Here is a 56,527-nt window from a genome sequence, read left to right on the forward strand (position 1 = left end):
GGGCGGCACCGGGGGCACCGGCGGAATGGGCGGGGCCGGCGGCACCGGCGGCACCGGCGGCGACGGCGGCATGGGCGGGGCCGGCGGCATGGGCGGGGCCGGCGGCGGCGGCGGCGGGGTGGAGGTCGACCCGCTCGTCGGCGTCGGGACCGTCGAGCAGGTCCAGGGCAACTTCATGTTCACGGAGGGGCCGCAATGGAACCCCGCCACGAAGACGCTCCTCTTCACCGACATCCCCGCGAATCGCATCTACGAGCACACGCCGGGCGGCGCGATCGACGTCTTCCGTGAGCCCAGCGCCAACACGAATGGCCTCGCCCTCGACCAAAACGGCCTCCTCATCGCCTGCGAGCACAGCGGCCGGCGCGTCTCGCGCACGCTCGCGAATGGCACGCTCGCGAGCATCGCCGATACATACGACGGCAAGAAGCTGAACAGCCCGAACGACGTCATCGTGCATTCGAATGGCACCGTGTATTTCACGGATCCGCCCTACGGCCTTCCGGACCCCGGCCAGAGCGAGCTTGGCTTCTTCGGCGTCTTCCGCGTCACGCCCGGCGGCGAGGTCACGCTCGTCGCCGACGACATGCAGCGGCCGAATGGCATTGCGCTCTCGCCCGACGAGAAGACGCTTTACGTCGCCGACACCGCCACCAGCGAGCTGCGCGCCTGGCCGGTGAACGCCGACGGCTCGCTCGGGGCCGGGAGCAAGCTCGTGAGCACGAGCCAGGGCCCCGACGGAATGGCCGTCGACGCGAAGGGCAACCTCTTCGTCACCACGTCGGCCGGCGTCGAGGTGTACAGCCCCGCGGGCAAGCTTTATGGCGCCATTGTGGTCCCCCAGCAGCCCGCGAACTGCGCGTTTGGCGGCGACGACAAGAAGACGCTCTACATCACGGCGCGGACCGCCCTGTACCGCGTGACGCTCCAGGGCGCCGGCCTCTACTGATTCGCCTCACATTCGCTGCGCCGCCCAGATCGCCACCGCCACGCCCATCACGCTCTCGCCGGCGACGAACCCCGAGGCCGTCGCCGTCGTGTAAAGCGCGTCCTTCTTGGGGAACTTCCAGGCCAGAATCGCGGCAACCGCGCCCCCCACGAAAAGCGTAAAACTCGTCGACGCCGGCAGGATGAACGCGAGCCCGATGCCCAGCGGCGACGGCACCCAAGGGGCGAGGCGCTTCGGCCCGAGCTCGCCCACGATCGTGCAAACCACGGCGACGCCCGCCGCGATGGCCATGATCATGGGCGTCTGCGGCGGCAGGCCGGCGAAGCCTTGCTTCAGGAACTCGGCTGCGCCTTTGAACATCTGCACGCCCGGGGCGGGGTATTTCGTGCCGAGCAGCTCCAGCGGGAAGGCCTTGGCGAAGATCAGCGCCGTGACGAACCCGCCCGTCACGACCCCGAAGAGCTGCGCGAGGAGCTGCTTTTGCGGCGACGCGCCGAGGAGCCGGCCCGTCTTCAGGTCCTGCATCATGTCGCCGCAGCTATTGGCCCCCGCGTTCGTCAGCCCCGCCGCCATCAGGCTGGCCTGTGTATGGCCGCCCGTGAGCACGGCGAAGAGGAACTGCGTCATCATCGCCATCGGGCCGATCGGATTCACGTCCGTCTCGCCCATCGTCCGTGTCCCCACGAGCGCGAGCGCGCCCGCGAGCACGATGGCCGCGAGCGTCGTGCCCGGGTGCATGCCGAGGACGAGCCATTGCGTCCCGATCGCCAGGATCACCGCCGCGACGAGGCCCCCCACGAACCAGCGCCGTGGCACCTCCACGTCCTCGCGCACCACCTCGCCCGGCGCCTTCGCACCCATGGCCCCGAGCGACCGCACCGACGCCGCGATCGACCCTCCTTTGAGCGCAAACGACACGAGCCCGCCCACCACGAGCATCACGACGCCCGGCCAAACGGTAAAACCGACCGCGTTGCTATAAATCATCGGCGCCGGCGTCGGCGTCACGATGCCGCGCCCGAGGGCCCACGGGACGACGCCTGTCCAGCAGAGCGCCGCGCCCACGGCCATCCACGCCGTCGTGCGCAGCCCGACCAGCGCCCCCGAGCCGAGCGTCATGAGCGACACGTCGAGCCCCAGCGTGAGCCGCGCCAAGCTCACTCCGCCGAGGCTCGCGAACGCGAACGGCACCGTATCCGGGACGATCCCGAGGCCCCCGCGCGTGAGAGCGAGCACCGCGCCGAGCCCCGTCGCCCAGAGCAATGCGCGCGCTTTCTGGGCCCCGCCTTCGCCCTCTCCGTGCAGCGCGAGTGTCGTCTGGGCTGCGGCGATCCCCGAAGGAAACTTCAGGTTTTCACGGTTGATCATCTGCCGCTTGAGCGGGATGGCGAAGAGCACGCCGAGCAGCGCGGCGGTGACGACCCACGCCGTGATCTCCAGCAGCGAGAGCCGCCGGCCTGTCACGATCATGAGCGCCGGCACGGCCGTCACCATGCCGGCGCCGGCCATCGCGGCCGCGGCCGAGGCGGCCGTCTGCATGGTGTTGTTCTCCAGCACCGAGAACGCGGGCCCGGACACGACCCCGCGCCAGAACCGGAACAGGAGCCACCCCGAGAGCGCCGCGGTGATCGAGGCGCCGTACGTGATGCCGATCGTGAACCCCGTGTAGAGGTTCGCGGCGGACAGCACCGAGCCGATCACGCACCCGAACACCACCGCGCGCAGCGTGAATTGCCGCTCCATGGGCCGGTAGACCTGCGCATACCACGCTTCGTCCGTGACCTGCCCGTGCACGTCCGCGGGCTCCTCGCCGTGCGGTTCGTTCGTGACGTCTGCTGGCAGGCTCGACATGGATGCATCGTCCCAGCGGGAGAGGGTCGAGGTCAAGGCGCGCAAGGGTCCGCCCGAAGTACAACTGTTTCATCGTGATTTTCCGTGCGGACGTCCTAGACTCTCGAACATGCTTGGAAATCGAAGAGTTTCGTTCACTTCCATGTTTCTGGTCCTCGCCCTCGCCGCGTGCGGGGGACAAACGTCGGGCGGCGGCGACGGCGGTGCCGGGGGAAGCGGCGGCAACGGTGGCGCCGGCGGCGGCGGCAACGGCGGCGCCGGGGGCGGCGGTAACGGGGGCGGCGGCGGCAATGCGGCCTGCGACATCGGCGGCTCCTCGACGCTCCCCGGCGTCTCGGTCGAGTTCGTCACGACCGATTGCACGTACACCGTCGCCGAGGCCGCGGCTGGCATCAAGATCGATTACAAAATCGTCGCGGCATCCGAGGTCGCGAACGTCTATCCCGGGTCGCAGAGTAGCTGCGGGCAGCCGGACGAGAGCGGCCTCATTCCTCTCGCGGTCCTCTCCGGCGACGACCAGAAGTATTGCCTCTGCGACGTCGGCATCTGCCCCGCCCCGGGCGACGTGCCGAACCCCGTCCCTGCGGGCACCTATCCCGGCTCGTTCACGTGGGACGGGGTCAACTGGAACGGCCCCAGCGACTTCGGCGCCCCGAAAGGCGAGCCCTTCCCGCCCGGCGATTATACGCTCAGCGTGAGCGCCATTGGCGAGTATGACGAGGCCGGCGCGAAGAAACCCTTCAAGGTCGAAGGCACGTTCGTCCTGCACCTCGTGCCCTGAGCCGAAAGATCGAGGCGGCCGGGAACTTCCGGCCGCCTCCGCGCTCGGATCGGGCATGTCGATCCGCCGGCTCGCCCCCGCCCTCCTCCTCGTCCTCGCGGCTTGCGCCAAAGCCACGCCCGGCCCCGAGGCCGCCTCGCCCGCGGCGCCTGCGCCGAAGACCCTCGCCAAGACCCCACCCCCGCCCGTCGACGAGCCCCTCACGCCCCCCGTCGTCCAGAGCGACGCGCCTGCGTCCGTCGCCGTCGCACCCGCTCCCGTCCCCGACGAGCCCCTCGCGCCGCCCGTCGATACCCGTTCTGCCGACCCCCTCATCGCAAAAGGGTCGATGTGGGGGGACGCCGGCGGGGACAAGAAAGGGTCCGGCGGCCTGGGTTTGTCAGGGATCGGCGAGGGCGGCGGCGGGCGCGGGGAGGGCATTGGGCTCGGCTCCATCGGCGTGATTGGACGCGGGGCCGGCGTGGGCTCGGGCGCGGGCTTTGGATCGGGCCATGGTAGGCTCGCCGGCTCGCCCCGCGCGCCGGCGGGCGTGCGCGTGGGGCCGGGCGGCCTCGGCGCGGCCGCGCAATCGCAGGGCGGCGTGCGCACGGGCGAATGGGACGACAACGCGAACTACCGCGAATTCGCCCGCTGGCTCGGCAAGGAGCGCGCCCCGGGCGCCGCGACGATGGACCTCTCCGCGCGCCGCTTCCTCGTCGTGCGGGACAGCGCGGGCAAACCCGTCCCGAGCTGCCCCATCGAGGTGCGTGACGCCGCGGGGACGACGCTCTCGCTCCGCACGACCGCGAATGGCCGCGCCCTTCTGTTTCCGCGCGCCGAGGGCTTGAAGGGCCCGGACCTCGTGGCCACGGCGCGCTGCCAGGGCGAATCCGTCGCGAAGACGACCACGCTCTCCCCGGGCGACGGCGTCGTCGACCTCGCCCTTTCCGGCACGCGTGTCCTGCCCGAGGCGCAGACCATCGACGTGGCCTTCGTCCTCGACACGACGGGTTCGATGTCCGAGGAAATCCACGCGCTGCGCGACACGCTCGAAAAGGTGGCCGGCGCGCTCTCCAAAATGAACGTCCGCCCGCGCGTGGGCCTCGTCGAGTACCGCGACCGCAGCGACGAATATGTGACCCGCATGCACCAGATGACCACGGACGTCACCGGCCTCCAGGCCCGGATCGCCACCCTCAGCGCGGGCGGCGGCGGCGACACGCCGGAGCACGTGAACGAGGCGCTCCGCGTCGCCGTGCGTGGCCTCCGTTTCCGGCCCGAATCGCTGGCGCGCCTCGTCTTTTTGATCGGCGACGCGCCCCCGCACCTCGATTACGCGCAGGACGAGGGGTATGCCGGCGCGATGAAGGAAGCGAGCCACGCAGGCGTGCAGGTCTATTCGATCGCGGCTTCGGGCATGGATACCCTCGGGCAGGTGGTCTTCCGGCAAATTGCGCAATACACCGGCGGAACGCACATGTTCGTCCTGCGCGGCGGCGCGGGGCCGGAGTCGGTGGGCGGCGGCGATCCGCGCGCGAGCTGCGGCGGCACGCACACCGATTACACGAGCGGAAACCTCGACGCGCTCATCCTGGGAAAGGTGCAGGGAGCGATCGCGGCGAGGGACGCGGATCCGATGCGAATCGCCGGCCTGAACCAGGACGAGAAGGACCGGCCCTGTGATCAGCGGATCGTGATGGCGCGGTGAGTCGCGCGCCAGCACACCTGTGTCCATGTAGCAAGAAAATTCGACCTATCGCGAATCGTCCCACGGCGTCGAGGCATGTCCTCGACCCGTGTACACGACGGCACGATCGGCATATTCTCTCCTCGATGCAGGGTTCGGTTTTTCCGGGCCCCCGCGCTCGCGCGCGCGGATGCCGCGTCCTTGAACTGGAGGGAACGTGCCGCTCTCGAAAGGGTCCTTCATCGCGGGTCGTTTCACGATCGAGGATCTCGCGGGGAAGGGTGGGATGGGCGAAGTGTACCGCGCCCGGGATGGGGTCACCGGCGCGGAGGTCGCCCTCAAGGTCCTGAACGAGCAGACGGATGGATTCGAGGCGCTCGAGCGCTTCGCGCGGGAGGCGAGGCTGCTCGCGGAGCTCGATCATCCCGGGATCGTCTCGTATCTCTCGCATGGCCAGGCAGAGGACGGCCGGGCCTTTCTCGCCATGGAGTGGCTCGCGGGGCAGGACCTCGGCCAGCGGCTCACGCGCGGGCCCCTCGCGCTGAGGGATTGCTTGACCCTCGCGAAGTGCGCCGCCGACGCGCTCGCCGCCGCGCACCGCCGCGGCATCGTGCACCGCGACATCAAGCCGACCAACATGTTTCTGCGGGACGACAGGCTCGACCGCGTCACGCTCCTCGATTTCGGCATTGCGCGCCAGGCCTTCGCCACGACGGGCATCACCGGCACGGGGTTCATCATGGGCACGCCGGGCTACATGGCCCCGGAGCAAGCGCGCGGCGATTTCGATATCGGGCCGAGCGTGGACGTCTTCTCCCTCGGATGCGTGCTCTTCGAGTGTTTGACCGGAAAACCCCCGTTTGTCGCCCGCGACCCGATCGCCCTCCTCGCCAAGGTCCTCTTCGAGGACGTGCCCGCGGTCGAATCGATCCGCCCCGATACCCCCCCGGAGCTCGCGGCGCTGCTCGCGCGGATGCTCGACAAGAATGCACTCGCGCGGCCGGCCGACGCGGTCGTGCTGCACGAGGAGCTCGCCGCCCTCGTGCTGCCTCCGTCCGGGGACACGTCGTCGCCGCAGGCATCAAACGCCTCGATTCCCGGCGCGGCGCTCAGCGGCGAAGCCATGCAATTGCTTTGCGTCGTCGTGGCGGTCCCGGGCGACGCGCAGGCGCTCAGGGACGCACCGGCACACGCGGGGACGGAGCGCTCGCCGGGCCTCGCGCGGACAGCCCTGCGCGCCCGGCTGATCGGCCTCGGCGTGCGCGTCGAGTGGCTCGCCGACGGCTCGCTCGCCGTTGTCGTGCCCCCGTCGCAAAGCGCGATCGACCAGGCCACGCAAGGCGCGCGTTGCGCGCTCGTGATCAAGGAGGCGTGGCCCGAGGCGCGCGTCGCGCTCACCACGGGCCGTGGCCTGTTCAAGAATCGCCTCCCCGTCGGCGAGGCGATCGACCGCGCGGTCTCGCTGCTCCACGCGCGAATCGAGAAGGAGCGCGCCGCGCCCTCGCCTGCGGAGACCCTGGGCGTCTTGATCGACGAGCTGAGCGCGAAGCTCCTCGAGAGCCGCTTCAGCATCGAGTCGACCGGCGTCCGCTGGCGATTGCACAGCGAGCGCGCGGGCGGCGTCGACGCGTCCCGCCCTTTGCTCGGCAAGCCCACGCCCTGCGTCGGGCGTGAGCAGGAGTTGGCCATTCTCGGCGCGACGATCGACGGATGTATCGACAATGCGGAGCCGCGCGTCGTCGTCGTCATCTCGCCTCCCGGCGTCGGAAAGAGCCGCCTGAAGCACGAGCTTTTGCGCCGGCTCCGCGCGCGCTCGCTCGACCTCGAGCTCATCGAGGCGCGCGGCACGCCGATGAGCTCGGGTTCGCCGTATGGGATGTTCGTCGACGTGCTTCGCGGGCTCTCCGACATGTGCGTCGGCGACCCCATGCCCTTGCAAGAGGAGAAGCTTCGGGCGCGCGTGGGCAGGCGCCTGCCGCCCGAGGACGCGGGGCGCGTCGCCGAATTCCTCGCCGTCTCGTGCGGGCTCACCGTCGAGGAGCCGAGCGCCGCGCTCCTCGCGGCGCAGAGCGACCCGAAGCTCATGAGCGAGAAGATCCAGGAGGCGTTTTTGCGCTTTTTCCGCGCGGAGTGCGCGGCGCGCCCCTGCCTCCTCGTGCTCGAAGATCTGCACTGGAGTGATCCCGCGTCGGTCCGGCTGGTCGACGCCGCCCTCGGCGAGCTCAAGGAGCTACCCTTTTGCGTGCTCGCCTTCGCGCGCCCCGAGGTGACCTCCATTTTCCCGAAGTTATGGGAGCGACGGTCGATCCAGCAGATACGCCTCGCGGCGCTCGGAAAAAAGGCGGCCGAGCGGCTGGTCGCCGCGGTGCTCGGCGCGGACGTCCGTGGGAGCGTGGTGGCGCGGATCGTCGAGCAGGCCGCGGGCAATGCGCTGTTCTTGGAAGAACTCATTCGTGCCGCCGCCGAAGGCAAATCCGAAGAGCATCCGGACACCGTCCTCGCGATGCTGCAGGCGAGGCTCTCCTGCCTCGACCCGGCGATCCGGCGGGTGCTCTGCGCCGCGAGCGTCTTCGGACAAACCTTCTGGCGGGGCGGCGTGTCCACCCTGCTCGGCGAGGAGCGGAGCGCCCAGCAGACGGATGGCTGGCTTTCCGAGATCGTCCAGGCGGAGCTTGTCGAGAAGCAGCCCACGAGCCGCTTCGCCGGAGAGGTCGAGTATCGTTTTCGTCACGCGCTCCTGCGCGACGCGACGTACGACCTGCTCGCCAAGGACGACCGGACGCTCGGTCATCGGCTCGCGCTCTCGTACCTGGAGCGCGCCGGGGAAAACGAGCCGGTCGTGCTGGCCGCGCATGCGCATCGCGGCGGGGACATGGAGCGGGCGACGCACCATTATCTCCGCGCGGCCGAGCAATCCTACCAGAGGGACGATCACGACGGGCTCTGGAGCTCGGTCGAACGGGGGCTCGCGTGCGGCGCGAGCGGGGCGGTGCGCGGGCAGCTCCTCGCCTTGAAGCTCGAGGTGTGCTTCTGGCGCGAGGGCTGGGAGGCCCAATCTCGCTTGGGCAGGGAGGCGCTCGAGCTCTTGCCGCGCGGCAGCGTCCCCTGGTGCAGGGTGCTGAGCTTCCTCGCCCATGCGCTCCCCAACAGGGATATGGGGGAGGAAATGACCGTGCTCGAAAGCGCGATCTGGGGCACGGACCCCGAGCCTGGCGCCGAGGCGAGTTATTGCCAGGCGGCGTCGATGATCTTCCACATGCTCACGATGATGGGTCGACTCGAGCGAGCGCTCCGCGTGCGCGTGCGGCTCGACGCCTTCGCCCCGCGCGTACCGGAGAGCGCCCTGTACGAGCTCGGCTACGTCTACAATGGTCGATCCACGTTCGAGTATTTCCTGGGGGACGATCCCTACCTGGCCTACGCGGATTCGATCCGCATGGAGGCGGCGTTCGCAGGCGCGTCGGCCCGGCGCTGGCAGAGGATCGGGCAGATTGTCCTCGGCATTGGGCTCTCGGCGATCGGCGCGGCCGAGGAGGGAGAGAAGGAGCTACGCGAGGTCATTCGGCGCGGGCTCGACGCGAACGATCCATGGTCGGTGACCCTCGCGCGGCTGTATCTGGCGCGCCTGCTCGCGGAGCGATGCGAGCCGGATCAGCGAGAAGAGATCATCGCCATGGCGAGGCAGCTCATCGAGCTTCAGGGCACCAATGGCGTCGTGGGGCCGGCGTATGGCGCGCTCTCGCGGGGGCTCCTCGCCGAGGGGCGCCTCGCCGAGGCATGGGAGGCGACCGAGAGCGCGCTCGCGCGAATGGAAGACTTCCGCTGCTGGCGACCGGAGGTCCACCGGACCCGCATCGAAATCCGTCTCCGCGAGGGCGACCCCGAAGCGATCCGAAGCGCCGCGGAGGCAGGACTCCGCTGCATCACGCACCTCGGCGGCTGCGTCGGCCATTCCGAGATTCCGCTGCGCCTGGTCATCGCGGAGGCGCTCGCCGCGGCCGGCGACATGGAGGCGGCGCGCCAGGCGCTCGAGGCCACGTTGTGGGTCCTCGAGCGGCGCGCCGCCAAGATTGAGGACGCCGCCTTCAAGGCCCGTTATCTCGCGGTCCCGGAGCACGTCCGCGCGAGGGAGCTCGGCCGCGGTTGGCTTTCGTGAAGGGCAGCGCCCGGCGATCGCTACCTTTGGCTTGACACACCACGCCCGAAGCGGGACAACGCGCCCGTCATGTCCGCTCGAACCATCCTCCTCTCGACATTCTTGTGGATTGCGGGCTGCGGCGGCGCGCCCGCGGTCGTTGCGTCGGCCGCGTCCGAGACGACGGACGGCGCGAAGGCGACGAGCACGTCCTCTGCATGGGTGAAGGATTCGCCCTTCGCGGGGCAAGCCCCGCCGCAGGGCGCCGTGGATTCCGTGGCGCTCGCGGACGGGTCGTTCGTGGTGGCGCTGTCGTATGCTTCCGAGGCCGAGCCGTTCGTCCTGTTATCGGGGAAGAAGGGCGCGCTGTCGAAGAGCAAGGCGCCCTGGACCTGCGCAGGCGGGCCGGCGGAGATCGACGCGAGCGGGACGTCGTTATGGGTTCATTGCATGGGCCCCGAGGAGCCTGCGCGTATCCATTTCTGGCACAGCGCCGATCTCGGAAAGACCTGGACGCGCGTCGGAGCCCTCGACGGGGCCATTGCGCTGGGCTCGTACGCGATGGCCGGCGACAAGATGTTCGTCACCGGGAGGTTCGAAGGTCAAAAGGCGCGCCTGCACGTTGTGTCGCGCGGAAGGGATGGCAAGTTCTCCCGGAGCACCGCCAAGGAGACCCTCGGCTGGCCCGCGGACGTGCAGCCGACCCTCGCGGCGTCGGCCGACGGCAGCACGATTGCGCTTCTTGGCCTCGGCAAGCCCGGCGAGCTCTCGGTCGCGGCGTCGACGGATGGTGGGGCCACCGTTCATTCCGTCTGGAAAGGCGTCTCGGAATCGACGTCGCCGCCGTCGAGCGCTTCGATCGAAAAAGGGGTGCTCACGTTCCTGATGCAGCGAGACAGCGGGCCGGTGGGCATGGGCGTGATTGACCTCGCCGATGCGAAGCAGAGGAGGATGTCGCCGTTCCCTTCCGCGACGGAAGATGCCTGCGTGCATGGCCCCCACGTCGTGGCGCGGCTCGAGGGCGGCGATTGGGTGATTTCCAAGGATGCCGGCGCGTCGTTCACGAACCTCGCGGCGCCGCAGGCCGAGGAGATGGCCGCCCTGGAGTGCTCGCCGCGCGGGGCGCGGTATGGATCGCAGCTCCTTGGGTGGTGACGCGCCTCCGCTTCACTGGCACACGCCATAAGCGGCGCACACACCCGAGACGCAGGCGAGCCCGTACGCGCACGGGCAAGCCTCGCCTGGGCTTCCCCACTTCACGCAAAGGCTCTTCGTCGGATCGGTGATGTCGAACTCCGTGCAGCGGGCGCCTGCGGCGCAGGCGGCGAGGGGCGTGCAAGGCTCGCCGGGCTGGGGATAGGGCCGGCACGCGCCGTCCTGACAACCGCTGCCGGGCGAGCATTCCTGGTGGCAGTAGAGCCCCTGCTCGCACCTGATCTTGGGCAAGCTCGTGTTCGTGCAGGCGGCGCCTTCCGGCAGGTACGTGGGCGCCGTGCATACCCCGCTCTCGTCGCAAAGGAGGTCCGCGCGGCAAAAGCCCACCGCGCAGCTTTCGCCCTCGGTGAGCCCGGTGGGCCTCGGCGCGCAGGTGCCGCCATTGCACCAGGACGAGGCGCACATGGCGTCGTCCGAGCAGCCCGCGCCATCGGCCGCGAGCGTCGTACAGACCCCTCCCCTGCAGGAGAGCTCGCCCGCGCAGTAGGTGTTCACGTCACATGACGCGCCGGCCTGGCCGCGGGGGGCGCATGTGCCCCAGGATGGCCCGGAATCGGTGGGCTTGCAGTACAGCGTCAACTGGCACTCGATTCCGTGCGAGGTGCATTCCTCTCCCAGCTTCTTGCCGGGGGGCTGGCATGTCCCTTCCTGGCAGCTACCCTCGACGCAGAGGTCTGTCGCCGCCGTGCAACTTTCGCCGTTTGCGCGGGCGCGTTTGCAGACGCCGCAGGTCTCGAAGACGCTGTGGTCGCAATGGCCGCTCTCGCATTGCACGTTGGCAAAACACACCTCGCCCAGCGGGAACGAGCCCTTCTTGTCGTGTTCGGGATAGAGCAGGTTGCCACCGTAGCCGACGCACAAGGGGAACACGCCGCCGCCCAGGCAGGGCGAGGCATCCATCTGGTCGGCGCAGGCCTTGATGTCCAGGGACGTGAGGGTGACGCCCGGCGACGTGGCGATGCCGGCGCACGTGTCGACATAGGCCTGCTCGTCGTCGGCGGAGAGCTGCACGCTGGGGCCGGTGCAGCGCTCGGCGAACGCGACGCGCCGGAGGAAGAGGTCATGGCAGGCCGTGACGACGTCGGGCGGTATTTCGGCGGAACCGCAGGGCCGGACGACGAGGGCCTGACAGGCAGCGTCGATGTTGGGCGGTATTTCGGCAGAGCCGCAGCCGAAGAGCAGGAGGGCGAAGACGCCGGCGACGGAGCCCCCGCGTCGCCAGCAGGGACGAGCCCGCGGAGGCTTGCGTGTGTCGTTCTTCATGGTCCTCGAGCCTACCGCAAAAACGATCCTCCGAACGGCCATGATTGCAGCGGAAGGGCCGTCGCTCCGGCGGATCGAGAATGCCCTTTCGCCAGGCTCGTGAACCCCCATTCACAGTCGGATCGTTCTCCACGGAACCGCCCGCATGTTCCACGGAGCGGATTGTTGGCACGCCGCATGCTCGGCGCCCGCCGGCTTTCTTTCAGGAGGATCCCATGCGTATCATTTCGTGGATGCTGGTGTCTCTGCTCATCGCCGGGTGCAGCGACGCGGTGACGAACGATCCCTCGAATCCGAACGCCGGGCCTGGCGGGTGCCCTCTGGTCACGTTCAACGAGGGCGTGGACGAGAGCGGGACGAACGGTATCGTCGCGGATGCGAGCGGCGTCTACTGGACCCGCGCGGACTCGGTGTGGCGAGCGGATCCCGGCGGCGCCTCGCCGAGGCGCATTGCGCAAGGGTTCACCGAGGCGTACACGCTGGCGATGGACGACGAAGCGCTCTACGTTGTGGACTATGCCGAAAGGCTCGTCCGGATGAACAAGGACGGGGGCGCGACGGCGGTCCTCGCGCAGGATTCGATCGGCGCGGTCGCGGTGGATGAGGACAGCGTCTATTTCGTGTCGACGGCGGGCCTCTTCCGGACACCCAAGGACATCTCCAAGATCGAATCCCTCGCGCCGATCTCGAGCGTGGGTTCCATCGCGGTCGACGACACGCACGTCTACGTGCGCACCCTCGGCAACGTGGAGGATCCCTCGGGCCACATCGTGCGCGTGCCCAAGGCAGGAGGCGCGATCGAGGAGATCACGCCCCCGACCACGGTGGCATACCACTATTTCGCCCAGGAGCTCGCGGTGGACGGGACGAACGTCTACTGGGTCGAGCCCTCGGCCGGTACGCTGATGAAGGTCCCGAAGGAGGGGGGCACGCCGGTCGTGCTGGCCAAGGACCTCGCCGATCCCGTCAGCCTCACGCTGGACGGCGATAGCGTCTACGTCACGCTGCGCGGCAAGGATGGCGGCTCGCTCGACGAACGTGGCGTCCTTCGTGTACCCAAGGAGGGAGGCGACGTGGCGGATGTGGCGCGTGGCCCGCAGATAAGTGCGTTCGACGTGGCGGTGGATGCCGAGCACGTGTACTGGACCGCCCGCGTGGTGAGCGCAGGCGTCACTGCGAGCTGCAAATGACGATAGGATCGATCCGGAGGGCTTCCTCGCGAAGCCGGTGAACCCGAGCTCGGCCGAGACGATCGCTGTGAGTGTGAGGAAGAGGCGCACCACCCCATAGGCCCATGCGACCGGCGCGGAAAAACCTTGTCGAGCGCGCTTGTGCCGCCGAACGAGCATCGCCTAGAATGCGCCCCGCCCATGGCCCACTCCCTGGCCACCACCGACAACGAGTTCGAATCCGCGTCGCCTTCGGTGACCTTCGGCGTCCTCGTCTTCGTCCTCCGTTACGAGGACCTCTGCGCGGCGAACTCCGTGGCTTTGCCTCCGCTCACGCACGACGGGGCCGGCTTCGAAATCGGGCGCGCCTCCGAGGTCCGGCCGCCTGCAATGGAAGGAAAAACCTTTCTCCTGCCCGACCGCTCCGTCTCACGCGTGCACGCCCGCGTGGTGCGTCGTGACGGCAAGGACCTCCTGGAGGACGCCGGGAGCAAGTTTGGCACGTTCGTCCGCGGCGAGCGCATTCAGGGGCCCGTCCGCCTCGCCGACGGCGACGTCGTGGAGATGGGTCAGTCGCTCTTCGTGTATCGGCGGGTCGACGAGCCAACGGCCGTTCGCATGATCACCCATCCCGCGGGGTTCGTGTTTGGCCCGACGCGCACCCTTTGCCCCGAGCTCATGAGCCTCGCGCGCGACCTCGATCCCCTTTCGCGCTCCGATCAGCCGATCCTCGTGCTCGCCGAGACCGGCGCCGGCAAGGAGATCGTCGCGCGGTACGTGCATGACAAGAGCGGCCGCGCGGGCCCCTTCGTCGCCGTCGATTGCGGCGCCATCCCCGAGCACCTCGTCGAGGGCGAGCTCTTCGGCCATCGCCGCGGCGCGTTCAGCGGCGCGCACGAGGAGCGCAAGGGCCGCATTCGCAGCGCGGAGGGGGGCACGGTGTTCCTCGACGAGATCGGCAACCTGCCCGGGAGCGCGCAGGCGAGCCTGCTCCGTGCCATTCAAGAGAACGAGGTGACGCCGGTGGGGGCCGATCGGGGGCAAACGGTGGACGTGCGGTGGATCGCCGCGACGAACGTGGACGTCTTCTCCGAGAGGAGCGTCTTTCGCGCGGATCTGAGGGAGAGGCTCGCCGGGTACGTCGCCATGCTCCCGCCGCTTCGAAAGCGCCGTGAGGACCTCGGTTTTCTGGTCGCGCACCTGCTCCAGCGGCGGGGCGTCGAGCGCGCGTCGATCACGAAGCCGGCGGCGCGCGCGCTCTTCTTTGGCGACCTGCCGGGCAACGTGCGCGAGATCGAGCGCTCCCTCGGGAGCGCGTCCCTGCTCATGGGCGACGGGCCGATCGACCTGCAGCACCTGAGCGCCCTGCGGGCGCGCGCGGCGAGCGAGAAGAAGGAGCCGGCATCGGAGCCGCCGGGCGTCGAGGCGGTGGACGAGGCGCGGCGCAACAAGGCACGCCCGCCGCGGGAGATGATCGAGGCGGCGCTCTTCCGGGCGAAAGGATCCCTGGTGGAGGCGGCGCGTCTGCTCGGGGTGCACGAGCGGCAACTCGCGCGGTGGATGGATGCTTTCGGGATCCCGCGGCCACGGAAGGGCCCTGCCGGCGGGTGAGGTGATGTCCCGCGAGGGCGGGATGGTTCCCCGGAAGGGCACAGCCGCTCGCGCGAAGGGCACAGCCGCTCGCGCGAAGGGCACAGCCGCTCGCGCGAAGGGCACAGCCGCTCGCGCCAACGGCACAGAGGCTCGCGCGAAGGGCACAGTCGCTCGCACGAAGGGCACAGCCGCTCGCACGAAGGGCACAGCCGCTCGCGCGAAGGGCACAGCCGCTCGCGCGAAGGACACAGCCGCTCGCGTCGACGGCACGGTGGCTCCCCGCCCTGCCGCGTAACGTGTCCGGACAAATCCGGACACTTCTGGACAAATCCGGACAAATTTCCCCCGCGCGGTCGCGTCCCGCCCGGCCCCCGAGCCGCGCTCGACGCTTTTCCGCTGGGATTTGCCGCGTCCGTAGCCGCGCCGCCGGTTGGCATTCCCCGTGCAACCACGCGGGCCGACCCGACGCTGCATCATTTCCCGCGTCGAGGGAGGAATCCTCATGAATACGGATCTGAACGTGAAGGACACGCTGCCCCGAAAGAACTTCTCCTCCATCAGCCAGCTCGGCCTCAAGGCCTTGAACCTCGCGCTCGCGCACGCCGACGCGCTCGGCCCGCGGCTGTCGCCGGGATTGGTCGAGGGCCTTCTCGCCGATGTCGAGAAGCTCGGCGACGTCATCCCTGGCGCCAAGCAGGCGCGGAGCGAGTCGATCGCCGCCACGAGCACGCAAAACGCGGCGCTCGCAGAGGGGCACGCGCGTGTGCGGCAGGTCCGCGCCGCCGTCCGCCGCGCCAAGGCGTCCGTCGACGTGAAGCACGGATATGGGATCGGGCAGCGAATAAGGTCGCGTGTCGTGTCCGACGTGAAAGCCGCGATCCAGCAGATCCTCGATCGCGCCAAGGACAAGCCGGCCGAGGCCAAGTCCCTCGGCATCGTCCAAAAAGACCTCGACGGCCTCGCGCTCGCGCTCGCTGCGATCACGGATGCCGATACGAAGCAGGATCAGAGCCGCGCGAGCGCCCCGCTCACGACGCAGCAGCGGAATCGGATCGGCAACCGGATCCTCGCCGCGGTCGCGCGGATCGAGGGCGCAGGGCGGCTCGAGTTCGCGAACGACGAGACGAAACGCGCGAGCTTCGAGGCGCTCGGCGCAGGGCCGAGGGGACGGCGAAACGTGGACGCAGCGAGCAGCACGACGGAAGGGGCGTCGGGATGAAGGCGGCGTAACCGTCGTCCTCGCCTCGCTCGCAATAACGCCGTGACCGACCGCCGGGCCTGCGGAGGAATCCATGCCTTCCGGACAGGCCCGGCCTCGCCCCCGAACCGCCTCGCCACCTGGCAAGAACCACCCTACAGTGCAGCGCGATGGCCATCGACGGCATCGAGCTTCGTAGGGTCCTCGGGCAGTTCGCGACCGGCGTCACGGTCGTCACCACCCGCCTCGAGGGCGTGCCGCAGGGCATGACCGCGAACTCCTTCACGTCCGTCTCCCTCGATCCGCCGCTCGTCCTCTTCTGCGCCGACAAACGCGCCCGCTCCGGCATGCTCGTCGGCGCGGCCGGCTGCTTCGCCATCAACGTCCTCGCCGAGGAGCAACGCCACCTCTCGGACCTCTTCGCCGGCCGGGGCTCCGACGAGCAGCGCAGGGCCCTGCTCGACGAGATCGGGCAAGACGCCGTCACGGGCGCGCCCGTCCTGCCCGGCGCCCTCGGCTGGCTCGATTGCCGCCTCGAACGTGCCATCGACGCCGGCGATCACGTCGTCTACTTCGGCGAGGTCGTCGCCGCCGGCGGCGGCGAGCCGGCCGCGCCCTTGCTTTACTTCCGCAGCAGCTACCGCCGCCTCGGCCCGCTCTGACCGCCCGCGCACCGTCGTGGTCGCACCCGTTTGTCCGTGGTGAACGTCGCGCGCCGTCATCGTGCGACCTTGTCGACCTGGAAAGGTGGCCGTTGAACAGCGCCGCCTGACCCTCTAAGGTACCCGCGAATCCCGCAAGGAGAGCGCATGGCCCTGGGTGACGTGGTCTTGGTGGCGACCGACCTGAGCGACTCCGCCGACGAGGCGATCAGGCTCGGACACGAGTACGCACAGCGGGCGGGCGGCAAGTTCGTCGTCTGTCACGTCGTGCATGAGGTGCTGCGCTCCGCGCCCCTCTTCCCGCAGGCGATCCAGGCGGACATGGAGGCCCTGATCCACGCCGAGAGCCGCGCCGCCGCCGCGGTCGAGGATCGCGTCCGGGACCTCACCGGCCGCCCCAGCAGCGGCTTCGAGGTCCGCATCGAGAGCGGCGGCGCCGACGCCGCGATCCTCCGCGTCGCCGAGGACGTCAGCGCCACGCTCGTCGTCACCGGCAGCCGCGGCCTCACCGGCATCGCCCGGCTCCTGCTCGGCAACGTCGCCGAGCGGATCGTGCGGTACGCGCATTGTCCCGTGCTCGTCGCGCGCCCGCACGCGCGGTCGAAGAAGATCCTCGCCGCGACCGATCTCTCCGAGCTCTCGCAGCCCGGCGTCGCGCTCGCGGGTCAGGTCGCCGCGGAGCAGGGCGCCGCGCTCACCGTGGTGCACGCGCTCGACGTCCTGCCGGCGCCGGCGCTCGGCTTCACCGTGCCCTTCGGCGGCGCGCCCATCATTCCTCCGCCCGAGCTCATCGAGCAGATGCGCGTCGGCGCAGACGGCGTGGTCGGGGGCATGATCGACCGGCTCGGGATCAAGGCCGATCGTCGCGTGAGCGAGGGAGACGCCGCCACGGTCGTGATCCGGACCGCCGAGGAGCTCAACGTGGAGCTCGTCGTGGTCTCGACCCACGGCCGCACCGGCCTCGCGCGCGTGGCGCTCGGCAGCGTGGCCGAGAAGGTCGTGCGGGGCGTCCAATGCTCCGTCCTCGTTGCGCGCTCGCACTGACGTCCGCGGTTGACGCGGCGCCGCGCCAGTGTCACGGAAGCACCGGCGCCGGCGCCCGCCGGCCGCGTTTGGGAGGCATCATGGCGACCGATTCATCGAACGAGAAGGCCCCGACCGAGGACTGGAGCGTCCCCATGCTCCTCGGGCTCGCGGTCGTGGTCCTCGGCGGCTTCTTCGTGTTCATCAACACGATCTCGCCCTGAAAGGCCGGGTCTCCCCGCGCGCCGGGGAGACCTCCTTCCGCCTTTCCGGGCAGGGCCGTCACTTCAAGAAGAACCCGACCGACAGCTCCGCGTTCCAGCGGATGTCGCCGATGATCCCGACTTCGCCGGCGGCCTGCGCGAAGAACCACTTCCGCACGTGCGCCCGGGCGCCTGCGCGCGCCGAGAACGCGAAGCTCACCGCCCCGTAATCGGCCTTGTAGCCGTCGATCGCGAGTTCGGTGTCCACCCAGTGGACGCCGCCGAGCAGGTCCGCGAAGAGCGCGACCTTCGTCCACGCGTACTCGCCGCCGATGCCGAACCGCAGCTCCTTCGCGGACAACGACTGCACCGTCACCTTCCGCTGCGTGCCGCTCACGTCGTAGAGCGCCGTCGAGTCGCTCACCTTGTAGGTCGGGAACGGCACGTCGAAGCCCACCGTCATCCGGATGTGGCTCATCACGAGGCGCAGGTCGTAACGGAGCCCGAGCACCGTCGCGTTGTCGAAGGGCGGCATGACGAAGGGCGCGACGAGCCCGCCGCCGCCGATCCCCTCGGCCGCGCCCTCCTCGAACTTGAAGGACGTCTTGGAGTAGGACCGCTGCCCCGCGAGGAAGCCCATCGTGAACTCGAAATGGTCTCCGTTGGCCCAGCCATCGGACTCCGGCTCCTCGTACGGCGGGGGCGGGGGCGGCGGCGCGGGGTGCTCCGGCACCTGGAGCGGCTGTTGCGGCGGCAGGCTCGGGGGCGGCGCGGCCACCTCCATCGGGTCGGCCTTCTTTTCGCCCGGCGGCAGCGGCTCGGGCGAGGACTCCGCCTGGGCGAGCGCGAGGGCGGGCGCGGCGAGGCCGACGAGGGCGAACGTGGCGAAGGACAGGGCGAACGTAGAAAAGCGGCGCATACGGAGCGGTTCCTTCCGGGGCGCATCGTAGCCGAGTTTTCGAAACCGAAACACCGTCGCGGGAGAGGGCGGTGAGGCCGCCCATGCAGGAAGCGTCCCATGCCGGGTCGCCAAACGATTGCGCTTTTCTGCGAGAGGCGCATTGACTCGTTGCGCCGGGTGCTCGATCATCAAAAGCCGCCTACGAAACGGGAGGGACCTCGATGATCCAGCAAGACCCATGGACGCGGCCCGCGGACGCGGCGCCGGAAGGACATGGCGCGCTGGAGGCGGAGGAGCGGTTCCACGACCTCCTAGAGCGCCTGCCGGCGGCGGCCTATACCTGCGATGCCCAGGGGCGCATCACGTTCTTCAATCGGCCCGCCGAGAAGGTCTGGGGGCGCGCTCCGAAGCTCCGCCACGAACAGGATCGGTTTTGCGGCGCGCTCCGCCTGTTCACCCCCGAAGGAGAGCCCATCCCCCACGACCGGTGCTGGATGGCGAGGGCGCTGGAGACGGGCGCGGCGCACAACGGCCTCGAGATCGTCATCGAGCAGCCCTCCGGCGAGCTCGTCGTGGCGCTCGCGCACGCCAATCCGCTCCGCGATCGTCAGGGCAATGTCACGGGCGCCGTCAATGTCCTGGTCGACATCACCGACCAAAAACGCGCCGAGCAGGAGCGCCGCGACCTCGAAGCGCAGGTGCTCCACGCGCAAAAGCTGGAGAGCCTCGGCGTCCTCGCGGGCGGCATCGCCCACGATTTCAACAATCTGCTCACCGTCATCACCGCGCAGGCGAGCCTGGCCCTCGGCGAGGTGTCGTTTCCCTCGCCGCTCGCCGCGATGCTGCAGGAAATCTCGATCGCGGCCGAGCGCGCCGCCGACCTCGCCCGGCAAATGCTGGCCTATTCCGGTCGGGGGACGTTCGTGACCCAGCACGTCCGGCTCGATACCGTCGTCCGGGAAATGGCCGTCCTCCTGCGGACGATCGTATCGAAGGGCGCGACGCTGGAGCTCGATCTGTCGCGCGCGTGCGTCGACGGGGACGCGACCCATTTGCGGCAGGTCGTGATGAACCTCATCACGAATGCATCGGACGCGCTCGCAGGCAAACCCGGCGTCATCCGGCTCCGCGCCGGCGTGCAAAAGCTCTCGGCGCCGCGGTCCTCGGCCTGCATGACCGAGCCGCTTCCGCCCGGCGATTATGCCGTGGTGGAGGTCGAGGACTCCGGCGAGGGGATGAGCGAATCGGTCCTCGCCCGGATCTTCGATCCGTTTTTCACGACGAAGGTCGGGGGCCGGGGCCTCGGCCTCGCCGCCGTGCTCGGCATCGTCCGGGCACATCGAGGCCTCGTCGACGTGACGAGCCGGCCGGGGAAGGGGACGGCGTTCACCTTGTTCCTGCCGATCGCCGTCGAGCACGTGTCGATCTTGCCCGGCGCGAGCGACGAGGCTTTTTCGAGCTGCCACTGCTCGCACGGCACGATCCTCGTGGTCGACGACGAAGACGCCGTGCGTCGCGTCGCGCACCGCGTGCTCGAGCGCGCCGGCTACCGCGTCCTCGTCGCCACCGACGGCCGCGAAGGGGAGCGCATGTTCCACGAGCATCGCGGCGAGATCGGCGCCGTCATCGCCGATCTGACGATGGGCGAGATCGGCGGGATCGAGCTCATCCGCGCGCTCCGCGGGATCGACCCCGCGCTGCCCGTGCTGCTCATGAGCGGCTACAGCAGCGAGGACTCGGCCCCGCTCTCGTGTCTCGGCGTGCCGTTCCTCGCGAAGCCGTTCACCGCGAACATGCTCGTCACGGCCGTGCGCGAGGCGCTCGCGGGCCCAGGCGGGTGCGCCGGGATCTCGGCGGCGTAGGCCTCACCCCTTTCGGAAAGGCACGTTCGCGCGCGCCCGCGCCGCCGCCTCGCGCTGCGCGGTGACCGCCGCCGACTCCTCCACGCGGTAGGACGCCGGGGCGCGCAGGTACGTCACCGCCTCGGGCAAGGTCGCGCGCGCCGCGATCGATCGATCCCGCCCGAGCGACGGCGCCTCCGGCCGCTCGAGCGCGCGGCCCTGCCGCACCCGAGGCCGCGAGAGAGGCGTGAGCGTCGTCGCCCCGAGATCCTGCGGCGAGCGCATCCGCTCCGCCATCAGGTGCACGACGTCCGCGACGAGCCGCCCCGCGTTGTCCGTGTACCGCACGACCATCTTCCGACCCGGCCGCGGCGCCGCCTCGTCGCCGAGGTCCGCGGGCGGCACGCCCCACGCGCCGCCCTGCTCCAGCGCCACGAGCTCGCACCGCATCGGCAGCGCCCGCGCCTCCGCGTCGTCGAGCCCCCGCGCGATCCACCCGCCCGCGCGCCGCCCCCGCCGCTTCGCTTCGAGCAGCATCGCCTCCTCGTCGTCGCCCGCGCCGAGGTCGGCGAGGTCGTCCGTGTCGAGCGCGCCCCAGCCGTCGACCACGGTCGTCTCCAGCGAGGGCCCCGTCGGGCCGAGCACGAGCCCGGGGCTCGCGCGGAAGGGCACGCCGAGCGCCATCGCCGCGATCACGTTGGTCGTCGCGCTCGCCCCGCCCACGTACGCCGCGCGCGCGACCCGCATCGAGGCCTCGGCCCCGGCCGCATGCGCGCTCGACCCGTCGATCACGGGATCGCCCGCGGCGGCGAGGTGCAGCCGCGCCGTGCGGGTGGCGATCGCCGTCGCGCGCCGGGCCGCTGCGCGCAGGAGCGAGGCGAGCAGCGAGGCTTCGAGGAAGGGCCCTTCCACCGTGGCGATCGGCGCGCCGGGGAAGGCGAGGGTGCCGTCGGGGACCGCGTCGAGATCGATGGCGGGCACGAGGTGGGCGAGCCGCTGCGCGAGCGCGTCCGAGAAGCCGACGAGGCTCTGCGCGGCAGCGACGGCGGCGGGATCGATGAGCGGCCGACCGAAGAGCTCGAGGGAGCTCTCGAGCCCGGAGACCACGAGGAAGCCCGTGTGGGGCGGCGCGGCGCGGAACGAGAGCTCGAAGCTCGCCCGGCGATCCGCGAGCTTGGCGGAGAGCAGGCGATCTGCGTCGAGCAGCGCGCGGCCATCGAGGAGCAGGGGGCTGTGGTGCGGCATCTCTCCACAAGGCAGGGCTCGTCCGTCCTTGTCAACCGCCGCGATGCAGGACACGTGGGGGGACGTCCCTGGAGCGCGCCACGCAAGGAAGCGTCGTGCTCGCCTGGGTTCCATCCTCGTGCGACGCCCTACCTTGATCCACGGCGGACCTGAAAGGCTGCAATCCATGTGCCTTTCAAAACTGCAAGGATCGCCCGGGCGAGCACATACAAGGTGACGAAGATTCGTCATTCTGGGGTTGGCCCATAGGTTGCTCTATCTACGGGCAGAGCGCCTGCTCCGGTCCCCCCCCCCGCCGTCGAGTAGGCGCTCTGCTTTTTGTCTCGCGGCATCGTTGCTCCGCGAGGGCGTCGTTCTGCCGCGTCGCGCTATGTTCGGCTCCGGAGACGGAGGAGCGGATGCGCGACGCGTGGACGTGGTGGAGGGGTCTGGCCGTGCTGGTCCTGGCCCCGGCGATCGGGTGCCTCTCGCTCTCGACGGGGGACGGGGGCCAGGGGAGCGCCGGCGGCGCGGGCGGGAAGGGCGGCACCGGCGGGAGCGGCGGCATGGGCGGCCTCGACGGCGTGCCCGGGGGTGGCGGCGCCGGCGGCGCGGGCGGGGGTGGGGATGACAGCGGGGCCGTGACCGCGTCGTCGTCGAGCGGGGCCACGTCGAGCAGCAGCAGCGGCGGCGCCGGCGGCGGCGAGAACGGTCAGTCCTGCATCGAGGCGCCCGAGTGCCTGAGCGGTTTTTGCGTCGACGGCGTGTGCTGTGACACGCCCTGCAACGGCGCCTGCGTGTCGTGTGCTCGGCCGACCCGCCTCGGCACGTGTACGAACCTCCCCCTTCAGGAGGAAGATCCGGGGAGCTGTACGCTCACGAAGGCTTGTGACGGCGCTGGCGTGTGCAAGTCCAAGAATGGGCAGACGTGCACCAGCAACGGCGAATGCCTGAGCGACAAGTGCGTTGGAGGAGCCCCCAAGACCTGTCAGCCCTGACCGGTTTTCCCCTTCGCGAGACCGTCACCTCTGTCCCGCAGCCGGCACGGCGTCCCCTTCACGCTCCTTGAGCCGACGTCGAAAGGCGCCGGGCGTCTCGCCCAGGTGTCGCTTGAAGGCCTTCACGAAGGCGCTGTGGGTCTCGTAGCCGACCGCCTGCGCGATGGCAGCCGTGGACGCGGCGTCCCCCGCCATGAGCTGCGTGGCTTTGTGCATGCGCCAGCGTGTCACGTAGGTCAGCGGCCCCTCGCCGACGACGGCCTTGAAGCGCGCCGCGAACACCGAGCGCGACATGCTCGCCAGGTGCGCCAGGCTCTCCACCGTCCAGGGTTTCTCCGGGTGCTCGTGCAGGCGTTGCAACACGACGCCGATCTGCGCGTCGGTCAGGGCGCGGAGCCAGCTCGCTTGCGCGTCGGGCAGGGACGCCACGTGCGTGCGCAGCGCTTGCACGAACAGGACCTCCGAGAGCCGGCTCGCCACCGTCTCGTAGCCGGGCAGCTCGGCCTCCATCTCCGAGGCCGCGAATTGCAGGGTGGATTCGAGCCACCGCGCGGCGATGCCTCCGTCGCCCTTCACGTGGATCAGCGGCGGCAAGCTCGCGATCAGCGGGTCGAGCGACGTGCCTTCGAACAGGAAGCAGCCGGAGACGAGCGTGGTAGGCGCGCCCGCGCCGCCATGATGCACGAGCCCGCCACAACGCCCGCCGCGGATCGCATAGATCTCGGCGACCGGCAGGGGCTGCGTCTCCGGGGCATCCCGCAGGACGTGGGTGCTCCGGCCCAGGAGGAAAACAAAATCGCCTCCCGAGAGCGGGATGCGCGCGCCGTCGACGTCGAGCAGGCAGCTCCCGCGCGAGACCGCGTAAAACAGAGCGTGCCCCGGCTTCTCGACGCGCATGCCCCACGGCGCGCGCATCTCCAGCCGTCCGTACACCTTGGTCCGCAGGTGAAGCCCGCGCAGCACGTCCGCGAGAACGTCCATCGTCCCTCCGTTGTGACGGACGATCGAACCACAAAAACGGACGCCGTGCCAAGGATCGTCCGTCGCATCCGGAGTACGGTCTCTCCGAGGCCATTCGATGCAAAGGGGGGCGGACGAGCGCTCGGTCCCCGGGCACGGGTGCGCCTGCGGGAAGGAATGGAGCGATCATGAGCAAGACGGGGACGTCGAACAAGATTCGTGTAGGTATCGTCGGGGCAAACCCGGACCGGGGCTGGGCCTCCCACGCGCACCTGCCCGCGCTGAAAGCGCTGCCCGCCTACGAGGTCACCGCGGTGAGCACCACGCGGCAAACGAGCGCGGACGAGGCCGCGCGCCGCTTCGGAGTGCGTCACGCCTTCGACCGCGCCGAGCCCCTGATCGAGCATCCGGAGGTGGACCTCGTCGTCGTCTCCGTCCGCGCGCCCTTGCACGCGGGGCTCGTGCGCGCCGCCATTGCCGCGAAGAAACACGTCTTTTGCGAATGGCCCCTCGGCGTCTCCCTGGACGAGACCGCCGAGCTCGCGCGCCTCGCGGAGTCGGCCGGCGTCCGTACGTTCAGCGGCGTGCAGCGGTGCTTCGCCCCGGGCGTGCGGTACCTGCGGGATCTCCTGGCCGAGGGGTATGTCGGCAAGGTTCGCTCCGTGAATCTCCATGTCGCCGTGCCCTACCTCGGCGCGCAGATCCCGCAGGCCCTCGCGTATACGACCGACGTGAAGAACGGGGCGAGCACGCTATCGATCCTCACCGCGCATTACCTCGACACGGTGCTCTCCGCGGTGGGCGACTTCCAGAGCGTCTCCGCGGTGGTCGCGCGCCAGTTCGACCAGGCGACGATCGTCGAGACGGGCGAGACGCTCCCCGTCACCGTGCCGGACCAGGTGCTCATCAGCGGGACGTTGCAAAGCGGCGCGGTCCTGTCCGCCCATATCGAGGGCGGGAAGCGCAATGGCGGGGAGATTTTCGCGACGATCACGGGGACCGAGGGCGACCTGCGTTTGTCCCACGATTTCACCGTCTCCGGCGCGCGCGGCGACGGCCAGCCGCTCGCGCCGCTGAAGGCGCCCGAGCGTTATCGATCGCCCGTCACGGCGGAGCTCCACGAAGACGCCGAGCAAACGGCGCACCTTTATGTGGCCCTGGCGAAGGATCTCGCCGAAGGGACCGAGGTGGTCCCGACGTTCCGCGAGGCCTGGAAGCTTTATCGGTTGATCGACGCGCTCGCGACGTCCTCGGCGACGGGAAAACGCGTGGAATGGAAAGGGTGAGCGATCGGGAGCGCGAACGAGCGCGCTAGAGCAGCTTCGAGAGGATCTTCGTCCCCTCCACCGTCGAGGCCTCGTCGAAGAGGTGCGGCAGCGTGATCTGCGGCAGGTCGATCTCCTGCGTCAGCCGCGCGAGGCTCTCGGCCTGCACCTTCTCCCGCACCGCCCGCCGCGCCCCCGCCACGAGCGCGCTCTCCGCCGTGCCATCCGTCCGGCCCGGCGCGTCGATCGAGAGCAGCGACGCCTCCTGCGCGAGCCGATCGCGCTCCTCAGGCGAAAAGAGCGGCGCGAGGACCGCGTTCACCACGAGGCGCAGCACCGGCAGCGTGAGGTCCTTCTTGATCGCGTCGACGAGCTCGATCGTCTCCTGCGCCGGCATCTCCTCGGGCAACGTGACGACCACGATCCCGCTCCGCGCCGGATCGCGGAACATCGCCCACGCCTCCTCGGCGTCGCGGCGCAAGACGCCCGGCGGCACCACGTCGAGGATCACCTTCGGCACGCGCATCATGTCGAGGCCGTGGCCCGTGGCCGGCGCGTCGAGCAGGACGACGTCGAAGCGCGGACGCCCGTCAGAGCCGAGCTCCGTCGTGTGAAACCACGCCTTGCCGAGCATCGCCCACTCGTACAGGCCGGGCACCGCGCGGAAGAAGGTCTTCGTGTAGCGGTTGTCGAAGACGGCGTGCGCCACGCTGCGCACCTTGAGGACCATCTCGCCGTACTCGGTGAGCGCCTTCTCGGGCGAGATGTTCACGGCCCACACGCCCTCGGCGACGGGCATGATCTCGTCGCCGATCGGCTTCGTCCCGAGGATCGCCGAGAGCCGCTCTTTCGTGTTGCAGAGGGCAACCAGGACCCGTTTGCCCTCCCGCGCCAGCGCCACGGCGAGGGCCGCGGCGAACGTCGTCTTGCCCACGCCTCCTTTGCCCGTGACGAAGAGGAAGCGGCGCCGCCCGAGGTCGTCGACGAGCCGCCCCGGCGCGTGGCCTTGCGAGGGAGAAGAAGGGGGCATGCGAACCGGCGATCCTCTAGGCGACGGGGCCCGGAAAGGCAACCGGGTTCTGCACGGCTTCGCCCGGCGAGGCGCGCCGCGCTCTGCTACCTAGAGGGACATGCGCGTCACCGAAGCGGGCCTCGAGGCCCTGAACGGGCGCCTCGCCGGCGCCGCGCCGCTCGATGTCCTGCGTTTCGTGCACCAAACGTTCGGCCGGCGGGCCGCGATCCTGACGAGCATGCAGCGCGCCGGGACGTGGCTCTGCCGGCTCGCCGACCAGGCGGGGCTCGACTTCGACGTGGTCTTCGTGGACACGGGCGTGCTCCACGAGCAGACGCGCTGGACGCGGGACGAGCTCGCGCGGACGCACGGGAATCTCCGGGTGATCACGCTCTCGCCCGAGCGTACGTTCGCCGCGCAGACGGCCGAGGAGGGCCTGCTCTACCTCTCGGTGGAGGGCCAGGAGCGCTGCTGCGACCTGCGCAAGACGGCGCCGCTGCACGCGATCCGGGGCCGCTACGACGCGTTCGTCTCGGCGCTGCGGCAGGGCGAGGGCGGGGCGCGCAGCAAGGTGCGGCCCCTCGGGCTCGACCTCGCGATGGGCGCGTTGCGCGTCCACCCGCTCGCGCACGTGACGAACGAGGAGCTCGACCGGGCCATCGCCGCCGATCCCGGCGTGGTCGTGAACCCGCTCCACGCCATGGGGTTTCGGACGATCGGCTGTTTTCCCTGCACGACGCCGGTGCTGCCCGACGAAAGCGAGCGCGCCGGCCGATGGCGGCATTTGGCGAGCGTGCAGTATTGCGGGATCAATCCGGTGGATCGCGGCGCCGCCGAGGGCGGGATCGAATTGGACGATCGTTATGCCGAGGCGCTCGCCGGGCCCGCGGTGTAGGCGGACGAACGGTCGCGGGGCAACGGCCATCCGCCAACTCGACCTCCCTGTCAAGTGCCTCCCTCGTGTGGGATGACGCTCCTGTCTGGGTCGCGAAAGCACGGCCTCGGGGCCGAGCGGACCGAGAAGTTCCGGCGCGAAGCTCGTTTCGCGTCACCTTGTGCTTGACGAAAGCCCTCGCAGAGGTGATTCCGGGACGCAAATGGCAGCGAGCTACTTCGACGTGGACGGCACGCTGATCCGCACGAACCTCGTCCACCCCACGCTCTATTACGTCCTGAACCAGAACACGCCGCTGCACAGCCTCGCGAAGCTCGGCGGGGCGCTGGTGAAGGCTCCGTGGCTGGCGTGGGCGGAGACGCGGGACCGACGCATCTTCAACGAGCTGCTCTTCACGTCCTACGGCGGGATGAGCGAGGACCGGCTCGTGGGGCTCGCGGTCGAGACGTTCGAGCGCGTGATCAAGCCCAACATCTACCCCGGCGCGCGGGACCTCGTGCAGACGAGCCTCGACAAGGGGCACGACGTGGTGCTCGTCTCGGGCGCGCTCGACTTCCTGATGCGCCTGCTCGCCGAGCACCTCGGCGCGACGGACGTCATTGCGAACCGCCTGGAGATCAAGGACCGCTTCGCGACGGGCAAGCTCCTGCGCCCGGTGGTCGCGGGCCCCGAGAAGTCGCGGCTCATTCGTGATCACGCGAAAGGCCGTGGCCACGACCTCGACGAGTGCTTCGCTTACTCCGACAGTTACTCGGACGTCCCCATGCTCAGCATCGTCGGCCATCCGGCCGCCGTGAACCCGGACAGGAAGCTGTCCCTGCTCGCGAACGCCTACCACTGGCCCATCATCCACGTCGACTGAAGCGGGCGGGATTGCCGCCGAATACGAGAATGCCATGAGCCATCCCTGTGTCGTGACGATCGACAGCCGCAGCGCACCCCGCGTCCTCTTCTCGGGCGACCGGCTGGTCGAGGTCGACCTGCCGACGGGCAGCCGCGTCGTCTACCCGAAGCCCCCGCTCAAGCCCTTGAAGGACGTGGACGCGGCCATCCGGTACGCGATCAACCACCCGTACAACTCCGAGCCGCTCTACGCGAAGCTCCGGCCGGGGATGAAGGTGACGATCGCGATGGACGACATCTCGCTGCCGCTGCCGCCGATGAAGCGGCCGGACATCCGCGAGCGCGTGCTCACGATCGTGCTCGACCTGCTCGCCGATTACGGCGTCGACGACGTCGAGATCATCATCGCGACGAGCGTGCACCGGCGCATGAAGGACTGGGAGATCCGGCACGTCGTCGGCGACAAGATCTTCAACGCGTACTGGCCGAAGAAGCTCTACAACCACGACGCCGAGAACCTCGCCAACATGAAATACCTCGGCACGACCGAGGAGGGCGAGGAGGTCGAGCTCAACCGGCGCGCCGTGGAGAGCGACCTCATCATCTACGTGAACCTGAACCTCGTTCCCATGGACGGCGGCCACAAATCGGTCGCCGTGGGCCTGTGCGGGTACCGGAGCCTGCGCGCGCACCACAACCCGCGCGTGATGCGGCAATGCCATTCGTACATGGACCCGAAATCGTCGGCGCTCAATACGAGCGTCGTGCGCATGGGCCGGCTCGCGAACAAGAAGCTGAACGTCTTCACGATCGAGACGACGATCAACAACCGGATGTTCGATACGCCGCTCGAGTTCCTCGCGAAAAACGAGGATGACCTCTCGCGGACCGAGCGAAACGCGCTCCAGGCGCTCCGGTTCACCCTCGACAAGATGCCGCAGCCCGCGCGCCAGGCGATCTTCCAGCGCGTGCCGTCGCCGTTCGGCGTGACGGGCGTCTTCGCCGGCGAGACCGAGGCGGTGCACGAGCACACGCTCCGGAAGAGCTTCGAGCAATACTGCGTCCCGGTCGTGGGGCAGAGCGACATTCTCATCACGGGCATTCCGTTCATCAGCCCGTACAACGTGAATTCGTTCCTGAACCCGCTGCTCGTGCAGGTGATGGCGAACGGGTATCTCTTCAACCTGTATCGCAATGCGCCGATGGTGAAGAAGGGCGGCACGATGATCATCATGCATCCGTGCACGGACCTCTTCGACAACGAGCACCATTCGCCGTACATCGAGTTCGTGCACCGCGTGCTGCCCGAGACGCGCGACGCGATGGAGCTGCACAAGGTGTGGGAGCCGAAGTTCGCGAAAAACCCGGCCTACATCGAGATGTATCGGTATGGCCACGCCTATCACCCGACGCACCCGTTCTTCATGTGGTACTGGGGCGAGGCGGGGCGGCAGCACCTCGGTCGGGTGATCGTCGTCGGCGCGGACAACGAATACATCCCGCAGCTCCTCGGCTGGGAGACGGCGCGGACGATGGACGAGGCGCTGCGAATGGCGAAGCAGACGGCGCCGCCGAACCCGGACATCCTCGCGCTGCATTGCCCGCCGATCTTCATGGCGGACATGTCCGTGGAGAAGCAGCGCGCGCCGATCTCGGCGCTGCCCGAATCGCAGGGCTGAGAGACGCCCGCGCCCCCCCACCTTCCTCTCCGCGGGTGACGCATGACCGAGGTCCTCCGCGCGGCCATCTTCGACATGGATGGCACGCTCGTCGACAACATGGCCTTCCACAATCGCGCGTGGGAGATCGTCTCGGAGCGACTCGGCGTGCCGACCAAGGCCGAGCGTTTTCAGCGGGAATTCGCGGGAAAGAAGAATGAAGAGATCTTTCCCGAGCTGCTCGGGCGGGCGGTGCCGCCGGACGAGCTCGCGCGGCTGGCCGAGGAGAAGGAGGGGCTCTACCGCGCCACGTACCGCCCGCACCTCGCACTGACCCGCGGGGCCGATGCTTTCCTCGAACGGCTGCGGCAACGCGGCGTGCGGCTCGCGATCGCGACGGCCGCTCCGCAGGGCAACCGCGATCTCGTGCTCGATGGGCTCCGTCTCCGCGAGCGCTTCGAGCGCGTGGTGGGCGCCGAGGAGGTGACACGGGGCAAACCGTCGCCCGACATCTTCCTCCGCGCGGCGGAGGATCTCGGCGTCGCGCCGGCCACGTGCGTCGTGTTCGAGGATGCGGCGAATGGCGTGCGCGCCGCGAAAGCGGCGGGGATGGTCGCGGTCGGGGTCACCACCGCGGCGACCGCCGAGGAGCTACGCGACGCGGGCGCCGACTGGACGTCCGCGGATTTCACGTCGCTCCCGGCGGCGCTGCTGGAACGGCTCGGGATCGCGTAGATTCAGCGCAGGCGCGTCGCCGACGGCAGGTCGATGTCGTTCGCGCGGTCGCCGTAGACGATGCCGCGGATGCGGGGGTTCCCCAGGAAATCGTGCGGGAAGCCGAGCTCGATCCGGCTCACCTCGTGCAAGCGGCGGAGCTGGTCGTCATTGAGCGTGAAATCGAGGCTGCCGATCACGTCCTTGATCTGCGACGCCTTGCGCGCGCCCACGATGGGCACGACGTTCGCGCCGCGCTGACGCACCCAGTTCGTCGCGACCTGCGCCGAGGTCTTGCCGAGCTCGTCCGCGATCGCGTCCACGGTCTTCGCAATGGCGAGGTTTTTCGGCGAGAGGCGTTGCTCGTTGCCCGCCGCGCGCTTCGTGTCCTCGGGCGCGCTGCCGCGTGAATACTTGCCCGTGAGCACGCCGCCGCCGAGCGGGGCCCAGGGCGTCACCGTGATGCCGAAGGCCTCGGCCATCGGGATGAGCTCCCGCTCCACCGTGCGCTCGATCAGGCTGTATTCGATCTGGAGCGCCGCGAAGGGCGAGAGCCCCCGGAGCGTCGCCACCGTATTGGCTTGCGAGACGACCCACGCAGGCGCGTCCGAGATGCCGATCGAGAGGACCTTGCCCGCGCGGACGAGGTCGTCGAGGCCGCGCATGACCTCCTCCACGCCCGTCGTGAAATCCCAGGCGTGGACCCACAGAAGATCGATGTAATCGGTCCCGAGCCGCCCGAGGCTCTTGTGGACCGCCTGGATCATGTTTTTTCGCGAATTGCCCGAGGCGTTCGGATCCCCGTTCGCCGTCGTGAGGGTGAACTTCGTCGCGAGCACCCAGCGGTCGCGGTTTCCCGCGATGATCTTGCCGCAGATCTCCTCGGTATGGCCCTCGTGATACTTGTTCGCCGTGTCGAGAAAATTCCCCCCGGCCTCGGCGTAGGCCGCGGCGACCTCGATGCTCGTCGCCTCGTCCGCCCCGAACCCCCACCTGTCGCCGAAGCTCATCGTGCCCAGGCACAGCTCCGACACCTTGATCCCCGTACGACCCAAGAGCTTGTAGCGCATGCTTCCTCCCGCGGATTGCAGAGCGGGACGTGCGTACGCGGGGCGGGGCGCGGAATCAAGGGGAGGGCTGGTTTTTGGCTTCGCGTCGTTCCTTCACGTACCTGATGCCCACGTTGATGCCCACGAGGACGATCGCCGCGAGGCCGATGCCCGCCATGCGCGGAATCTCGAACACGAGCCCGAAGATGAACACGAGCGCGCCGAGCGCCACGCCGATCAGCGGGCCATGGGTGCGCCATTCGCGTTCTTCCCTCACCATCTCCGTCGTCGCCTGCTCGAAACACGACGCGCAGCGTACGCCGTCCACGGCAACGCACGTATTGCAGAGCCCGACGCGGCAGACGCCGCAGGCGAGCTTCGCCACGGGCAGGGCCCCCAGCTCCCGATAGCCCCCCGTGCCGCCCGGGTGCACCTCGCACTCGCCGTCCATCGGCGGCTTGTGCCGCGGGATCGGGTCCGCCGAGGGCGGCACCTTCACGCCGTCGATCCAGACCTCGCTCTGCGCGACGTCGAGGTTGCGCACGCGCTTCAGCAGGACCTCGCGCTTGCCGACCACGAGCGGGTAATCGCCGAGCAGATGCGTCGGGATCAGCTGTTCGTGCATCTTCTCCTCGTCGAGGAGGATCGTCAGGAAAGGGGCGCGGACGTCCACCGTCACCTCCAGGCGATGTTTCCCGATGGACCAGCCGGCCATACGCTTCTGCGTACCACGCCGCCGCCGCGGAATGAAGCGGCGCGCCGCATGCCTTCTCGCTTGTCGCCTCGCACTCTCCTCGCCCACAATGGCGCCGTGCCTCCCGCCCTCGCCACGCGCCCGCTCGATCCACCCGCGGATCTCACGATCCCCGCGCCAGGCTCGGAGACGGCCAAAGGCGTCCTCTCACGCGCGCTCGGTCGCCTCGTGCCCGAGCTGCTCGGCGTCGGACAGGGGCTCGCGCTCTCGCCCGAGGCGCGCGCCGATCTCGTGGTCTTCCAGGCGCTCGTGCGCGAGGTCGCTCGGAAAAACGTGGGCGCGCTCCCGAGCGTTCTGCGGCGCACGGCCATGGGGACGCTCGTCCGATGTCTGCGCGCCCCGCGCGTCGATTCCGAGGCGTGGGTGCGCGAGCTCGTGGGGGTGTTTCTATTGCACCTCGCGCGCGCCTCCGCGCTCCCGCGGGCCATTCGGCAGAAAGCGCCTCCGAAGCAGCTCGTCTCCACCACGGCGGGCATTTCGATTGGTTTGCCCGAGGACACGCGCGCCGTCGTGTTCGAGAACGAGGGAAAGATCGTCGTCGAGCGCGCGGACGGCGTCAAGACGCTGAGCCTTCAGGCGCTGGAGGCCGCGCCGCCCGGGTATTCCGAGACGCGCGCCGGCTTGACCGTGTCGCGGCCGTTTTTTTCGATCGACGGGAGCACGGTGCTCGCGCTCGCCGACACGAATCCGCTCGCCATGGTCGAGGCGCATCCCGACAAGGAGGGCAATGCGATCGACCTCGGCGGGAAGGACGTGTCGGAATGGACGCGGTCGCTCGCCGACGCGCTCGGCCTCGTGCAGGAGCACCTGCCGGACCTGCGGGGCGAGATCGAGCTCTTCGTGCAGCATATCGTGCCTGTCGGATACCACGCCGAAAAGCACCTCTCCGCGTCGTACCAGGAGGCGATCGGGACGATCTACATGTCCCTGCACCCGAGCCTCATGACGATGGCGGAGGCCATCATTCACGAATTTTCGCACAACAAGATCAACGCGCTCTTCGAGATCGATCCCGTCCTCGAAAATGCCTTCTCCCCGCTCTACACCTCACCCGTGCGGCCCGATCCGCGGCCGCTCCACGGCGTCTTGCTCGCGGTCCATGCCTTTTTGCCCGTCGCGCGGCTCTACGAGCGCATGATCGAGGCGGGCCACCCGCTCGCGAAGGCGCCCGGTTTTTCCGAGCGATTCGCGCGCATCCGGCAGATCAACGCCGAGGGCGCGGAGGTGGTCCTCGGGAACGGAAAGCCGACGCGCGTGGGGAAGGCGGTGCTGGACGAGATCCAGCGCTGGCACGATCACTACAAGAAGATGGATGCCTGAGGAGCGCCCGCGTGCGTCCCGACGAACGCTTCCTCCGCGATACGTTCCGGGAGCAACTCGCGCGCCTGCGTGCCCTCCGGGTCGATCTGCGCACGCTCGGGTCACGGGCCACCGAGGCGCACGCGGCGCGCCTCGCCGAAGAGTTCGTCGAGCCAGACCGGAGTGTTGCCTTTCGGCAGGCGCTCGAAGGGAAGGGCGGGCCCGTCGACTTTGAAAAATGGCTCCGTCAGGATCGGCTCTCGCCGCGGGAGGCGCGCGGGTGCCTCGAATGGCTCGTGGCCGGCGCCGAGGCGCTCGTGTGCGTGCGGTTCGATCGGCGCGCCGGGTTTCCGGCCGTGACGCTCGTGGTGCACACGCTCGACGAGGCCTGGGCGAGCTCGTGGCCCGGCGTGTACGTGCACTTCGCGGCGGGACGGGCACTCGCCGTGACCGTGCATTACGAGCTGTTTCAGTGTGATCTACGGGTCGGGATGGGATCGCCGTATCGGTAACGCGCGTCCCCGGGATCAGGGCGCCGCGATCGCGCGGTCGACGATGCCGGAGACGTGCGAGAGCGCGTGGTCGAGGTCGAAGCATCGATCGATCTCGGCCTGGGAGAGGCGCGCGTTCACGTCCGGATCGGCCGCGAGGAGGTCGCGGAAGCTGCCCTCGCCGGCGAGCGCCTTCATCGCGTTGCGCTGCACGAGCACGTACGCCTCTTGCCGCGGGAGCCCGTACGAGACGAGCGCGAGGAGCACGGCCTCGCTGAAGAAGAGCCCGCCCGTGAGGTCGAGGTTCTTCCGGAGGTTGTCCTCGCGCACGACGAGGCCTTCGACGAGCGAGGTCGTGCGCTCCAGCATGAAGCCGAGCGTGGTCGTCGTGTCGGGCACGATCATGCGCTCGACCGAGGAGTGCGAGATGTCGCGCTCGTGCCAGAGGACGACGTCTTCGAGCGCGGGGATCACCGCGGCGCGCACGATGCGGGCGAGGCCGCAGAGGTTCTCGCTGAGGATGGGGTTGCGCTTGTGGGGCATCGCGGAGGAGCCTTTTTGCCCCTTCGTGAAGGCTTCCTCGGCCTCGGCGACCTCGGTGCGTTGCCAGTGCCGGACGTTCGTCGCGAACCGCTCGATGCCCGCGGCGACGAGCGCGAGCGCGTTGAAGAACGCGGCGTGACGATCCCGCGGGACGACCTGTGTCGCGACGGTCTCGGGGCGCAAGCCGAGCGCGGCGAGGGCCTGGGCTTCGATCTTCGGCGAGAGGTGCGCGTAGGTGCCGACCGCGCCGGAGATCGTGCCGACGGCGATCTCGGTGCGCGCCTCGCGCAGGCGCGCGCGGCCGCGCTTCATCTCGGCGAGGTGGCCCGCGAGCGCGAGGCCGAAGGTGACGGGCTCGGCGTGGATGCCGTGGCTGCGGCCGATCATGGGCGTGCGGCGATGCTCGTCGGCGCGGCGCGAGAACGCGACGACGAGGCCGTCGAGCCGTTCGAGCAGGAGATCGGCGGCGCGGACGAGGAGGACGGCGAGGCTCGTGTCGAGCACGTCGCTCGACGTCATCCCGCGGTGGAGCCACCGCGCGTCGGGCCCAGCGAGCTCTTCGACGTGCGTGAGGAACGCGATGACGTCGTGCTTGACCGTGCGCTCGATCTCCTCGATGCGCGCCGGGTCGAGCTTCAGGTCTTTGGCGCGAAGCGCTCGGGCCACGCCGGCGGGCACGAGGCCTTCGGCTTCCATCGCCTCGCAGGCGGCGAGCTCGACGTCGAGCCACACGGCATAACGAGTCTCGGACGACCAGAGCGCGGCGAACGCGGGCGGGGTGTATCGCGGGATCATTCGCCGCGAAAGCTGGGAGAAGTCGCGCGCGCCGTCAAGCGGGCCGGGCCCGAGCGGCGCGGCAGGAAAGGCGACGGGCTCGGCCGGGCCGTGCTAGGCTCGGCTCGTACTTTTCGGGGGGCCCTCGCTCCATGAGCACCGAGAAACTCCATCCCGGCCTCGTGATCGCCGGCCGCTACCGCATCGTCAAGCAGCTCGGCGAGGGCGGCGTGGGGGCCGTATACCTCGCGCAGCACGTCCACACCGACGAGCGCCTCGCGCTGAAGGTGCTGCACAACGAGACGCTCTCCGATCCGAGCACGATCGAGCGGTTCCGCACCGAGGCGCGCGCGCCGGCGCGCATCGACAGCGACCACATCGTGCGCGTGACCGACGCCGACGTCGCGCCGGAGCTCAACGGCGCGCCGTTCCTCGTGATGGAGTTTTTGCGCGGGCGAGACCTCGCCGGCGAGGCGGAGGCGCGTCAAAGGCTGCACCCGAAGGAGGTCGTGCTCTACCTGCGGCAGGCCGCGCGCGCGCTCGACAAGGCCCACGGGATCGGCATCGTGCACCGCGATCTCAAGCCGGAGAACATCTTCCTCACGGTCCGCGAGGACGGCACGCCGTGCGTGAAGCTGCTCGACTTCGGCATCGCGAAGCTCACGGGCGGCGCGGCGAGCTCGATGGGCGCGCACTCGAAGACGAAGACCGGCGCCGTCTTCGGCACGCCGCTCTACATGGCGCCCGAGCAGGCGCGGGCCCAGGCGCAGCTCATTGGACCCTCTACGGACGTGTGGGCGATCGGCCTCATCGCCGCGCGGCTCCTCCTCGGCTTCGATTACTGGCAAGCCGAGACGATCAGCGACCTCGTCGTGCAAATCGTGGTCGATCCGATCCCGCCGCCCTCGCAAAAAGGCAGCCCCTTCGGCCCCAGGTTCGACGCGTGGTTCTTGCGCTGCTGCAGCCGCGACGCCTCGCTGCGCTTCCGCACGGCCGGCGAGGCGATCACGGAGCTGGCCGCGGCGCTCGGGATCGTCGAGGGGCCCGCGCTCGTGCTCGAAGTGACGGAGATCCTGCAGAAGGCGCACGCCGGCGAGGGGGCGCCGACGAACACGGTCGCCGGCGCGCCGATGCCGATGGCGCAGAGGGATGCGACCGCGCGGCCCGCCTTCGCGAGTACGCCGCAGCCGCAGAACCCGAGGGCCCTGACCCCGATGGGCGGAGGAGGCATCTCGCCGCAGACGGCCATGGGCGCGACCGTGCTCGCCTCCTCGACGGCCGTTCCGCTCGTGCAAACGGGCTCGACGCCGAATCCCTCGGGCAGCAGCAAGGCCCCGATCTTCGCGGCGATCGCCATTGTGCTGCTCGGGATCGTCGGCGCGGCCGTGATCTTCGGCGCGAGGGGCGGCGCCGAGGATCCGAAACTCCAGGCGGCCGCAGCCACCGAGGCCGCGCCCTTGCCCTTGCCCACGTTGACGCCCAAGGCCCCCGTGGCCGCCGATCCGCCGGTGAACGTCGAGCCCGCCGCGGCGGCCTCGGTCGAACCCGCGGCCACGCCGCCCGCTGCCTCCGCGAAGCCCGCCGCGCCCACGCCCAATCCCCCTTCGGGCCGCACGAAGCCGCCGCCTCCGCCTGCAACCAACAAAAAGAAACCGAACGATGACGAACTCATGTCCGGTCGCCGCTGAATTCGAGCCGCGGCGCGTTTTCCGATTCGTCGCCCCCGCGCTCCTCGGCGCGGCGCTCTTGCTGGCGCAGGCTCCGGCGCTCGCCAATGATCCGGCTGCGGCCGAGGCCCTGTTTCGCGTGGCCAAGGGCCTGATGGAGAAGAAAAACTACGACGAGGCCTGCCCCAAATTCGAGGCGAGCTACAAGCTCGATCCGGCCGTCGGCACGAAGCTGAATTGGGCGGATTGTCTCGAAAAACAAGGTCGGATCGCGAGCGCCTGGGGCGCGTGGGGCGAGGCGCGGGACCAGGCCAAGCGCGAGGGAGATGCGCCCCGGGCCGAGCTCGCCGCGCGCCGGCAAAAAGCGCTCGATCCGCGTCTGCCGCAATTGACGGTGCAGGTGAAGGGCAGCGTCGAGGGGCTCGGCGTGTATCGCGACGAGATCAAGCTCGAACCGGCCTCGTTCGGCGTGCCGCTGCCCGTTGACCCGGGCAAACACGTGGTGACGCTCCGGCGTGGCAAGGACGTGCTCAAAGAGGCGAGCGTCGAATCGAAGGAAAAAGGCACGGACGAGGTCACGCTCGACGCGACGGACGTGCCGCCGCCGACGCCCGAGCAGATCGCGCAGGCGCAGCCGACGCCGAATCAGGGGGACAAACCTAAATACCGGAGCACCACGGTTCGCCGCAGCACGGGTATGCTCGTCGGCGGCATCCTCCTTGGCATTACCGGTGGTTTCATGACGATCGGCGGGCTCGTCGCGGTCGGAAGCTCGGACGGCGCGCCGGGCGCGTGGGGTTTCACGGGCCTCGGCGTATTGGTGTTCGGGGGCGGGATCGCGATGGGCGTCATCGGCAACCAGAAGATCCCGCGCAAGCCCGAGGTGACGTACGTGCCCGAGGTTTTCATTGGGCCGAGCTCGGTCATGGTGCGCGGGGTGTTCTGAGCGGGAGGGAGAGGCCGGGGAGCGGCCGAACGTTACGGTCGGGCTCGGTCTGACCGGCCGCATTCCCGCGTTGAGTCCGCCCGAGCCCGCCCCCGGCGGCCGAGCCCGTCCGGGCACACGACGCGCCCGCTTCGAAATGCTTCCGCTCGAAGAAGCAGCGAAGGGGCTTGCGACCACGCGACGCGATCCAAACATTCGCTGGCAATGGTCGCATTAGCTCCGTCCACGGTAGAGCCCGGCCCCGATTCGCCCGCCCAGGACACCGAAGAAACGACGCAGCCGAGGCTGCGCGCCGTTCCGGTTCTCCCGCCGGATTCGGCCGTCCGCAGGATCACGCCGCCGGCGGAGCGAAAAAAGGACCCATACATCGTGCTCGTGGGGCTCGACCTCTCGGAGCCCGGCGGCCGGGCCTGGCGGTTCGCGTTCGATCTGGCGGAGCTGCGGGGCGAAGAGACCGAGATTCACGCCGTGGTGATCGGGGCGCGTGGCATGGCGCCGCGCATCAAGGACGTGGCCACGCCGCGGGTGTCGACCTCCCACGCGAGCGAGGCAAAGCTGCCGCCTTTGAAGGTGCTCGAACATCGATCCGCGGGCGGGCAAGCGCGGCTGATGGCCATGCATTATCGGGACGGACGGCCGGACAAGGCCATCGTGAACCTGGCGCACGAGATAGGCGCCGATCTCATCGTCGTGGCGAGCCACCCGCCGAGCCGGCTCGAACGCCTCTTCGGCGGCCCGCTCGCCGATCGAATCGCGCGCAATGCGCCCTGTCCCGTCGTGATCGTCCGCCCGAAGCGCGACGAGGACGACCCGGGCGTCGACCAATACGATCCGCGTCTTCGCTAGGGACGGGCGCTCTTCGCCTTTTCCACCTCGGCCCGGGAGACCCCCTCGGCCGTGCCTCCCTCGCGGGGATCGGCGAAGCCGTAGGCAGTGCCCGTCTGCGGGTCGACGAGGATGTCGTTCGCGTCGCCCTGCGTGAGGTTGCTTTGCTCGATCGTGTGGCCGCGCCGCGCGAGCTCGGCGAGCACCTCCCGCGACGGCGGGCGTTGCTTCTCCACGCGCAGTTTGTCCGGCTGGAACTGGTGGTGGAGGCGGCCGCTCGTGATGGCCTCGTCGATCGTCATGCCCCAGTCGACGAGATTGCGGAACACCTGCGCCACGGTGTTCGGGATCGTGTCGCCGCCCGGCGAGCCGAGCACGAGCGCGAGGCGTCCGCCTTGCGTGACGAGGGTCGGCGACATCGAGGTCGCCATGCGTTTGCCCGGCGCGACGACGTTCGGCCCGTCCTTCGAGAAGCCGCCGAGCGCGTTGCCGAGCAGGACACCGGTGCCGGGCACGACGACCTTCGCGCCGAACCCGGCCGAGAGCGTGTAGGTGCAAGCGACGGCGTTGCCCTCGGCGTCGACGATCGAGAAGTGCGTGGTCTCGGGCGACTCCTGCACGGCCTCGGGCATCGCCGCCGCGAGCGTGGCCGAGGGGGTGGCGCGGGCCGGGTCGATCGCGGGCTTGCGCGTCACGAGGTGCGCGCCGGAGAGGAGCGCCTGGAGCTTCGTGTCGAGGTCCTTCGGCCCGAAGTCCGGATCGGCCGCGACGAGGCGGCGATCGGCGTAGGCGCGCCGCGCAGCCTCGACGAAGAGGTGCAGCGCGTCGGCCGAGCCCGGCTTCTGCTCGTACGCCCGCGCGCGTTCGAGCGAGAGCATGATCTGTGCGAACGCGACGCCGCCCATCGACGGCGGAGGCGCGGTCTCCACGGAGAAACCGCGGTACGAGAAGCGCAGCGGCGCGCGCAGCTTCGCGCGGTAGTCGGCCATGTCCTTGGCCGTCACGTACCCGCCGCCCTTCTTCATCCATTCATCGATCGTGCGCGCGAAAAATCCTTCGTAGAAGGCGCGCGGGCCTTCCTTCGCGATCGACTCGAGCGTGCGCGCGAGGTCGGGCTGGCGCACGCGTTCGCCTTCGGCGAGCGGCTTCTTGCCTTTGCCCCAGATCGCGCGGGCGGCAGGGTCGTGCTCGAGTTTGTTCCAGGCCCACGCGAGCGTGAGCGCTTGCCGCGGGCCGAGCGCGTGTCCTTTTTTCGCGAGCTCGATGGCGGGCGCGAGGAGCTCGGCGAGCGGGCGCGTGCCGAAACGTTCGAGCGCGAGGGACAAACCTGCGACGGTGCCCGGTACGCCCGCCGAGCGGAGGCCGATGCCGCCGTCGTGATCGAGCATCGCGAGCACTTTTTCGGTTGTGGCGCCGGCCGCGGGCGCGGTCTCGCGGAAGTCGACGAAGTGGGTCTCGCCGCTCTTCAGGCGGATCATCATCACGCCGCCGCCGCCGATGTTTCCGGCCGAGGGATGCGTGACGGCGAGCGCGTAGGCGACGGCCACCGCAGCGTCGACGGCGTTGCCGCCGCGGCGCAGGACGGTCGCGCCGATGCGCGTGGCGTTTTTCTCGACGGAGGTGACGAGGCCGGCCTCGCCCTGCACGGCGCGCTTGCCGCCCGGTCGAAGGGCGACGGGCGGATCGGGCGGCGGTGGAGCCGGGTAAGGGTCGGGCGCGGGCGCAGGCGCGCTCGCGGAGGCCGACGTCGCGGGGACGACGGCCACGGGCGCGGTCGTGGAGGCGGTCGGGGCAGCGGCCGTCGCGGCGGGGGGAGGGGGCGCGGCGTCGTCACGCGGCGCGGGCGTCTGTGCGACGCAGGCCGAGACGAGCGCCGCCGCGAGGAGGAAAAGTCTCGGTCGCGCGGGCATCGGCGGGGGGACTCTAGCGCACGCCCCCCCGAAGCCAGCGACTACTTCTTCTGGTTCTTGCGGCGGCCGAGCGCGAGGCCAAAGGCCGCGAGGGCGCCAAGGATGCCGGCCGCGCTGCCCGACGTGTTGCCGGGGCTCTGGGCGCAGGAGACGCCCGCCTCGCCCGTGGCGGTGCAGCGACCGCCGTTGCACTGCGCGTCGCCGCGCGCGTAGCCCTCGACCTTGATCTCGAGCAGGCTCTCGAGCTGCGCGACGCACTGGTCGATCTGCTCGCCGACGTCGACGTACTGGCCGTCGCAGAAGAGCGCGCCGTCGGGCTTCGTGCAGGCGACCTCGCAGCCGCCCTGGAGCTTGGTCTCGCAGTTGATGAAGCCCTTGGCCTGGCAGTCGACCTGGCAGTCGATGTTGGCCTGCGCGTCGCAGGAGCCGGAGCAACACGAGGAGCACTGCGCCTTGCAGTCCGCGCTGGGCGGCGTGGCCTCGCAGCGCGCGTCACACTCGCCGCCACACGTGGCCTCGCAGGAGGCGCGGCACCGAGCGCTGTCCGGATCGGCGGCGCAGGCGCCGTTGCAGCTCGCGCCGCAGTCGGCGCGGCAGGAAGCGCCGCACTCGAAGCTGCCGGGGTCGACGTTGCACTCCGCCTCGCAGCTCGCCGAGCAGCTTGCGGTGCACGAGGCTTCGATCTGCGCGTTGCACTGGCCGCTGCAGCCGACGTAGAGGTCGGCGGCGCACTGGACCTGGAAGTTCAAAGGCTGGCAGGCGGCGACACATCCGCCCTCGACGCGCATCTCGCATTTGGCGTTCGCGGCGAGCTCGATGCCGCCGCAAGCGCTGATGGTCTTGGCGTCGGCCGACGAAGCAAAGCCGAAGGTCGTGGCGGCGGCGAGCGCGGCGGCGGCGAAGATCGGGGCAAGGGAAGTACGCATGAGTTCGTTCTCCTGTGTGGACGAGGGGTCCCTCGATCGCGGCGCCCCCGAGTGCAAGGGGACGACCACCCGCGAGGGTACGTCCTGCGTTCGACGATCCACCGAGGATTTCGAAACGGTCGAGCGTCGTCGTTCACGCCGCGTCGGGCGGCGCTGTCATAGCGGTGGTCGCACGTCCGACCAGGTCGCGTTCACGGCGTGATGCGATCCGCGATCCTGCCCGGGCCGTACCGCGCCACGATGCCTTCACGTGCCGCGCCCGGCATGCTGCTCGTCACGAAGTTCCCGCCGACGGCCCAGTACGTGCCAGTGCCATCGGCCCAGGCCGCGTGCAGATCGGCATAGGGTGGCACGTCGAACTCGTCCACCCACGTGCCCGCGCCGAGGCGCTGCTTCGAGCCGCCGAAGCCCACGACGACCACCTCGCCGGGCGCGTTGCAAGCCACGCCGTTCACGCCATTCGTGAGCGCGACGTCGAGCTTTTGCCAGGAGGCGCCGTCCGAGCGGAGGACGTCGAACGTGCCGACGGCGTAGACCTCGTTCGGGCCGCAGCCGTTCACCGTGAAGAGTGTGCCAGACGCGAGCGGCGGATCCGATTCGAGGGTCCACGCTGCGCCTTTCTTATGCCAGATCGTGCCGTACTCGCCGACCACGTAGAGGTCGTCAGAGCTCGTGCCCCAGACCTTGTAGTGCGCCCGCCCGAGCGGCATGCCGGGCAAGGTCACGGGCGTCCAGGTGCTCCCGTCCCAGTGCAGGACCACGTCGTTCGGCGCGCCGGCGCCGCCCTCGGGCGTGCCGCCGACGGCCCAGGCGTCGGCCTTGCCGGCCGCCCAGACGCCCCACAGCGTCGCCGTGGTGCCGGAAACGTGCTCCGTGAAGGTCGAGCCGTCCCAGTGGGTGATGCGGCCCTCTTCGCCGACCATCCAGACGTCGTCCGGGCCCGAGCCGGACACCCACCAGTACGTCTGGTCGCCGCCGGGAGAAAGCTCGCGGAAGGCATCGCCGTCGAAGTGGACGACGAGCGACTCCTTGCCGTTGCCGAGCGGGCCGCCGACGGCGAAGACGTCCTTCGGGCCGCTGCCCCACACGCTGAGCACCGCACGGTCGAGGTCGCCCCCGTCGAGCGTGACTTGCCAAGCGGGCGTCTCCGAGGAAGGCGGCGGGTCCGGGGGCGGATCGGAGCAGCCGGCCGCGAGCGCGCCGAGCGTGAGCACAAGCGGGAGGCGAAGGCGCTTCACGGCGATCCTCCAGAGGCATCCGCGGCCCCGTCCGCGCCGGCGTCGAGGTCCGGATCGGACGGGCCGGCGTCGGGATCACACTGCATGCCGAGGATGTAGTCGCCCGCGCACATGCAGAGGCACTCGGCCTCGCGCCCGGGTTCATCGCAGCGCGGGGTGACGGTCATGATCTTCGTGACCTTCTTCCCGTCGCGATCCGTGAGCGAGACCGTGAGCTCGTAGGGTTTGTCGAAGAGGTCGTCCTCGGCCCACTGGTTCGGACACGCCGCGATGTTCGAGAACGAGGAGATGTCCGTCGGCGCGCTGCGGCCGTAGCCGTCGTCCGTGGGCGCGAGGTTGACGGTGCGATTGTCTAGACGAACTTGCTTCGTCACCGGGTCGCGCAGGGCGCCCGCGATGCGGACGGCGCACGGGTCGACGTTCGTCGCCCGCACGCCGGCGAAGACGACACGGCCGCCCTGCGGCGGGAAGATCAAGGAGACGCTCGATCCATCACTGACCGACTGGATCTCGCCCTCGGGGCCGAGCGCGATCACCTCCATGATCGGCTCGGCCGAAGGGTCGCCGAGATACGCGAGCTTGCAGCCCCCGATGATGATGCCGGCGTCCTTCTCCGACGGCGGCGGCACGGGAGAGCTGCAAGCAGCGAGCAAGAACGCGAGGGCGAGACAGCGTTTGTCCACGGCTAGAAGCAGTTGATGTCGTCGGCCTTCGGGTAGTAGTAGACGAAGATGTTGCAGTGCTCGTTGGCCTCGACGATCGGGCCGAACGTGTAGCAACAGTCGTTCGCGCCCTGCTTGTCGAGCGCGTTCAAGCCGTCGCAGCCGAGCGAGGCCTCGGGCATCTGCCACTGGTACGAGCACGTGTAGAACACGCCGCTGTTCGCGGGGACCTCGAGGTCGAGCTCGGGGGACGTGAGCATCGGCGGCTCGTCCCAGGCCTGCGACGAGTAGAAGCGCTTATCCATCGGCGGCTGTTCGCCGCTCACGCCGTCCCACGCGAACATGTCGAACTGCTTGCCGCGGCTGTGGAAGTGGCCGTTCGCGCCGATGATGTGGACGGGCTTGTCGCTTTTGAACTGGCAGGAGCCGTCGAAGGAGGGCGTCGGGTTCGAGGCACAGACGCGGATCGACTGCTTGGTCGCGAAGAGCGTACCGAGCTGCGCCGTCACCTTCTCCTTGGGGATCGTCCAGAAGTTCACGTTGACCTTGCCCTCGCCCGAGGGCGTGCCCTGGGTCGAGGCGTTGACGTAGTGCGTCTGGAGCATGAGCCACTCGTCGGGCATGAACTCGTTGGCGACGCCCTCGGGGAAGGACCAGTCGAGCTTGCCGTCGATCTGCGAGTTCGCGACGAGCGGCCAGTCCGCCCAGTTCGCGCTCTTGAAGCACTCGCCGACGTTGTCCGTGCCCTCCTGGACCGCGCCCTTCGCGGGATCGAGGCCCACGATCGACCGGACGCGGAAGACGTTCATGTGGTGCGAGCCGTCTTTCTGCGCGATCTGCACGCGGTTGACGTAGACGGGGCTCTCCGGATCGAGGCCGTTCGCAGCCGCCAGGTCACGCACCTTGAAGAAGTAACAGTCCTGCTTCTCGACGCCGGCCGGGACCTCGAAGAGGTTGGTCTCGATCTGGAACCCCTGACCCTGCGGAGGTGGGTCGATATGTGCCGGGTCTGCCTCCGGTGTCGGGGGGGGATTGGGCTCGCTGGAGCAAGCGAAGAAGAGGGGCGCGGCAAGCGCGAGCAACACGAGAGATCGGAAAGCGGACATAGGTTTCCTCCCCGGGGGTGAGAAAAAGGGGACGCTAGGGACGCTACACGAAAGCAAGTCGTCGGCCATCCAGGCGCGGCGGTCCCCGCGCCCGCCCTTTCCGTGGGAGGCATGCGCTGGGAGGCGCGCGCAGGGCGCCTTGCTGCTATGGTCGCCGCACGGAGGATTTTCGTCGATGGCTGGCAACAAGCAGTGCGGAGAGCACACCGAGCTCGCGTCGAACAGCGCTGTCCGCGTGACGCGGTGCACGTGCGGCACGGTCCACGTCACCATGCTTCAGAACGGCGTGACGGTGCGCATGTCGGCCGACGCCCTCCGCAACGCGTGGGCAGGGCTGAAGGGCGCGATCGATCGGATGGATGAACCGGTGCCGAGCTTCGGCAGCTCGATCATCAACTAGCGTTCGCGAGGAACCGGGGAGGGGGAGGGAAGGGCGCGCGGGGGGAGGCGGCCCTCCCCCCACGCAGGCCCGAGGCGGCAAGCGCGTTAGCTGCGCTCTTCGATCGGCGTGTAGTTGCGCTCGACCTCGCCGGTGTAGATCTGGCGCGGTCGGCCGATCTTCGTCGACGCGTTCTCGTTCTGCTCTTTCCAGTGCGCGATCCAGCCGGGCAGGCGGCCGAGCGCGAACATGACGGTGAACATGTTCGTGGGGAAGCCGAGCGCCCGGTAGATGATGCCGCTGTAGAAGTCGACGTTCGGATAGAGCTTGCGCTCCACGAAGTACGGGTCGCTGAGCGCCGCCTCTTCGAGCTTGCGCGCGATGTCGAGCAGCGGGTCCTTGATGCCGAGCTTGGCGAGGACCTTGTCCGCCGCGACCTTGATGAGCTTCGCGCGCGGGTCGTAGTTCTTGTAGACCCGGTGGCCGAAGCCCATGAGGCGGAAGTTCGAGGTCTTGTCCTTCGCGAGCTTGACGAACTTCGAGACGTCGCCGCCGTCCTTGCGGATCTCTTCGAGCATCTCGACGACCTCCTGGTTGGCGCCGCCGTGAAGCGGGCCCCAGAGGGCACAGATGCCCGCCGCGATCGAGGCGAAGAGGTTCGCCTTCGCGCTGCCCACGAGCCGCACCGTCGACGTCGAACAGTTCTGTTCGTGGTCGGCGTGCAGGATGAGCAGGAGGTTCAGCACCTTCACGATGTCCTCGTCGATCTCGTACGGCTCCGCCGGGACCGAGAACATCATGTTGAGGAAGTTCGCGCAGTACGAGAGCGAGTTCTGCGGGTAGACGAAGGGCTGGCCGATCGACTTCTTGTACGAGAAGGACGCGATCGTGCGGACCTTCGAGAGGAGCCGCGCGATCGTGATGTCGACCTGCTCGCGGTTGTCCGCGTTGATCGCCTCGGGATAGAAGCTCGAGAGCGAACACACCATCGATGACAGGATCGCCATCGGGTGCGCCGTCGAGGGGTAACCCTCGTAGAAGTGCTTCATGTCCTCGTGGATCAACGAGTGCCGCGTGAGGAGCGTGGAGAAACGCACGAGCTCCGCGCGGCTCGGGAGATGCCCGTAAATCAGGAGGTAGGCGACCTCCACGAACGTCGACTTTTCACCGAGCTGCTCGATCGGGATGCCCCGATACCGCAGGATGCCCTGCTCCCCGTCGATGAAACAGATCGAGCTCGACGTGGACGCGGTGTTCACGAACGCCGGGTCGAGCACCACGTAGCCGGTCTTTGCGCGGAGCGTCGAGATGTCGATGCCCTTCTCGTTCTCCGTCCCGGTCACGATCGGAAGCTCGATCGTCTGCTCCTGTCCGTCTTTCTTCAGCGTGAGCTTGGCCGATTCCTGCACGCGTCCTCCTTTCACCACACCCGCCGCAGCGGCGGCATAAGTACCACGGCTCCTCTGCATAAGCCGAGCGGAACCACACGGGAAGTCTCCACGTGGACGCAAATCCTGTGAGGACGCCGGAAAACGCAGGCTTTCGCGCGAGGGAATGTTGGTCTGGCCACCAAGCGCCGCGGCGAGCGAGGGGTCTCTCGGGGCAAACCGCGCGGCGGCCCGGGAAAACTTTGGTACGTACACGAGGATGGCCGCGCTCGAGCCGATGGTCCGGGGCAAGCTCGCCTCTCACCCCGAAGCGTCCGCGTTCGCCGCCGAGGTCCTGCGGGTCCATCGGCGTTACGCGACGGAGATCGTGCAAGCGTACGCGCTCTGTCCGTTCGTCCGGGATGTGGACGTGGCGTTCGGGAGGTTCTGCGTGATGCTCGACCACGAGCCCGATCTCGATGCGACGCGAGACGCCGTCGTCGCGGCGCAAAGCAACGTGCTGCACGTGGTCTTCCCGCTCTCGCTGCCGGCGCCGAACGTGTTCGAGCGGTTCGCGTCGACGCTGCTTGCCCGGCTGCAAGGGTTTTTCCCGGAGGCGCCGGTGATGGCGGCGTTTCACCCCGCGCTCGTCGGGGATCGCGACGCGCCGCATCGTCTCATCGGGCTCTTGCGCCGCGCGCCCGACCCGTTCGTGCAGTTCATCCCCGCAGGCATGCACGAGGGCGGCACGGTGTTCGCGACCTCGATCGAGGAGTTCGAGGCGAGCGCCGTCGACCGTTCGGAGCTGAACTTCAAGAAACTCACAGGCGAGCCGATCGAAGCGCTGCTCGCGCGGGCGCAGGAGATCCGCGCGGATCGAGATCGGGCGTACGCGCGCTTCGCCAGCCTCGTGGGCCCGGCGGCGTAGGCGCGGGACAAAAAAGAAAACGGGCCGCGCGTCGGCTTCGCACACGCGAAGACCGACGTTCCGCGACCCGTGCCCCGTCCGTCATCGAACGGGAGCGAAGGCTCAGCCCATCGCGTCCTTGACCGCCTTGATCGGGCGGGCGCGGACCGTCTTGCTCGCCGGCTTCGCCGGGAACGTCATCGGCTGCTTCGTGAAGGGGTTGACGCCCTCACGCGCCTTCGTGGCCGGCTTCTTCACGACGCGGAACTTGGCGAAGCCGGGCACAGTGAAGATGCCGGCCTTCTTGAGCTCGCGGTAGGCGATCTGCGAGAGGTTGTCGAGGACGAGCTTGACCTGCTTGCGCGTGATCTCGCCCCCAGCCTCCTCCGCAATCGCGTTGAGAAGCGCGCTCTTGCTGATCGAGGCCGCCTTCTTCGTCTCCGTCTTCTTGCCAGCCATGATGTGTTTCCTCCGAGGTAAATGCCCTCTCGCGGCCCAAACAACCACAAGGAACGCGTTAGGTCGAGCGGGAAATCGTCGTTCGGAGCGACAAAAACAGGCCATTCGGCGCCGCTCCCGTCCGAGGGCGCGGGGGGAAGGGGGCCTTGGCGCGGCCGCACGGGCGACCAAAACAGCCGTGATTTTCCGGCGAAACCCGCGATCTTCCGGGAGAACCCTCGCGGCGCGGAGCGGAGGATCGCGGCGCGGTGGGAGGTCCGGCTACCACGAAAACGTCGGATCCCGAAGGCTCCGCGTAGATCCGGCTCTCTCGGGGGGCGCACGCGGCGTGCGTCGTTGCGAGGCGAATTTTTCACCGGACGGCCGGGAGACAGGCCTCCGGCGAGGAGGACACGCGCGGACGAACCCCGCTCGTCAGCTCAGCGCGCGTGGTCGTCGCGGTGCGCGGCGCCGCGCGAGGCGTGCGCCGCAGGTTCGTCCTGGTCGACGCCCCAGCGCCGCGTGGGCGCGATGCCGAGCACGGTGAGGGCCTCGCTCGCCTGCGTGAACTCCAGCAGATCGCCGACGCCGACGTCGATCGTGCGGTTCGGCCCGTCGATGAAGAGCTTCGCGTCCGTCATCTTGCTGCGGACGACGAGCGTCGTTCCCGGCGGGATGATCGCGTGGCGCAGCCGATACTTCTCGCCGTGCGGCGTGTAGGGCTCGCGGACGACGAGCTGCAATCGTTTGGAGGTCAAAGGAATCACGTGACCACCGGCGGAGCGCTGCGCGGCGGTGGAGCCGGCCGCCGGGCCGATCCAGAAGCCGCTCGACTTCTGCTCCTCCTCCTCGTCGCCGAGCCGGACGATGTAGCGCGAGGTGGCGGCGGGCGAGACGTGGCAGAAGAGCGCGTCGTTGAGGACGCGCGCCGCGACGACACGGCCGTTCACGCAGACCTGCATGCGCGTGAGCACGGCGCGGCGGAGCTCGCCGCGGAGCGCGCGGCCGATGGCGACGGCCGCCTCGCCGCGCCGCGCGCCGCAGAAGAAGCCGACGGAGTACTCGGGCGCGCTGTTGATGCCGAGGATGGGGACATCCGCGACGGAGTGCGAGGCGCTGAGGAGCGTGCCGTCGCCGCCGACGGTGATGACGAGATCGAGGCCGCGGGCGTCGAAGGCGTCGCCGACGCTGCCCTCGAACGCGATCTCCACGCCGAGCACGGCGAGCGCGGTCCTCACCTCGCGCACGGTGGCCTCGTGTTCCTCGTGCGCGGCGCGCAGGTGCGCGACGGTGGGATCGTGCGCGGCGAGGAGGCGCTGGATGCGGCCGTTCTTGCGCTCTTCGACCTGCACCCGGTAGGCCGAGCGCTTGATGATGAGCGCGACCTTGGGCTTGAGCGCGCTGCGCGCCGCGACGCCGTTCGTGCCTGCGTGCGTCTTCGCGCGTCGCGCGGACGAGGCGCGCTTCACGAGTCGAGCTCCGCGAGGCGACGGAGCGCGAGCTCGGTCTTTTCATCCTCGAGGAGGCCGCTCCGCGCGAGCGCGAGCGCCTCGTCGAGCGGGAGCGCGGCGATCGTGGCCTTGCGTTCGAGCACGGAGCCGTCCTCGGTCGGCGCTGCGCGCCGCGAGGGATCCACGGGGACGTGGAAGAAGAAGTGCCGCTCGCCGACCATGCCGGGCGCCGGAAACGAAGACGGGCCGAGCGGCGCGAGCGCGCGCGGGTCGACCTCGAAGCCGAGCTCTTCCTGAAGCTCGCGCGCGGCGCAAAGGAGCAGGCCTTCGGGGCTCCGCTCGTCGACCTCGACGAGGCCCGCGGGCAGCTCCCACAGGTTGCCGAGGTCGTCGCGCTCGGGGAGGGGCGAGGCCACGCGGCTCCGCAGCGCGACGGGCGGGCGCACCGAGGAGCGGAGGTAGACGTGGCGGATGCCCTTCGCGTCGCGGAAGTGCGCGGCGATGACCACGGCGTCGAGCCGCTCCCGCTCGACGATATCGTACGAGAAGGGCTCGCTCTGTTCGCCGTCCGGGAAGGAGGCGCGGAGCATGACGCGCTGGACGCGCAGGAAGGCGGGCGAGCTCAATTCCGCGTGCGGGTCCTGCGTGAGCAGGATGCGTGGCAAGGGGGGCAGCGGCATCGCCGGAGCCCGGAGCATACGCCGAATGGTCCGTGCGTTACAGGACTTTTCCGGCCCAGAGCGTGGCGTTGTACGCGAGCTGTTTGCCCCACGTGTAGCCCGAAGCGAGCGAACAATCGGACGTGAGGTAATGAAAATCGAGATACACGACGCGGCCGCTGCCGTACTGCCACTTCGCGACCGCGTGTCGGCTCAGGTCGCCGAGCCATACGACCGAGCTCTTCGCGCCGGGTTTGAGCGTGAACTGGATCTCCTCCCAGCCGACGAAGTCGCCGTTCTGGAACGTGACGCCTTGCAGAAGGACGTCGGTCGGATCGGTCACGGTGACCTTGAGCGGGTAACTCTGGAAGCTGTTGATGAGCTGGCCCGTGACGGGCAAGGCGTCGAGGTCGCCGTAGTTGCTGTACATCCACGGCGTGGCGATGACGCCGCCGCCTCCCTGCACGTACGTGTTGAGGGTGGAGGGGCTGAAGCAGCTCATTTGGCCGTGAAGGATCACGACGTCGAACTTCTGCAGCGTCGAGAGCGAGCAATCGGTGTTCACCACGGCCGAGCCGATGAAGGGCTGCGTCGCGAGGTGGGCGCGCAGGTCGTCGACGTAGAACGGCCCGCCCATCACGCCGATCTTGAGCAGCTTGCAGTCGTCGTCGGTCGAGAGATCACAACCCGCAGGGCAGCAGCCGTCGCCAGGGGCGCACGCGAGGATGGGCGCGCCCCCGCCGCAGGTGCCGGCCTCGCACGTCTCGCCCGTGGTGCAGGCCTTGTTGTCGTTGCACGTGGTGCCCGAAGGCACGGGCGCGCCGCTGCCGCACGCGCCGCCCGCGCAGACCTCGCCCTCGGTGCAGGCGTTTCCGTCTTCGCACGCGGCGCCGTCGTTGCCGGCGATCGCCACGCAGGTCTCCTGGATCTCGTCGCACTGCGGGTTCTTGCAAGGGTCGGCCGTCGGCGTGCACGGGTTCGGCGCGCCGACGCACTGGCCGGCGACGCAGACGTCCTCGACCGTGCAGAAGAGCTTGTCGTCGCAGAAGACGCCGTCGTTTTGCGGGACGGCGATGCAGCCGGCGACCGGGTCGCAGGTGCCGATGGCGCAGAGGTCGTTGAGGAAGGAGCAATCGACCTTCGGGCCTAGCTGGCACGCGCCGGCCTTGCATACGCCGAGCTCGGTGCACGGATCGCCGTCATCGCAAAAGCCGCCCTCGTTGACGGGCCCGAACTCGCACGCGTTGCTCTCCTCGTTGCAACTGCCGATCTTGCAGGCTTCGCCGTTCGACGGGCAGATCTTCGAGGTGCCCGCGGTGCACGCGCCGCTCAGGCAAACATCGTTGACGGTGCAGAAGAGCCCGTCGTCGCAAGGGCCGAAGTCGTTCTTCGGCACGAGCTGACAGCCGCTCTCCCCGGCGCACACGCCATCACTGCAAGGGCCTTCGAGGGCCACGCAGTCGAGGTCCGTGGTGCAGGGGGATCCCGGCGTGACGTCGGGGCCCCCGTCGAGGCCCCCCGCGCCGCCCATACCGCCCGCGCTGCCCCCGCCGGCGTCCCCCCCGGCGCCGGTGCTGGTGTCGGGCATTTGAAGCGGATTTGCGCAGGCAAAAGGGGCCGCGGCGAGTGTGAACAGGGGGAGAAGGAAGATCGGTGATGTAAGCGAAGCAATACGCATGGTCGCCATACTTACCGTGACGAACGTGCAGCGTCACGGCGGCGGCGACTTCTCGACGGGGGCGTGTCGAGGGCGTGTCGAGGACAGCTCAGTCTTGCAAACAGGCGTTGACCTGCTGCCCGCACTTCTGCTGCACGCAGCCCAAGCACGCCTGCGTCGGCTGTCCACCCTGGCAGGAGCTTCCGCACTCGTTCGTGCAGCTCTGCTGGCAGGTGCAGGTGAAGAGCGCGCCGAGCAGCACGTCCGAGCCCTGGCAAGGCGGGTCATTGCCTCCGCCCTGGAGGATTTGCGAACACGTGCTGCACGCAGAGCCGCCGCCCGTGCCGCTCGCGCTGCTGCTCGCCACCGTCGACGTCGTGCTCGATCCGCTCGCGCCGTCGCAGAAGGTGCCGCACTGGCCGCTGCACGAGGCGCACGTGCAATCGTAGGTCGGTTTTGCTTGCGGGAACTGCGTCAGGCAATCGTCGACGCAGAGGTTGTCGGTGCAGTTCTGCGCGCAGCCGAGGAAGCCCTGACACGGCTGGCCACACGCGAAGATCTCCGCCTGGCAAGCGCCGAACGCGCATTGCCCACAGGCCTGCGGATCGAAGCCGCCGCCGCCCTGCCCGCCCTGTCCCCCGGTGCTCGCGCTGCTCGAGCTCGGGCCCGTGCCCGTGGCCGCGCTGCTCGAACTCGATGCGGCCCCACCTTGTCCGCCCGCGCCGCCGAGCCCGCCCTGCCCGCCTACGCCGCCGAGCCCGCCTTGTCCGCCCGCGCCGCCTTGTCCGCCCGCGCCGCCTTGTCCGCCGGCCGTGCCGCCGCCGGAGAAGAGTGATTCCACCTCTGCGGCGCATGCGGCCACGGAGCCGAGACTGAGCACGATCGACAAAAGTCCAAGTCGAAAAGAAGTACGCATGAAGGCACCTCGCGGGCGCATGGTAGCTCTCCCTGCGTCGTATGTCGTCGCCCACGCTGCCCGATCTCCCCACGTCCATTCCGTCCGGATCCGTGGACGCACTCGCCGCTACGAGTGTGCTTTTCGCGCAGGTCTGCAGCGCGACGTCGTCGCGGCTGGTTTCGTATCTCGAACACGTCGAGGTGCCGCCGACGTCGGTGCTGCTGCGCGAGGGCGAAGTCGGACAGGAGATGTATTTCCTGGTGTCGGGCGAAGCGCGCCTCCGCCGCGCGAACGTGGACCTCGGGCGCATCGGGCCGGGCGCGTATTTCGGCGAGCTCGCGCTGATCACGGGGCGCCTACGCACGTCGAGCGTGATCGCGGAGTCGACGCTCACGCTCGCGCGGCTCTCGCGTGCGCAGTACGAGCAGATGTCGAAGCGCGACCCGGAGCTCGCGCTTTGCCTGACGCAGGCGCTCGTGGCGTCGCTCGGAAAAGAGCTCACCGAGATGACCGAGACCATGGGCGCGCTCTTGCACGAGCGCTCCTTGCCGCGGCGCGTGTTCGTCGACGTCACGGTGAACCGCGCGTGGGCGCGGGTGCGGACGGGGACGCTCCTCGGTGATCTCCTGCCGCGGGACGTCGGTGGTGATCCGGTGGTCGCGGCGCTCGTGAACAACAAGGCCGTGTCGCTCGGGATGCCCATCACCTCCGACGCGCACGTGGAGCCGCTCTGCGCGTCGCACTGGGAAGGCAAGCGCGTGTATCGCGCGAGCCTCGGCTTGCTCTTGCTCGAAGCGTCGCGGCGCGCCTTTCCGGACGTGTTCGTGCGGCTCGGGCCCGGCGCGGGGTTTGGTCAGCCGATCGAGCTGCTCCACCCGGGCACGCTCTTGCTCACGACGTGGGCCGAGCGCGTGACGGCGAAGATGCACGAGCTCATCGCGGCGGACGTGCCGTTCCAGCAAGAGTTCTGGACCGTCGACGAGGCGCGCAGCCACTTCGCCGAGGAGGGCGCGCGGGACCTGCTCGCGCTCCTCCGGACGTGGCGAACGGGGCACGTGCAGCTCGTCTGCGCGGGGTCCGAGGCGGTGCTGTCGATGGCGCCGCTCCTGCCGAGCGCGGGGCACATCGCGCCGTTCCCGTTCCGCATCGAGGTCGGCGGCGAGGCGGTGATGTTGTGTTACGGCGACGAACCCCGCGTGACGCCCGAGGGCGGCGCGGCCCCGCCGTCGACCCGGTTGCACCAGGACATCCAGCCTGCGTCCGCGCGGCTCGGCGTGCGGCAGGACGAGCCCTGGCTGACGACGCTTGGCATCACGAGCGTGGGCGCGTTCAACGACGCGTGCGTGCGCGGCAAGACGCCGGAGATCATCCGGGTGAGCGAGGGCCAGCACGAGAAGCGCATCAGCCGCATCGCAGACGCGATCGCGGGGCGCGGGACGATCCGGGTGATCTGCGTGGCGGGCCCGTCGTCGTCGGGCAAGACGACGTTCCTCTCGCGCCTGACGGTGCAGCTCCTCGTGAACGGGATCCACCCCGTGGGGTTGTCGCTGGACGACTACTACGTCGACCGGGAGAAGACGGTGCGGGATGCGCGCGGCGAGTACGACTACGAGTCACTCGAAGCGATCGACGTCGGCGCGCTGCGGGATCACCTCGGGCGCATCTTCGCCGGCGAGACGGTGAAGACGGCGCGTTACGACTTCGTGACGGGCAAGAGCCACCCGGACGGCGGGCGCGAGGTGACGTTACGCGGCTCGGACGTGCTCCTGATCGAGGGCATCCACGGGCTGAACCCGAAGCTCATCGACGGGCTCCTCCCGCGGGACAAGGTCTTCTGCATCTTCCTCCAGCCGATGACGGCGCTGCCGTTCGACCGGGTGAACCGCATCAGCGTGTCCGACGTGCGCCTGCTCCGGCGCATCGTGCGTGATCGGCATGGGCGCGGGACGAACGCAGCGGCGAACATCCTGCGCTGGCCCTCGGTGCGTGCGGGCGAACGCGCGAACATCTTCCCGTTCCTCGCGCAGGCCGACGCGATCTTCGACTCGTCGCTCGTCTACGAGCTCGGCGTGATCAAGGTGTTTGCCGACCGCTACCTGCTCGAAGTGGCGCAGGAGCATCCGGCGTTCGTGACGGCGCACCGGCTGCGGCAGCTCATCGACAAGGTGGTGACGATCTACCCGGATCACGTGCCGCCGACGTCGATCCTGCGGGAGTTCATCGGGGGGAGCGGGTTCGAGTATTAGGACGTCAAACGGAGTCGGGATCGACGCCGAGGGCGCGGAGTTTCTCGGCGAGGCGCTCTGCGCGCTCGCGACCGGTCGGGACGAGCGTGCCTTCCTTCGTGAAGAAGCGAAGCTTGTCTTCGTGAACGCCGAGGGAGAGATCGAGCTGTGTGCTCCACAGCCGCCTGTCGCTGTCGGGTGGGATCGGTTCGTACCGGCCGCCGAGGAGCCGGAAGCCCGCGAACTCCTTCGTCTCCGGGTCGAACCAGAAGTACTCGGGCGTGCGGAAGACGTCCTGGTAGACCTGCTTCTTGAGGCCCTGATCGAGCTTCTTCGTGCTGTGTGAGAGCACCTCGACGATCACGTTCGGGTACTTGCCGTCCTCGTGCCAGACGGTCCAGCTCTTGCGAGGCCTGCGCTCGGTGCCGAGCACGACGAAGAAGTCGGGGCCGTTGAACTTCTCGTTCTTGAGCTGCTTCGGGCTGAAGTAGACCGTCAGATTGCCCGCGGCGAAAAAGTCGGCGCGGTCCTTCCAGTAGAGCTCGATGCTGTCGAGGAGCATCAGGAGCTGCGCGGCGTGGAGGGAGGATTCGAAGCCGAGCGCTTCGCTCCAGAGGTCGTCTGGAGGCAAATCGTCCGGGAACTCGTGCTCCAGGGACGTCATGCCAAGGACCCTGCATGACGATGCACCCCGTGGCAAGCGGGCCTCTTCAGGGCGTCGTGCTTCCGCCTGCGGCGTCCGCGCCGGCTTCGACCGTGTCCTCGGGCTCGGGCATTCCCGCGCGCCGGCGCGCGGTCGGGCGCACGCGTTCGCTCAACGCGGGGCGGCCGGCGAGGAGGAAAAAGGCAGCGGCTGCATCGGCCACCCCCGAATACGACGTTCCCCAGGCGACCATGGCCTCGTTCTTGGCGGTCTGCGTGAGCTGCGCCTCGCGCTTTTCGCGGTCGACGTCGCCGAGGGCCGTCTTCAATGCGGAGGCGCTGGCTTTCAGGTCGTCGGCGGCAACGATGGGGTCGATCTTCAGGCTCTTGTTCTTCGGCGGCTCGGTGAGCGGACGATTGCGGAGCAAATTCTCGACGTTGTCAGCGAGGACGAGGACGGTGTGCGGATCCTCGGGAATGGGGGCGCCGAGGCCATACGCACCCGCGACGACCTGGCCATAGTTGCGGGCGAGGCCGGACCGAAGCGTGCTGAGGAAGTCTCTCGTCTCCGCCGTGCAGTCGTCGCGCTTCGCGCGGTAGCCTTCGTCGTCGGCGAGCTCGATCATATGGGTGCGGTCGGCGGTGACGAGCTGATGGGCACGCGCGCGGAGGTGATCGCCGAACGCGGCGAGGACCTTGGCCAGGGTGAGGTGCTGAGGGACGCCGCCGGGGAAAAGGATCATCTCCAGGGTGGGCGCGATCTCGGGGCCGTGGATGTCGACCGCGGCGACCACGTTGTTGGTGATCGCGACGCGGTCGGAGACCATGCGGGAGGCTTTGGCTTCGCTCATGGGATGTGGAGACCCGACGAACGAAGGAAGCTTGGGAAGGGGGATGGCGGGAGCGTCCGGGGCGCGAGCTTCAAGTTGAAAATGGGGCTCCGGGGACGAACGGGGCGCGGCGATCGGGCGCGCGGAGGGGGGCGGGGGCGGCGGGAGGTGGGATCGAGTGGCGCGGAGGGCGGGCGAGAACGGCGGGGTGGAGGTTTGAGCGGCGAGGGGTGAGGCGAGGGCGTCGAGGTGGGTCTGCGATTCGGGAGAGGCGCGGCGGGGGCGGCGGCGAGCGGGTTCGGGGCTGAAGAGGGGCAGGTGAGGCGGGCGGGGTGAGGCGCGAAAGCGAAGATGGGGACGCGGAGGGGTCGACAGCCGGCGCGACGTGGTAGGTTGGCCCCCATGTCAGCGGCTTGGCCGAAGATGTACAGGACGATGTTGCCGGAGGTTCCGTCGGCGTCGCCTACGGTTCCGGCGGTGGGGACGGCGGCGAACATGCTGGGGGCGTGCGTACCTCCGTCTGTGCCCACAGATGTGCATCCGGACGGTGAGGGGAAGGTCGGACCCTGCAGCGAGGGGATTTCGGTGGCGCCGCGCCTGACGGCCCTGCCTCCGAGTCGAGTCCCCGAGCGACTCGGTCATCTTCGGCACGGCGCGCGAGGAAACAACGCGCACCGCGTGTTTCGCATCGGGGAAACGAACTTCGAACGGGCACCCTTGGGCGATTCCCTGGAGCTTATGCCGACGTCCAGCAAACACGGAGTGATCCAGCCGCTCCAACGAATGTCGATCGGTGATTACCAACGAGAGCTCGCCGCCACGCAACGGCTGTGGGTTGTGGATGAGGGGGGCTGACATGCGGTCG

The 56,527-nt window shown here is 69.4% G+C and carries 48 protein-coding genes; 26 read left to right on the forward strand and 22 right to left on the reverse strand.

Annotated elements, in window-relative coordinates; genetic code table 11:
- Positions 1-949, forward strand: a 949-nt coding sequence (locus QHF89_RS20245) for an SMP-30/gluconolactonase/LRE family protein (RefSeq protein WP_284720719.1), incomplete at its 5' end; no start/stop codon positions are given.
- Positions 950-955: 6 nt separating this feature from the next.
- On the opposite strand, the gene QHF89_RS20250 is transcribed toward QHF89_RS20245, so the two are convergent.
- The gene (locus tag QHF89_RS20250) at positions 956-2,800 is read right to left on the reverse strand and encodes an OPT family oligopeptide transporter (protein ID WP_136966568.1); all 1,845 of its coding nucleotides are present in this window, start codon (positions 2,798-2,800) and stop codon (positions 956-958) included.
- Positions 2,801-2,942: 142 nt separating this feature from the next.
- On the opposite strand from QHF89_RS20250, the gene QHF89_RS20255 reads away from it, so the two are divergent.
- The 4 genes from QHF89_RS20255 to QHF89_RS20270 all read left to right on the forward strand — a co-directional run bounded on the left by QHF89_RS20255 (position 2,943) and on the right by QHF89_RS20270 (position 10,537).
- Positions 2,943-3,581: a hypothetical protein gene (locus QHF89_RS20255; protein ID WP_284720720.1), complete on the forward strand. Its 639-nt coding sequence runs from the start codon at positions 2,943-2,945 to the stop codon at positions 3,579-3,581.
- 55 nt (positions 3,582-3,636) lie between these two features.
- Entirely contained in the window at positions 3,637-5,268 is a 1,632-nt protein-coding gene (locus QHF89_RS20260) for a vWA domain-containing protein (RefSeq protein WP_136966567.1), read from the forward strand.
- 196 nt (positions 5,269-5,464) lie between these two features.
- On the forward strand, positions 5,465-9,403 hold the full coding sequence (locus QHF89_RS20265; protein ID WP_136966566.1) for a protein kinase domain-containing protein: 3,939 nt from the start codon (positions 5,465-5,467) through the stop codon (positions 9,401-9,403).
- A 69-nt stretch (positions 9,404-9,472) separates the two neighbouring features.
- Complete coding sequence (locus tag QHF89_RS20270; RefSeq protein ID WP_136966565.1) at positions 9,473-10,537, forward strand: hypothetical protein; 1,065 nt, start codon at positions 9,473-9,475, stop codon at positions 10,535-10,537.
- 12 nt (positions 10,538-10,549) lie between these two features.
- Here the strand turns inward: QHF89_RS20270 and QHF89_RS20275 are convergent, their stop codons facing one another.
- Positions 10,550-11,860 carry a hypothetical protein gene (locus tag QHF89_RS20275; RefSeq protein ID WP_136966564.1) on the reverse strand — a complete coding sequence of 437 codons (1,311 nt, stop codon included), beginning with the start codon at positions 11,858-11,860 and terminating at the stop codon, positions 10,550-10,552.
- A 215-nt stretch (positions 11,861-12,075) separates the two neighbouring features.
- Here QHF89_RS20275 and QHF89_RS20280 point away from each other — a divergent pair, with 215 nt between their 5' ends.
- From QHF89_RS20280 to QHF89_RS20305, 6 genes are all read left to right on the forward strand, one after another.
- A complete protein-coding gene (locus QHF89_RS20280) occupies positions 12,076-13,050 on the forward strand; it encodes a DUF5050 domain-containing protein (protein WP_284720721.1) in 975 nt (324 codons plus the stop codon).
- A 180-nt stretch (positions 13,051-13,230) separates the two neighbouring features.
- On the forward strand, positions 13,231-14,640 hold the full coding sequence (locus tag QHF89_RS20285) for an FHA and sigma-54 interaction domain-containing protein (protein WP_136966562.1): 1,410 nt from the start codon (positions 13,231-13,233) through the stop codon (positions 14,638-14,640).
- 484 nt (positions 14,641-15,124) lie between these two features.
- A complete protein-coding gene (locus QHF89_RS20290; RefSeq protein ID WP_136966561.1) occupies positions 15,125-15,841 on the forward strand; it encodes a hypothetical protein in 717 nt (238 codons plus the stop codon).
- Between the two features lie 149 nt (positions 15,842-15,990).
- Positions 15,991-16,482, forward strand: a complete 492-nt coding sequence (locus tag QHF89_RS20295; RefSeq protein WP_136966560.1) for a flavin reductase family protein — start codon at positions 15,991-15,993, stop codon at positions 16,480-16,482.
- A gap of 147 nt (positions 16,483-16,629) precedes the next feature.
- Positions 16,630-17,526 carry a universal stress protein gene (locus tag QHF89_RS20300; RefSeq protein ID WP_136966559.1) on the forward strand — a complete coding sequence of 299 codons (897 nt, stop codon included), beginning with the start codon at positions 16,630-16,632 and terminating at the stop codon, positions 17,524-17,526.
- Positions 17,527-17,606: 80 nt separating this feature from the next.
- On the forward strand, positions 17,607-17,729 hold the full coding sequence (locus QHF89_RS20305) for a hypothetical protein (protein WP_269749836.1): 123 nt from the start codon (positions 17,607-17,609) through the stop codon (positions 17,727-17,729).
- A 58-nt stretch (positions 17,730-17,787) separates the two neighbouring features.
- Here QHF89_RS20305 and QHF89_RS20310 read toward each other — a convergent pair whose 3' ends face one another.
- Entirely contained in the window at positions 17,788-18,627 is an 840-nt protein-coding gene (locus QHF89_RS20310) for a hypothetical protein (RefSeq protein ID WP_136966558.1), read from the reverse strand.
- A 203-nt stretch (positions 18,628-18,830) separates the two neighbouring features.
- On the opposite strand from QHF89_RS20310, the gene QHF89_RS20315 reads away from it, so the two are divergent.
- Entirely contained in the window at positions 18,831-20,471 is a 1,641-nt protein-coding gene (locus QHF89_RS20315) for an ATP-binding protein (RefSeq protein WP_136966557.1), read from the forward strand.
- Positions 20,472-20,474: 3 nt separating this feature from the next.
- Here the strand turns inward: QHF89_RS20315 and QHF89_RS20320 are convergent, their stop codons facing one another.
- Positions 20,475-21,695 carry a beta/alpha barrel domain-containing protein gene (locus tag QHF89_RS20320; protein ID WP_136926919.1) on the reverse strand — a complete coding sequence of 407 codons (1,221 nt, stop codon included), beginning with the start codon at positions 21,693-21,695 and terminating at the stop codon, positions 20,475-20,477.
- A gap of 434 nt (positions 21,696-22,129) precedes the next feature.
- Between QHF89_RS20320 and QHF89_RS20325 the strand changes: the two genes are divergently transcribed.
- Complete coding sequence (locus QHF89_RS20325) at positions 22,130-22,672, forward strand: hypothetical protein (protein WP_284720722.1); 543 nt, start codon at positions 22,130-22,132, stop codon at positions 22,670-22,672.
- A gap of 24 nt (positions 22,673-22,696) precedes the next feature.
- Here the strand turns inward: QHF89_RS20325 and QHF89_RS20330 are convergent, their stop codons facing one another.
- A complete protein-coding gene (locus tag QHF89_RS20330) occupies positions 22,697-23,653 on the reverse strand; it encodes an AraC family transcriptional regulator (RefSeq protein WP_136966555.1) in 957 nt (318 codons plus the stop codon).
- A 167-nt stretch (positions 23,654-23,820) separates the two neighbouring features.
- Here QHF89_RS20330 and QHF89_RS20335 point away from each other — a divergent pair, with 167 nt between their 5' ends.
- A complete protein-coding gene (locus tag QHF89_RS20335; protein ID WP_136966554.1) occupies positions 23,821-24,918 on the forward strand; it encodes a Gfo/Idh/MocA family protein in 1,098 nt (365 codons plus the stop codon).
- A gap of 25 nt (positions 24,919-24,943) precedes the next feature.
- Here QHF89_RS20335 and QHF89_RS20340 read toward each other — a convergent pair whose 3' ends face one another.
- Entirely contained in the window at positions 24,944-25,927 is a 984-nt protein-coding gene (locus tag QHF89_RS20340; protein WP_136966553.1) for an ArsA family ATPase, read from the reverse strand.
- 100 nt (positions 25,928-26,027) lie between these two features.
- Here QHF89_RS20340 and QHF89_RS20345 point away from each other — a divergent pair, with 100 nt between their 5' ends.
- The 4 genes from QHF89_RS20345 to QHF89_RS20360 all read left to right on the forward strand — a co-directional run bounded on the left by QHF89_RS20345 (position 26,028) and on the right by QHF89_RS20360 (position 30,040).
- Complete coding sequence (locus tag QHF89_RS20345) at positions 26,028-26,804, forward strand: phosphoadenosine phosphosulfate reductase family protein (protein WP_136966552.1); 777 nt, start codon at positions 26,028-26,030, stop codon at positions 26,802-26,804.
- A gap of 202 nt (positions 26,805-27,006) precedes the next feature.
- Positions 27,007-27,666, forward strand: coding sequence for an HAD family hydrolase (locus QHF89_RS20350; protein WP_136926926.1), 660 nt, complete (start codon positions 27,007-27,009; stop codon positions 27,664-27,666).
- 34 nt (positions 27,667-27,700) lie between these two features.
- Complete coding sequence (gene larAH, locus QHF89_RS20355) at positions 27,701-29,326, forward strand: NPN-dependent hydroxyacid isomerase, LarAH14/15/16 family (RefSeq protein ID WP_136966551.1); 1,626 nt, start codon at positions 27,701-27,703, stop codon at positions 29,324-29,326.
- Between the two features lie 42 nt (positions 29,327-29,368).
- Positions 29,369-30,040: an HAD family hydrolase gene (locus QHF89_RS20360; RefSeq protein ID WP_136966550.1), complete on the forward strand. Its 672-nt coding sequence runs from the start codon at positions 29,369-29,371 to the stop codon at positions 30,038-30,040.
- A 2-nt stretch (positions 30,041-30,042) separates the two neighbouring features.
- On the opposite strand, the gene QHF89_RS20365 is transcribed toward QHF89_RS20360, so the two are convergent.
- Entirely contained in the window at positions 30,043-31,089 is a 1,047-nt protein-coding gene (locus tag QHF89_RS20365) for an aldo/keto reductase (protein ID WP_136966549.1), read from the reverse strand.
- 55 nt (positions 31,090-31,144) lie between these two features.
- Positions 31,145-31,783: a hypothetical protein gene (locus tag QHF89_RS20370; protein WP_284720723.1), complete on the reverse strand. Its 639-nt coding sequence runs from the start codon at positions 31,781-31,783 to the stop codon at positions 31,145-31,147.
- Between the two features lie 96 nt (positions 31,784-31,879).
- Here QHF89_RS20370 and QHF89_RS20375 point away from each other — a divergent pair, with 96 nt between their 5' ends.
- Positions 31,880-33,142: an aKG-HExxH-type peptide beta-hydroxylase gene (locus tag QHF89_RS20375; protein ID WP_284720724.1), complete on the forward strand. Its 1,263-nt coding sequence runs from the start codon at positions 31,880-31,882 to the stop codon at positions 33,140-33,142.
- 11 nt (positions 33,143-33,153) lie between these two features.
- Positions 33,154-33,633 (forward strand): hypothetical protein, encoded by a 480-nt coding sequence (locus QHF89_RS20380; RefSeq protein ID WP_136966547.1) that lies wholly within the window; start codon positions 33,154-33,156, stop codon positions 33,631-33,633.
- Between the two features lie 15 nt (positions 33,634-33,648).
- Here QHF89_RS20380 and purB read toward each other — a convergent pair whose 3' ends face one another.
- Positions 33,649-34,950, reverse strand: coding sequence for an adenylosuccinate lyase (gene purB, locus QHF89_RS20385; protein ID WP_136966546.1), 1,302 nt, complete (start codon positions 34,948-34,950; stop codon positions 33,649-33,651).
- A 131-nt stretch (positions 34,951-35,081) separates the two neighbouring features.
- On the opposite strand from purB, the gene QHF89_RS20390 reads away from it, so the two are divergent.
- The 3 genes from QHF89_RS20390 (at position 35,082) to QHF89_RS20400 (ending at position 38,388) form a co-directional block, all read left to right on the forward strand.
- Positions 35,082-36,617: a serine/threonine protein kinase gene (locus QHF89_RS20390; protein WP_136966545.1), complete on the forward strand. Its 1,536-nt coding sequence runs from the start codon at positions 35,082-35,084 to the stop codon at positions 36,615-36,617.
- Complete coding sequence (locus QHF89_RS20395) at positions 36,589-37,542, forward strand: tetratricopeptide repeat protein (RefSeq protein WP_136966544.1); 954 nt, start codon at positions 36,589-36,591, stop codon at positions 37,540-37,542. Before QHF89_RS20390 ends, QHF89_RS20395 begins: the two co-directional genes overlap by 29 nt.
- Before the next feature lie 204 nt (positions 37,543-37,746).
- Positions 37,747-38,388, forward strand: coding sequence for a universal stress protein (locus QHF89_RS20400; RefSeq protein ID WP_136966543.1), 642 nt, complete (start codon positions 37,747-37,749; stop codon positions 38,386-38,388).
- On the opposite strand, the gene ggt is transcribed toward QHF89_RS20400, so the two are convergent.
- The 5 genes from ggt to QHF89_RS20425 form a co-directional block, all read right to left on the reverse strand.
- On the reverse strand, positions 38,385-40,277 hold the full coding sequence (gene ggt, locus QHF89_RS20405) for a gamma-glutamyltransferase (RefSeq protein WP_136966542.1): 1,893 nt from the start codon (positions 40,275-40,277) through the stop codon (positions 38,385-38,387). The genes QHF89_RS20400 and ggt overlap by 4 nt on opposite strands.
- Positions 40,278-40,318: 41 nt before the next feature.
- On the reverse strand, positions 40,319-41,203 hold the full coding sequence (locus tag QHF89_RS20410) for a hypothetical protein (RefSeq protein WP_136926937.1): 885 nt from the start codon (positions 41,201-41,203) through the stop codon (positions 40,319-40,321).
- A gap of 191 nt (positions 41,204-41,394) precedes the next feature.
- Positions 41,395-42,441: a beta propeller repeat protein gene (locus tag QHF89_RS20415; RefSeq protein WP_284720725.1), complete on the reverse strand. Its 1,047-nt coding sequence runs from the start codon at positions 42,439-42,441 to the stop codon at positions 41,395-41,397.
- Entirely contained in the window at positions 42,438-43,124 is a 687-nt protein-coding gene (locus QHF89_RS20420; protein ID WP_136966541.1) for a hypothetical protein, read from the reverse strand. The genes QHF89_RS20415 and QHF89_RS20420 overlap by 4 nt, the downstream gene beginning before the upstream one ends.
- Before the next feature lie 2 nt (positions 43,125-43,126).
- Positions 43,127-44,209 carry a hypothetical protein gene (locus QHF89_RS20425; RefSeq protein WP_284720726.1) on the reverse strand — a complete coding sequence of 361 codons (1,083 nt, stop codon included), beginning with the start codon at positions 44,207-44,209 and terminating at the stop codon, positions 43,127-43,129.
- A gap of 175 nt (positions 44,210-44,384) precedes the next feature.
- Between QHF89_RS20425 and QHF89_RS20430 the strand changes: the two genes are divergently transcribed.
- The gene (locus tag QHF89_RS20430; RefSeq protein ID WP_136926940.1) at positions 44,385-44,609 is read left to right on the forward strand and encodes a hypothetical protein; all 225 of its coding nucleotides are present in this window, start codon (positions 44,385-44,387) and stop codon (positions 44,607-44,609) included.
- Positions 44,610-44,695: 86 nt separating this feature from the next.
- On the opposite strand, the gene QHF89_RS20435 is transcribed toward QHF89_RS20430, so the two are convergent.
- On the reverse strand, positions 44,696-45,997 hold the full coding sequence (locus QHF89_RS20435; protein WP_232379303.1) for a citrate synthase: 1,302 nt from the start codon (positions 45,995-45,997) through the stop codon (positions 44,696-44,698).
- 238 nt (positions 45,998-46,235) lie between these two features.
- On the opposite strand from QHF89_RS20435, the gene QHF89_RS20440 reads away from it, so the two are divergent.
- Positions 46,236-46,883, forward strand: a complete 648-nt coding sequence (locus QHF89_RS20440) for a hypothetical protein (protein WP_136926942.1) — start codon at positions 46,236-46,238, stop codon at positions 46,881-46,883.
- A 102-nt stretch (positions 46,884-46,985) separates the two neighbouring features.
- Here the strand turns inward: QHF89_RS20440 and QHF89_RS20445 are convergent, their stop codons facing one another.
- The 5 genes from QHF89_RS20445 to QHF89_RS20465 form a co-directional block, all read right to left on the reverse strand.
- Complete coding sequence (locus tag QHF89_RS20445; protein ID WP_136926943.1) at positions 46,986-47,321, reverse strand: HU family DNA-binding protein; 336 nt, start codon at positions 47,319-47,321, stop codon at positions 46,986-46,988.
- 419 nt (positions 47,322-47,740) lie between these two features.
- A complete protein-coding gene (locus QHF89_RS20450) occupies positions 47,741-48,769 on the reverse strand; it encodes an NAD(+)/NADH kinase (RefSeq protein ID WP_136966540.1) in 1,029 nt (342 codons plus the stop codon).
- Positions 48,766-49,431: an NUDIX domain-containing protein gene (locus QHF89_RS20455; RefSeq protein ID WP_136966672.1), complete on the reverse strand. Its 666-nt coding sequence runs from the start codon at positions 49,429-49,431 to the stop codon at positions 48,766-48,768. The genes QHF89_RS20450 and QHF89_RS20455 overlap by 4 nt, the downstream gene beginning before the upstream one ends.
- Positions 49,432-49,468: 37 nt before the next feature.
- On the reverse strand, positions 49,469-50,998 hold the full coding sequence (locus QHF89_RS20460; RefSeq protein ID WP_136966539.1) for a hypothetical protein: 1,530 nt from the start codon (positions 50,996-50,998) through the stop codon (positions 49,469-49,471).
- Between the two features lie 178 nt (positions 50,999-51,176).
- Positions 51,177-51,983, reverse strand: a complete 807-nt coding sequence (locus QHF89_RS20465; RefSeq protein WP_136966538.1) for a hypothetical protein — start codon at positions 51,981-51,983, stop codon at positions 51,177-51,179.
- 41 nt (positions 51,984-52,024) lie between these two features.
- Here QHF89_RS20465 and QHF89_RS20470 point away from each other — a divergent pair, with 41 nt between their 5' ends.
- Positions 52,025-54,211: a cyclic nucleotide-binding domain-containing protein gene (locus QHF89_RS20470; RefSeq protein ID WP_136966537.1), complete on the forward strand. Its 2,187-nt coding sequence runs from the start codon at positions 52,025-52,027 to the stop codon at positions 54,209-54,211.
- Positions 54,212-54,215: 4 nt separating this feature from the next.
- Here the strand turns inward: QHF89_RS20470 and QHF89_RS20475 are convergent, their stop codons facing one another.
- Positions 54,216-54,854 carry a Uma2 family endonuclease gene (locus QHF89_RS20475; protein ID WP_136966536.1) on the reverse strand — a complete coding sequence of 213 codons (639 nt, stop codon included), beginning with the start codon at positions 54,852-54,854 and terminating at the stop codon, positions 54,216-54,218.
- Between the two features lie 46 nt (positions 54,855-54,900).
- On the reverse strand, positions 54,901-55,683 hold the full coding sequence (locus QHF89_RS20480; protein ID WP_136966535.1) for a hypothetical protein: 783 nt from the start codon (positions 55,681-55,683) through the stop codon (positions 54,901-54,903).
- Positions 55,684-56,527: the final 844 nt, after the last annotated feature.

Origin of the sequence: Polyangium sorediatum (assembly GCF_029946465.1) — a bacterium.
GTDB lineage: Bacteria > Myxococcota_A > Polyangia > Polyangiales > Polyangiaceae > Polyangium > Polyangium fumosum.

What these genes read in the sequence shown, in the direction of transcription:
- QHF89_RS20340 (WP_136966553.1), bottom strand. Translation starts at nt 25,927, where the DNA reads ATGCCCCCTTCTTCTCCCTCGCAAGGCCACGCGCCGGGGCGGCTCGTC.
- QHF89_RS20260 (WP_136966567.1), top strand. Translation starts at nt 3,637, where the DNA reads ATGTCGATCCGCCGGCTCGCCCCCGCCCTCCTCCTCGTCCTCGCGGCT.
- QHF89_RS20275 (WP_136966564.1), bottom strand. Translation starts at nt 11,860, where the DNA reads ATGAAGAACGACACACGCAAGCCTCCGCGGGCTCGTCCCTGCTGGCGA.
- QHF89_RS20345 (WP_136966552.1), top strand. Translation starts at nt 26,028, where the DNA reads ATGCGCGTCACCGAAGCGGGCCTCGAGGCCCTGAACGGGCGCCTCGCC.
- QHF89_RS20280 (WP_284720721.1), top strand. Translation starts at nt 12,076, where the DNA reads ATGCGTATCATTTCGTGGATGCTGGTGTCTCTGCTCATCGCCGGGTGC.
- QHF89_RS20445 (WP_136926943.1), bottom strand. Translation starts at nt 47,321, where the DNA reads ATGGCTGGCAAGAAGACGGAGACGAAGAAGGCGGCCTCGATCAGCAAG.
- QHF89_RS20320 (WP_136926919.1), bottom strand. Translation starts at nt 21,695, where the DNA reads ATGCCGCACCACAGCCCCCTGCTCCTCGATGGCCGCGCGCTGCTCGAC.
- QHF89_RS20470 (WP_136966537.1), top strand. Translation starts at nt 52,025, where the DNA reads ATGTCGTCGCCCACGCTGCCCGATCTCCCCACGTCCATTCCGTCCGGA.
- QHF89_RS20360 (WP_136966550.1), top strand. Translation starts at nt 29,369, where the DNA reads ATGACCGAGGTCCTCCGCGCGGCCATCTTCGACATGGATGGCACGCTC.
- QHF89_RS20295 (WP_136966560.1), top strand. Translation starts at nt 15,991, where the DNA reads ATGGCCATCGACGGCATCGAGCTTCGTAGGGTCCTCGGGCAGTTCGCG.
- QHF89_RS20335 (WP_136966554.1), top strand. Translation starts at nt 23,821, where the DNA reads ATGAGCAAGACGGGGACGTCGAACAAGATTCGTGTAGGTATCGTCGGG.
- QHF89_RS20305 (WP_269749836.1), top strand. Translation starts at nt 17,607, where the DNA reads ATGGCGACCGATTCATCGAACGAGAAGGCCCCGACCGAGGACTGGAGC.
- QHF89_RS20395 (WP_136966544.1), top strand. Translation starts at nt 36,589, where the DNA reads ATGACGAACTCATGTCCGGTCGCCGCTGAATTCGAGCCGCGGCGCGTT.
- ggt (WP_136966542.1), bottom strand. Translation starts at nt 40,277, where the DNA reads ATGCCCGCGCGACCGAGACTTTTCCTCCTCGCGGCGGCGCTCGTCTCG.
- QHF89_RS20410 (WP_136926937.1), bottom strand. Translation starts at nt 41,203, where the DNA reads ATGCGTACTTCCCTTGCCCCGATCTTCGCCGCCGCCGCGCTCGCCGCC.
- purB (WP_136966546.1), bottom strand. Translation starts at nt 34,950, where the DNA reads ATGATCCCGCGATACACCCCGCCCGCGTTCGCCGCGCTCTGGTCGTCC.
- larAH (WP_136966551.1), top strand. Translation starts at nt 27,701, where the DNA reads ATGAGCCATCCCTGTGTCGTGACGATCGACAGCCGCAGCGCACCCCGC.
- QHF89_RS20255 (WP_284720720.1), top strand. Translation starts at nt 2,943, where the DNA reads ATGTTTCTGGTCCTCGCCCTCGCCGCGTGCGGGGGACAAACGTCGGGC.
- QHF89_RS20310 (WP_136966558.1), bottom strand. Translation starts at nt 18,627, where the DNA reads ATGCGCCGCTTTTCTACGTTCGCCCTGTCCTTCGCCACGTTCGCCCTC.
- QHF89_RS20430 (WP_136926940.1), top strand. Translation starts at nt 44,385, where the DNA reads ATGGCTGGCAACAAGCAGTGCGGAGAGCACACCGAGCTCGCGTCGAAC.
- QHF89_RS20290 (WP_136966561.1), top strand. Translation starts at nt 15,125, where the DNA reads ATGAATACGGATCTGAACGTGAAGGACACGCTGCCCCGAAAGAACTTC.
- QHF89_RS20300 (WP_136966559.1), top strand. Translation starts at nt 16,630, where the DNA reads ATGGCCCTGGGTGACGTGGTCTTGGTGGCGACCGACCTGAGCGACTCC.
- QHF89_RS20455 (WP_136966672.1), bottom strand. Translation starts at nt 49,431, where the DNA reads ATGCCGCTGCCCCCCTTGCCACGCATCCTGCTCACGCAGGACCCGCAC.
- QHF89_RS20400 (WP_136966543.1), top strand. Translation starts at nt 37,747, where the DNA reads ATGGTCGCATTAGCTCCGTCCACGGTAGAGCCCGGCCCCGATTCGCCC.
- QHF89_RS20250 (WP_136966568.1), bottom strand. Translation starts at nt 2,800, where the DNA reads ATGTCGAGCCTGCCAGCAGACGTCACGAACGAACCGCACGGCGAGGAG.
- QHF89_RS20390 (WP_136966545.1), top strand. Translation starts at nt 35,082, where the DNA reads ATGAGCACCGAGAAACTCCATCCCGGCCTCGTGATCGCCGGCCGCTAC.
- QHF89_RS20440 (WP_136926942.1), top strand. Translation starts at nt 46,236, where the DNA reads ATGGCCGCGCTCGAGCCGATGGTCCGGGGCAAGCTCGCCTCTCACCCC.
- QHF89_RS20425 (WP_284720726.1), bottom strand. Translation starts at nt 44,209, where the DNA reads ATGTCCGCTTTCCGATCTCTCGTGTTGCTCGCGCTTGCCGCGCCCCTC.
- QHF89_RS20285 (WP_136966562.1), top strand. Translation starts at nt 13,231, where the DNA reads ATGGCCCACTCCCTGGCCACCACCGACAACGAGTTCGAATCCGCGTCG.
- QHF89_RS20480 (WP_136966535.1), bottom strand. Translation starts at nt 55,683, where the DNA reads ATGAGCGAAGCCAAAGCCTCCCGCATGGTCTCCGACCGCGTCGCGATC.
- QHF89_RS20270 (WP_136966565.1), top strand. Translation starts at nt 9,473, where the DNA reads ATGTCCGCTCGAACCATCCTCCTCTCGACATTCTTGTGGATTGCGGGC.
- QHF89_RS20315 (WP_136966557.1), top strand. Translation starts at nt 18,831, where the DNA reads ATGATCCAGCAAGACCCATGGACGCGGCCCGCGGACGCGGCGCCGGAA.
- QHF89_RS20465 (WP_136966538.1), bottom strand. Translation starts at nt 51,983, where the DNA reads ATGCGTACTTCTTTTCGACTTGGACTTTTGTCGATCGTGCTCAGTCTC.
- QHF89_RS20365 (WP_136966549.1), bottom strand. Translation starts at nt 31,089, where the DNA reads ATGCGCTACAAGCTCTTGGGTCGTACGGGGATCAAGGTGTCGGAGCTG.
- QHF89_RS20475 (WP_136966536.1), bottom strand. Translation starts at nt 54,854, where the DNA reads ATGACGTCCCTGGAGCACGAGTTCCCGGACGATTTGCCTCCAGACGAC.
- QHF89_RS20330 (WP_136966555.1), bottom strand. Translation starts at nt 23,653, where the DNA reads ATGGACGTTCTCGCGGACGTGCTGCGCGGGCTTCACCTGCGGACCAAG.
- QHF89_RS20370 (WP_284720723.1), bottom strand. Translation starts at nt 31,783, where the DNA reads ATGGCCGGCTGGTCCATCGGGAAACATCGCCTGGAGGTGACGGTGGAC.
- QHF89_RS20460 (WP_136966539.1), bottom strand. Translation starts at nt 50,998, where the DNA reads ATGCCCGACACCAGCACCGGCGCCGGGGGGGACGCCGGCGGGGGCAGC.
- QHF89_RS20350 (WP_136926926.1), top strand. Translation starts at nt 27,007, where the DNA reads ATGGCAGCGAGCTACTTCGACGTGGACGGCACGCTGATCCGCACGAAC.